Source organism: Flavobacterium sp. ov086, assembly GCF_900187965.1.
Taxonomy (GTDB): domain Bacteria; phylum Bacteroidota; class Bacteroidia; order Flavobacteriales; family Flavobacteriaceae; genus Flavobacterium.
Window position 1 is genome coordinate 173,015 of sequence record NZ_FZNL01000006.1, and the last position, 57,671, is coordinate 230,685.

The 57,671-nt window shown below is 33.1% G+C and carries 52 protein-coding genes (1 of these 52 cut by a window edge); 43 read left to right on the top strand and 9 right to left on the bottom strand.

All coding sequences use genetic code 11. The annotated features are described in order from the left end of the window. Positions 1 to 57 precede the first annotated feature (57 nt). Positions 58 to 561 carry a hypothetical protein gene (locus tag CHB81_RS09160; protein WP_089351595.1) on the top strand — a complete coding sequence of 168 codons (504 nt, stop codon included), beginning with the start codon at positions 58 to 60 and terminating at the stop codon, positions 559 to 561. A 67-nt stretch (positions 562 to 628) separates the two neighbouring features. Here the strand turns inward: CHB81_RS09160 and CHB81_RS09165 are convergent, their stop codons facing one another. Continuing rightward, positions 629 to 862, bottom strand: coding sequence for a hypothetical protein (locus tag CHB81_RS09165; protein WP_089351669.1), 234 nt, complete (start codon positions 860 to 862; stop codon positions 629 to 631). Positions 863 to 1,407: 545 nt separating this feature from the next. Here CHB81_RS09165 and CHB81_RS09170 point away from each other — a divergent pair. The 5 genes from CHB81_RS09170 to CHB81_RS09190 all read left to right on the top strand — a co-directional run bounded on the left by CHB81_RS09170 (position 1,408) and on the right by CHB81_RS09190 (position 4,987). Further along, positions 1,408 to 2,013 carry a hypothetical protein gene (locus tag CHB81_RS09170; protein ID WP_089351596.1) on the top strand — a complete coding sequence of 202 codons (606 nt, stop codon included), beginning with the start codon at positions 1,408 to 1,410 and terminating at the stop codon, positions 2,011 to 2,013. An 85-nt stretch (positions 2,014 to 2,098) separates the two neighbouring features. After that, entirely contained in the window at positions 2,099 to 2,872 is a 774-nt protein-coding gene (locus CHB81_RS09175; RefSeq protein ID WP_089351597.1) for a hypothetical protein, read from the top strand. A gap of 59 nt (positions 2,873 to 2,931) precedes the next feature. Beyond that, entirely contained in the window at positions 2,932 to 4,020 is a 1,089-nt protein-coding gene (locus tag CHB81_RS09180; RefSeq protein WP_089351598.1) for a thioredoxin family protein, read from the top strand. Between the two features lie 95 nt (positions 4,021 to 4,115). Then, positions 4,116 to 4,691, top strand: coding sequence for a hypothetical protein (locus CHB81_RS09185; RefSeq protein ID WP_089351599.1), 576 nt, complete (start codon positions 4,116 to 4,118; stop codon positions 4,689 to 4,691). A 14-nt stretch (positions 4,692 to 4,705) separates the two neighbouring features. Continuing rightward, entirely contained in the window at positions 4,706 to 4,987 is a 282-nt protein-coding gene (locus tag CHB81_RS09190; RefSeq protein ID WP_089351600.1) for a hypothetical protein, read from the top strand. Between the two features lie 269 nt (positions 4,988 to 5,256). Here CHB81_RS09190 and CHB81_RS09195 read toward each other — a convergent pair whose 3' ends face one another. Then, a complete protein-coding gene (locus CHB81_RS09195; RefSeq protein ID WP_089351601.1) occupies positions 5,257 to 5,490 on the bottom strand; it encodes a hypothetical protein in 234 nt (77 codons plus the stop codon). 572 nt (positions 5,491 to 6,062) lie between these two features. Between CHB81_RS09195 and CHB81_RS09200 the strand changes: the two genes are divergently transcribed. Together CHB81_RS09200 and CHB81_RS09205 are read left to right on the top strand one after the other, a co-directional pair. After that, positions 6,063 to 8,366 carry a TonB-dependent receptor gene (locus tag CHB81_RS09200; protein WP_089351602.1) on the top strand — a complete coding sequence of 768 codons (2,304 nt, stop codon included), beginning with the start codon at positions 6,063 to 6,065 and terminating at the stop codon, positions 8,364 to 8,366. 21 nt (positions 8,367 to 8,387) lie between these two features. Beyond that, positions 8,388 to 9,179, top strand: a complete 792-nt coding sequence (locus tag CHB81_RS09205; protein WP_089351603.1) for a histidine phosphatase family protein — start codon at positions 8,388 to 8,390, stop codon at positions 9,177 to 9,179. 330 nt (positions 9,180 to 9,509) lie between these two features. On the opposite strand, the gene CHB81_RS09210 is transcribed toward CHB81_RS09205, so the two are convergent. After that, complete coding sequence (locus CHB81_RS09210) at positions 9,510 to 11,822, bottom strand: glycoside hydrolase family 3 N-terminal domain-containing protein (RefSeq protein WP_089351604.1); 2,313 nt, start codon at positions 11,820 to 11,822, stop codon at positions 9,510 to 9,512. Positions 11,823 to 12,191: 369 nt separating this feature from the next. On the opposite strand from CHB81_RS09210, the gene CHB81_RS09215 reads away from it, so the two are divergent. From CHB81_RS09215 to CHB81_RS09240, 6 genes are all read left to right on the top strand, one after another. Next, complete coding sequence (locus CHB81_RS09215; RefSeq protein ID WP_089351605.1) at positions 12,192 to 12,938, top strand: NUDIX domain-containing protein; 747 nt, start codon at positions 12,192 to 12,194, stop codon at positions 12,936 to 12,938. Between the two features lie 506 nt (positions 12,939 to 13,444). Continuing rightward, the gene (locus CHB81_RS09220; protein WP_089351606.1) at positions 13,445 to 13,765 is read left to right on the top strand and encodes a helix-turn-helix transcriptional regulator; all 321 of its coding nucleotides are present in this window, start codon (positions 13,445 to 13,447) and stop codon (positions 13,763 to 13,765) included. Then, a complete protein-coding gene (locus tag CHB81_RS09225; protein ID WP_089351607.1) occupies positions 13,762 to 14,262 on the top strand; it encodes an SRPBCC domain-containing protein in 501 nt (166 codons plus the stop codon). Before CHB81_RS09220 ends, CHB81_RS09225 begins: the two co-directional genes overlap by 4 nt. Positions 14,263 to 14,407: 145 nt before the next feature. After that, positions 14,408 to 15,202, top strand: coding sequence for an AraC family transcriptional regulator (locus CHB81_RS09230; protein ID WP_089351608.1), 795 nt, complete (start codon positions 14,408 to 14,410; stop codon positions 15,200 to 15,202). 86 nt (positions 15,203 to 15,288) lie between these two features. Further along, positions 15,289 to 15,720, top strand: a complete 432-nt coding sequence (locus CHB81_RS09235) for a DoxX family protein (protein WP_089351609.1) — start codon at positions 15,289 to 15,291, stop codon at positions 15,718 to 15,720. A gap of 12 nt (positions 15,721 to 15,732) precedes the next feature. Beyond that, positions 15,733 to 16,077: a dimethylsulfonioproprionate lyase family protein gene (locus CHB81_RS09240; RefSeq protein WP_089351610.1), complete on the top strand. Its 345-nt coding sequence runs from the start codon at positions 15,733 to 15,735 to the stop codon at positions 16,075 to 16,077. A gap of 58 nt (positions 16,078 to 16,135) precedes the next feature. Here CHB81_RS09240 and CHB81_RS09245 read toward each other — a convergent pair whose 3' ends face one another. Beyond that, entirely contained in the window at positions 16,136 to 17,149 is a 1,014-nt protein-coding gene (locus tag CHB81_RS09245) for a zinc-binding alcohol dehydrogenase family protein (RefSeq protein ID WP_089351611.1), read from the bottom strand. 303 nt (positions 17,150 to 17,452) lie between these two features. Here CHB81_RS09245 and CHB81_RS09250 point away from each other — a divergent pair, with 303 nt between their 5' ends. The 7 genes from CHB81_RS09250 (at position 17,453) to CHB81_RS09280 (ending at position 26,655) form a co-directional block, all read left to right on the top strand. After that, positions 17,453 to 18,124: a response regulator transcription factor gene (locus CHB81_RS09250; RefSeq protein ID WP_089351612.1), complete on the top strand. Its 672-nt coding sequence runs from the start codon at positions 17,453 to 17,455 to the stop codon at positions 18,122 to 18,124. A 2-nt stretch (positions 18,125 to 18,126) separates the two neighbouring features. Then, positions 18,127 to 19,485 (top strand): HAMP domain-containing sensor histidine kinase, encoded by a 1,359-nt coding sequence (locus tag CHB81_RS09255; protein ID WP_089351613.1) that lies wholly within the window; start codon positions 18,127 to 18,129, stop codon positions 19,483 to 19,485. Positions 19,486 to 19,582: 97 nt separating this feature from the next. Further along, positions 19,583 to 20,869, top strand: a complete 1,287-nt coding sequence (locus tag CHB81_RS09260; RefSeq protein ID WP_089351614.1) for a TolC family protein — start codon at positions 19,583 to 19,585, stop codon at positions 20,867 to 20,869. A 51-nt stretch (positions 20,870 to 20,920) separates the two neighbouring features. Further along, a complete protein-coding gene (locus CHB81_RS09265; RefSeq protein ID WP_089351615.1) occupies positions 20,921 to 22,009 on the top strand; it encodes an efflux RND transporter periplasmic adaptor subunit in 1,089 nt (362 codons plus the stop codon). A gap of 34 nt (positions 22,010 to 22,043) precedes the next feature. Then, the gene (locus CHB81_RS09270) at positions 22,044 to 25,154 is read left to right on the top strand and encodes an efflux RND transporter permease subunit (protein WP_089351616.1); all 3,111 of its coding nucleotides are present in this window, start codon (positions 22,044 to 22,046) and stop codon (positions 25,152 to 25,154) included. Between the two features lie 116 nt (positions 25,155 to 25,270). Next, positions 25,271 to 25,846, top strand: coding sequence for a hypothetical protein (locus CHB81_RS09275; protein WP_089351617.1), 576 nt, complete (start codon positions 25,271 to 25,273; stop codon positions 25,844 to 25,846). A 356-nt stretch (positions 25,847 to 26,202) separates the two neighbouring features. Next, positions 26,203 to 26,655, top strand: a complete 453-nt coding sequence (locus CHB81_RS09280) for a GNAT family N-acetyltransferase (protein WP_089351618.1) — start codon at positions 26,203 to 26,205, stop codon at positions 26,653 to 26,655. Positions 26,656 to 26,828: 173 nt separating this feature from the next. Here the strand turns inward: CHB81_RS09280 and CHB81_RS09285 are convergent, their stop codons facing one another. Further along, the gene (locus CHB81_RS09285; protein ID WP_089351619.1) at positions 26,829 to 27,659 is read right to left on the bottom strand and encodes an AraC family transcriptional regulator; all 831 of its coding nucleotides are present in this window, start codon (positions 27,657 to 27,659) and stop codon (positions 26,829 to 26,831) included. 101 nt (positions 27,660 to 27,760) lie between these two features. Between CHB81_RS09285 and CHB81_RS09290 the strand changes: the two genes are divergently transcribed. From CHB81_RS09290 to CHB81_RS09390, 20 genes are all read left to right on the top strand, one after another. After that, positions 27,761 to 28,672, top strand: a complete 912-nt coding sequence (locus tag CHB81_RS09290; RefSeq protein WP_089351620.1) for a ketopantoate reductase family protein — start codon at positions 27,761 to 27,763, stop codon at positions 28,670 to 28,672. Positions 28,673 to 29,285: 613 nt separating this feature from the next. Next, positions 29,286 to 29,879: a TetR/AcrR family transcriptional regulator gene (locus CHB81_RS09295; RefSeq protein ID WP_089351621.1), complete on the top strand. Its 594-nt coding sequence runs from the start codon at positions 29,286 to 29,288 to the stop codon at positions 29,877 to 29,879. A gap of 243 nt (positions 29,880 to 30,122) precedes the next feature. Next, positions 30,123 to 31,346 carry an efflux RND transporter periplasmic adaptor subunit gene (locus CHB81_RS09300; RefSeq protein WP_089351622.1) on the top strand — a complete coding sequence of 408 codons (1,224 nt, stop codon included), beginning with the start codon at positions 30,123 to 30,125 and terminating at the stop codon, positions 31,344 to 31,346. A gap of 11 nt (positions 31,347 to 31,357) precedes the next feature. Further along, the gene (locus tag CHB81_RS09305) at positions 31,358 to 34,519 is read left to right on the top strand and encodes an efflux RND transporter permease subunit (RefSeq protein ID WP_089351623.1); all 3,162 of its coding nucleotides are present in this window, start codon (positions 31,358 to 31,360) and stop codon (positions 34,517 to 34,519) included. A 130-nt stretch (positions 34,520 to 34,649) separates the two neighbouring features. Further along, positions 34,650 to 36,068, top strand: coding sequence for a TolC family protein (locus CHB81_RS09310; protein WP_089351670.1), 1,419 nt, complete (start codon positions 34,650 to 34,652; stop codon positions 36,066 to 36,068). A 479-nt stretch (positions 36,069 to 36,547) separates the two neighbouring features. Next, positions 36,548 to 37,003, top strand: a complete 456-nt coding sequence (locus tag CHB81_RS09315; RefSeq protein ID WP_089351624.1) for a hypothetical protein — start codon at positions 36,548 to 36,550, stop codon at positions 37,001 to 37,003. Positions 37,004 to 37,124: 121 nt separating this feature from the next. Then, complete coding sequence (locus CHB81_RS09320) at positions 37,125 to 37,730, top strand: Crp/Fnr family transcriptional regulator (RefSeq protein ID WP_089351625.1); 606 nt, start codon at positions 37,125 to 37,127, stop codon at positions 37,728 to 37,730. Between the two features lie 275 nt (positions 37,731 to 38,005). Continuing rightward, complete coding sequence (locus CHB81_RS09325; protein WP_089351626.1) at positions 38,006 to 38,740, top strand: GNAT family N-acetyltransferase; 735 nt, start codon at positions 38,006 to 38,008, stop codon at positions 38,738 to 38,740. A gap of 596 nt (positions 38,741 to 39,336) precedes the next feature. Further along, a complete protein-coding gene (locus CHB81_RS09330; RefSeq protein ID WP_089351627.1) occupies positions 39,337 to 39,717 on the top strand; it encodes a DoxX family protein in 381 nt (126 codons plus the stop codon). Positions 39,718 to 39,729: 12 nt separating this feature from the next. Next, the gene (locus CHB81_RS09335) at positions 39,730 to 39,939 is read left to right on the top strand and encodes a hypothetical protein (RefSeq protein ID WP_089351628.1); all 210 of its coding nucleotides are present in this window, start codon (positions 39,730 to 39,732) and stop codon (positions 39,937 to 39,939) included. 88 nt (positions 39,940 to 40,027) lie between these two features. Further along, positions 40,028 to 40,405, top strand: a complete 378-nt coding sequence (locus CHB81_RS09340; RefSeq protein ID WP_089351629.1) for a glyoxalase/bleomycin resistance/extradiol dioxygenase family protein — start codon at positions 40,028 to 40,030, stop codon at positions 40,403 to 40,405. A 26-nt stretch (positions 40,406 to 40,431) separates the two neighbouring features. Beyond that, positions 40,432 to 40,941, top strand: coding sequence for a DinB family protein (locus tag CHB81_RS09345; RefSeq protein ID WP_089351630.1), 510 nt, complete (start codon positions 40,432 to 40,434; stop codon positions 40,939 to 40,941). A gap of 10 nt (positions 40,942 to 40,951) precedes the next feature. Next, entirely contained in the window at positions 40,952 to 41,419 is a 468-nt protein-coding gene (locus CHB81_RS09350; RefSeq protein WP_089351631.1) for a DUF1440 domain-containing protein, read from the top strand. A 471-nt stretch (positions 41,420 to 41,890) separates the two neighbouring features. Continuing rightward, positions 41,891 to 44,164 (top strand): glycosyltransferase, encoded by a 2,274-nt coding sequence (locus tag CHB81_RS09360; RefSeq protein ID WP_089351633.1) that lies wholly within the window; start codon positions 41,891 to 41,893, stop codon positions 44,162 to 44,164. A gap of 401 nt (positions 44,165 to 44,565) precedes the next feature. After that, the gene (locus CHB81_RS09365; protein ID WP_089351634.1) at positions 44,566 to 45,324 is read left to right on the top strand and encodes an ABC transporter permease; all 759 of its coding nucleotides are present in this window, start codon (positions 44,566 to 44,568) and stop codon (positions 45,322 to 45,324) included. A gap of 1 nt (position 45,325) precedes the next feature. Beyond that, a complete protein-coding gene (locus CHB81_RS09370) occupies positions 45,326 to 46,105 on the top strand; it encodes an ABC transporter ATP-binding protein (RefSeq protein ID WP_089351635.1) in 780 nt (259 codons plus the stop codon). Positions 46,106 to 46,127: 22 nt separating this feature from the next. Beyond that, positions 46,128 to 47,009, top strand: coding sequence for an MlaD family protein (locus CHB81_RS09375; protein ID WP_089351636.1), 882 nt, complete (start codon positions 46,128 to 46,130; stop codon positions 47,007 to 47,009). A gap of 90 nt (positions 47,010 to 47,099) precedes the next feature. Then, positions 47,100 to 49,919: an AsmA-like C-terminal region-containing protein gene (locus tag CHB81_RS09380; RefSeq protein WP_089351637.1), complete on the top strand. Its 2,820-nt coding sequence runs from the start codon at positions 47,100 to 47,102 to the stop codon at positions 49,917 to 49,919. Positions 49,920 to 49,925: 6 nt separating this feature from the next. Beyond that, positions 49,926 to 50,414: a low affinity iron permease family protein gene (locus tag CHB81_RS09385; protein ID WP_089351638.1), complete on the top strand. Its 489-nt coding sequence runs from the start codon at positions 49,926 to 49,928 to the stop codon at positions 50,412 to 50,414. Then, the gene (locus CHB81_RS09390; RefSeq protein ID WP_089351639.1) at positions 50,411 to 51,610 is read left to right on the top strand and encodes an FAD-binding oxidoreductase; all 1,200 of its coding nucleotides are present in this window, start codon (positions 50,411 to 50,413) and stop codon (positions 51,608 to 51,610) included. The genes CHB81_RS09385 and CHB81_RS09390 overlap by 4 nt, the downstream gene beginning before the upstream one ends. A 134-nt stretch (positions 51,611 to 51,744) precedes the next feature. On the opposite strand, the gene CHB81_RS09395 is transcribed toward CHB81_RS09390, so the two are convergent. Then, positions 51,745 to 52,695, bottom strand: coding sequence for a GNAT family N-acetyltransferase (locus CHB81_RS09395; RefSeq protein ID WP_089351640.1), 951 nt, complete (start codon positions 52,693 to 52,695; stop codon positions 51,745 to 51,747). A gap of 398 nt (positions 52,696 to 53,093) precedes the next feature. Then, entirely contained in the window at positions 53,094 to 54,119 is a 1,026-nt protein-coding gene (locus tag CHB81_RS09400) for an AraC family transcriptional regulator (RefSeq protein WP_089351641.1), read from the bottom strand. A gap of 194 nt (positions 54,120 to 54,313) precedes the next feature. Between CHB81_RS09400 and CHB81_RS09405 the strand changes: the two genes are divergently transcribed. Both CHB81_RS09405 and CHB81_RS09410 read left to right on the top strand, forming a co-directional pair. Then, positions 54,314 to 54,796 (top strand): DNA-deoxyinosine glycosylase, encoded by a 483-nt coding sequence (locus CHB81_RS09405; RefSeq protein WP_089351642.1) that lies wholly within the window; start codon positions 54,314 to 54,316, stop codon positions 54,794 to 54,796. Between the two features lie 267 nt (positions 54,797 to 55,063). Next, positions 55,064 to 55,498 (top strand): DUF6526 family protein, encoded by a 435-nt coding sequence (locus CHB81_RS09410; RefSeq protein ID WP_089351643.1) that lies wholly within the window; start codon positions 55,064 to 55,066, stop codon positions 55,496 to 55,498. Here CHB81_RS09410 and CHB81_RS09415 read toward each other — a convergent pair. Both CHB81_RS09415 and CHB81_RS09420 read right to left on the bottom strand, forming a co-directional pair. Beyond that, positions 55,495 to 56,679 carry a hypothetical protein gene (locus CHB81_RS09415; RefSeq protein ID WP_176427509.1) on the bottom strand — a complete coding sequence of 395 codons (1,185 nt, stop codon included), beginning with the start codon at positions 56,677 to 56,679 and terminating at the stop codon, positions 55,495 to 55,497. The two genes, CHB81_RS09410 and CHB81_RS09415, sit on opposite strands and share 4 nt — an antisense overlap. Positions 56,680 to 57,520: 841 nt before the next feature. Further along, positions 57,521 to 57,671 carry the 3' portion of an MATE family efflux transporter gene (locus CHB81_RS09420; protein WP_089351672.1) on the bottom strand. The gene runs 1,268 nt beyond the window's last position, so only the last 151 of its 1,419 coding nucleotides appear in the window; its start codon lies off the right edge, out of view; it ends in the stop codon at positions 57,521 to 57,523.

Consider the following 57,671-nt stretch of genomic DNA (forward strand, 5'->3'; position numbering starts at 1 on the left):
TTTTCGCTTAGTCAAAAAGTACTACGTAATACTGGTAATAATTAAAAATCGAAAAAAATGTCATCAGAAAGTCAATTAACATTTAGAGGTAGACAACTTTGGATCAATGATGCATTCTTGTTGGAATTCTATATTTTCCTTTTTGACCAACTTAAAAATGAAAATCAAGAATTTACTGAACTACAAAATGAGCTAGTTAGAAATATTGATGAGTTGTTAGAAGATATGTCTGGCTTTCTTGATTTTAATGAATTTATTATTTCAGATGAAATGAAAGATATTGTAATCAATTATATTGGCAACATAATCACAAAAATAAACGAAGACGATAATTATTTCTCATTAGAAAATTTAGAAGCCATTTTAGTACAGGTAAAAGCTTATCATTTTAAAAATTTAGACTATGAACCTTCTAAAAAAACATTTAAAAACAAATGTGGAAATGAATTTTCTCCAGTAAAAAATAATTACACAAAAGAATTTATTGAAATAAAAACATTATTTGAAAAAGCAATTCCCGATTATTATAGATTACTATTGAAAACATTAAATGGTAAATAATAAACAAAAAACCTCGACCATTTCAAGATCGAGGTTTTTCATTTATTTCAAATTCCAAAGAAAAAATCTATTCCTTATCCAAATAAGGATTCAAAATTTCGGCTAATTCATTCAACCAATAAAAGCTGTTTTCTATATTGTCTATTCCGTTTTTAAGGGTTTCATTTTTCCTCATAACTTCTAAAGCGAGCAAATAATTTATTTGTCTTATTGCTTTAGCCATATCATTTGGATCGATTGTATGGTTGAAAAAATTCATAAGCCTTTTTTCGGCTTCTTTCGAAAGGGTGTTTGTATTCATAACTTCCATTTGAGTGAATATAAAACCCATGTTGGTAAGTTGTATACGCTATTAAAAGCATCCGTATTGTTTCTAATACAGCAACTACACCACAAGGGCAAATTTTATTTCGTCTTTAAATGTGAAGATTTAAGAATTGCAAATATAAAGAAAAATCTTATAAATAATTAACTGTTTTCAAAATCAATAAAAAATAAAATTTTCTTATGAAAACGAATGTCCTAGCCCTGATGGGAGGGAAAATCCTTTTTTATTGTTTTTCACAATAAAAAAGATTGGAAGGACAGCAGGAAATAGCTTCAAATTAAAATTTAAGTCCCAGATTATCATTTTTTAATCGAACTATAATTTTATCATAATTCGTATTTTCGTTAGCGTCTGCTTCACAAACCAGATTGAGTTTTAGTGAAATTCTCATTTTAATTCCTATTTTCGCTCAACTTAAATTGTTTCCCGATAATGCCAAACCTAAAGAACTATTTATTGAAGATAAGAGATACCAAATTATTGAAAACAAGTAAAACTAAGTATTACAATTAAAATTTATGGCTGAAAAAGTTGAGGATTGGGAAAAAAAGCAAAAAGATTATTTAGCAGTAGCCATAATTTGTCTCATAATTGGTACATACTTCTTTATGAAAGTAATAAATGGCAGCTATATAATAAAACCATCAGACCTTAGTGTTTATGATAATTTAATAACTTCTGAAGTACCAAAATTCAAAGAAACTAAAGGTAAACATGGCAGAAGATGGATAGAGTTCAAATGTGTAGACAACAGATCTACTTTCGAGATTGCAAATTTTGATTATAAATGCATTAACGACAATGAAATACTAAATGAAATAAAAGCCGGAGATACAATTTCAATTGCTATTTTAAAAGGTGATGTAGAAGGCTTTGATAATGATACATCTTGTGAAATTCATTCACTTATAAAAAATGATAAAGAGTATCTAGACCTTCAATGTAGAAACAAAGCAGATAATAAAGATGGAAAAATGGGATTTCTGATCCTATTTGCAATATCTATTATGACCGCAATAGTATATTCATTCTCTGGAAAACCAAAATTATTTAACAAAGTTAATCCAGAAATTATAATTGGTATTATAGTATTAATACTTTTTATTATTCTACGAATTAATTAAATAAAGATAAATACTACCTGACAAAATCACTAAAAACATAATACTTTTATAACCATTTAAAAACCGAAAACCTACACCATAAACTATGGATATAATCCTAACACTTTTTGGAATAATAATGTTCTTCATCACATTAGTGCCTTTTTTGGCAATTGCTTTTTTAATTTTTTATGTGATAAAAAGATCTACAAAAAAGAAATCTCCTGAATTTTTACGAAATGAAAAAGTAGAAATGGAGCGAAAAGTAAATGAATTAAAAAATGATATTGAAAACTGGAAAAATTATACTCCACAAGACATCACTAATTATATGACATATTCATTTAGAAAATCAATGTCAAATACATTAACGGGGAAAATTTATTCAAGAGATAATTCGCCTATAATTGCATTCCAGAGAATAGACAGAGGACTTTATGCCAATGCCAGAATAGTTGCAAGTACTACTGATTTTAAAATTTATATTGAATATTATAACAATGAAAAACTATTCTTTTTTGATGATGTCTATTTAGGTAAAATAATAAATAATTCGGTTATAGTAAATCCGTTACACATACAAATTGGAACTTGCAATCGAGATAATTCCTATAACCAAACTAATTATACAATAGAACTACATTCAAAAAAAGTAGCAGAAATAAACAAAAATTCAGACCGAAAAACCATTGTAAAAAGCCAATATTATAAACCCAGTAGATCTGGCAGCAATTTTAAAACTACACTGGATTCTAGAGAAGTCGGACCGTCTTTTGCTTTAGTAAATTCGATAGATACCGGAGATAGCGAAGAATTAAAATGGATAATTTCGATTGCGATTTTTGAATCCATTTACTATGGATTTGATTTTACTTCATAAGTTGCACAACAAGAATATAAAAACTAGAATTTAGAAAAGAAGCTTACTATACAATTATCATGAAAACAAAAACGCTGTTATTACTCCTTATACTATTCCCTATTTTTTCTTTCAAATCATATGCTCAGAAGCAAGGTAAAATAACTGCTGATCTGTCTAATATTAAAAATTCTTTTGATCATGTGATCATAAAGATGGAAGGCTTTGCAGAATTTGGCGATACAATAACTACCATAGATACTATACAAGCAAAAGGTGGCAAGTTTGAATATCGTTTTTCCGTACCTGAAACAAGAATGACAAGTTTTGAACTTTTAAAAAATAATGAAATAGTAACTGATATTGGGATTAAAGACGCTATGACTTCTAAAGAATGTGGCTTTTTTAGTGAAATCTGTGTTGGAAACGAAGATATCAAAATCAGTTATATTAATTCTGAAAAGGCACCTTTTGTGAAAGCCTATTGCGAAGGTTTAAAAGAAAATAAATGGTATTATTGGTTTGACCCAACTGGAATTGATTACGATAGGGTTACTAAGGAATTTGTCAAAAAACACCCCAATCGTTATGCTGTTCTACAAGCTATTTATTTTCAAAAAGAATTATTCTCAACTACTGAGATATCAGATATGCTAAATTTATTTTCTGATGAATTAAAACAATCCGCTACTTATGGAGTGCTTAAAAAATATCTGAATAAAATGATAGCGCTCGAGAAAACCGAATATGCGAAGAGCTTCAAATGGCAAGATATTAACGGAGTTTCATATGATTTCAAGACTGTTTTAGCGGGTAAAAAATATGTATTATTAGTCTTTTGGTCAAGTACATGCGAAACATGTCGATATCAGATTAAAGCTTTAAAAAAGTTTCAGGAACAATATATCGATCAAGTGAGCGTAGTAAATTTAAGTATAGACAGTGATTTTCAAAAATGGAAAGAAGCGGTTGAAGAAGAAAAAATGACCTGGTATAATTTGTCCGGACTTCCAAATAATAAAGAAGCCATAAAAGAAGTATATTCCATAAGTGAAGTGCCTCAATTTATATTGCTTGACAGTGAAAGTAAATCGGCAATCAAGAACATCACTTATGAATTATTTGAAATTGAAAATTTTATTAAATTATCAAAGCGAATTGCGAAATAACTCCGTTCTACAAAGTCTTATTGTGAACGAAAATATAGTTGGTATATTAGTTATACATTAGTTTAGCCAAACTAAACATACCAAAGAAACAATATATGAAACTCTCCTTTTTAATTTTGCTTTTAGTATTTTTTAGTTGTGAAACTAAAACGAAAAGAGACGCTTCTAAAACAACTAAAACTGAAAATGCTGTAAAAACAAAAACTATAATCGAAAAAAGAAAATTCTTTGTTGGGGACGTAAATAATGACAAAATAAATGATACCGCTTTTATATCCCTAAACCGAAATAGTGAAACTAACGAAATTGAATGCAAGGAAAAAAACTGTTTAATAAATGTAACGTTTTCTAAAAATATTCCTGAAATAAGTTTTGACCAAAGTTTGGGTATTGTAGTAATGAAAACAGATGATTTTAACAATGATAAAGCAAATGAAATAATCATTTTTTCGCGAACAAATGAAGGTTGGTGGAATGACATTTTTGTTTGGACATTTAAAAACGGAAATTGGAAAGAAATTGCTAGAGCAAAAGGATTTATCTCTGAAAACAAGGATTTTGAAAATAGAATTATAAAAGAAAAAAAACATTTTTATTTAATTGGCGAAAATCAATGGAAAGAAGATAAAAATGGGGAATTTGAAAAAACAAAAGTGAGAATATTTGAATAAATTAAAGTTGCTAAATGGATAAACGATTAAACTTGTTTTGGCACGAATTACTAACTCAATGTGAAAAACACGATAAATATGAGTTCTTATTCAAAATAGAATATTGGGGAATTCTATGGATGCCGTGGTTTATTTATATAGCCGATGAATCATTGAAATTTAGTACAAATGAAATTTCAGATGATGACTTAAAAATCTTGATTAAAAATGGATATATTGAATTCATTGAAGAAATCGTACCAACTGACACTATGGATCTTGAAATTAGAAAATACAGAATAAAAAACCACAACTAATATCTATAATCAAAACCCGCTCTACGAAGTGTTCATAGCAAACGCTGCGAAGTCTCCTGACTTCGCACACATTCCTATTAGCCATCCCTATTTATTCAAACATTTCTTAATATCATTAAATTTGCTTATTGGAACGGGTACGAAGTCGGGAGACTTCGAACAACATCCATAAATAGAACATCAATCGAATAGAGAAAAGAATTAAACAAAAAACCTCGACTTCTAAAAAATCGAGGTTCTTTGTTTATTTCTAATTCCAAAGAAAAAAACTACTCCATATCCAAATAAGGATTTAAAATCTCGGCTAATTCATTCAACCAATAAAAGCTGTTTTCTAAGTTGTCTATTTCGTTTTTAAGGGTTTCATTTTTCCTCATAACTTCTAAAGCGAGCAAATAGTTTACTTGTCTTATTGCTTTAGCCATATCATTTGGATCGATTGTATGGTTAAAAAAATTCATAAGCCTTGTTTCGGCTTCTTTCAAAAGGGTGTTTGTATTCATAATATCGTAGTTTAAGAATACACAACCCTTGTATGTTAGTGATTCTAACGCCTACGACAGCACTGACGGTCTTTTCCGATACCGCACACATAATAAAGGGCAAAGTCTATTAGTTCTTAAGGTCGTAGTTTAAGAACCGCAAATATAGAGAAAACCCTTTCAATTAATAAAACTTGATTATTAATAGAGACAAACTAAAAACTTTGTGTCTTTGCTCCCGATAGCTATCGGGATTGCGGGATTATTTCTAAAAAAGATCATTTTATCAAACCGACTACCCTAGCTTCGGCCATTTAATTTTTCTCAAGTTTAAGTTCATATTTTTAAAGACTATTCTTATATTTTTTCTCTTACAAAAAAGCTATATTGATATATTTATAAAAAAAAATCTTATATAACTTTCAAACTTTAACAGCCTTTGAATTAAAATCTTATTACATTAGCTTAATATTGCTTCATAAAGAAGCATTGGTTTTATTGAAATTATTTTGTCTTCATAGGTACCATACAAGACTGAGTACTAATTTTTTATAAACCAAAATAGAAGTTGTAATAAATTAAAACATGTGGATATGAGATGTAAAATTATCTATGGAATTGCTGTTGCAAGTATGCTATTGGGCATCAACGGTTATTCGCAAGTAAAAAAGGATAGTATAGCAAAAGTCGAAAAGGACAAAAAAGAAACAAAATTAGTAAAGGAACAAACTCAAAATATGATGCTTAACGCCTCTAATGATAATGGTCCCCGAAATGTAAATATTGGTTTACCGGCTAGTATTGGAGGAACCACAATTTTAGAAAATGGACTTCCTGTTGTCTACAATTGGCAAAGCCAAAGTCCTACAAGTGTTTGGCGGTCAGGATCTAGTTTTAGCAAGTTTCAGGTCCAAACCGTTGGCGAAACTGCCATTTCTATTGGAGATGTCGGGGTTTCGGTAAGTACTTTCTCTAATAGAGGAACAGAAAAAAAAGAAGGTACCATAGCTTTTAATACTAATAGCTTTGGACTTTTGCGTGGAGATTTGAGTTTTAGTGGCCCTATGAAAAACAACTGGTATTATGCTGTAAGTGCATTTTTAAACTTTGACCCAGGCACATTCAATTCAGATTTCACCAATTATTTTGATAAAACACAAATCTATAAAGGTGTTGTTACCAAAAAATACAATGGTGGGAAAGGAGAAATTTCTGTTCAGTACAAATTTGCCAATTCTGAATCTATAACTTCAAAAGTAAGTCCATATATCTATAATCTGGATGGAACTATTAGCCAATTTGGAGATTTTAAAATAGGCCGCGATTCTTATCTAGAGCGATCAGGAAAATCGACTATTATTAACCCTCTTACAGGACAAAGAGAAATGCTGGATCAAATGAAAGATATGGGATCGACTTCGCATGTAATAGATGTTATGGGGAAAAACGCCTTAAATAATGGTATGAAACTGGATTATATTGTCCGTTTTCAAAATGCTAAATCAGGATTGTATAATCCGTACTACACAAATCTGGGAAAAATTGATCCTTCGAAAAATCGTTATGTATATACAGATAATCAAAACGAAATATATCAAGGCGATTATGTGCAAGGAGTTGCAATGTTAGCAACGCCAAAAATTAATCAAAATACCCTTATGGGGAAAGTGGATTTAAGCAAAAAAACACAAAAACACCATTGGTTAGTTGGCTTAAGTAATTATTATTTTGATATTGATAATTATTATCAGTCAACTTACAATATGGTTCAGGAAGTATCTGCAAATCCAGCCAAATTAATTACTCAGCTAAAAGATGTCAATGGAAACTGGACAAATGCCGCCACAGTAGATAATTATGGAAATGCGGGTTACAATGCCGCTTTGCAATATTATACCGGAAAAGAAAATAAACTTGCCCTTTATGCTACAGAAAAATGGACGGTAAATGAAAAATTAGATTTCAATTTTGGAGCGCGCTTAGAGTGGCAGCGTATTGACGGAATGTGGTATCCTAAATCGAGTAGAGATGCCGCAAAACTAGATGGTTTTACAAATAATCAGATTGACATGTCTAAAAGACAAAGTATCCAGAAAGACTGGTTTAATAAAGCTTTTACTGCTAGTTTTCTTCATAAAACATTTAGTAATGTTGGTTTCTTAGGTGATATATCTTATACTGAAGTTGCCGGAAACTTAAGTAGTTATTCCGGTGCCGATGATCCAAATGTTACACCGTCTCAGATTCCGGGAGCATCTGTTGGAACTTATTTTAACCATCCTATAATTAGTCTGGTTTCTAAAATCACCTATATCCAACGCAATAATTTCAAGAATAACTCTTCTTTTCAAGGAGGACACAAACAGACAATTACCTATGATATTCAAACAATGGGATGGACAACTGATATGGAAGTTAAACCTTTTAAAGGTTTTAAATTTCATGCTTTGCTAACGCTTCAAAATCCGGAATATAAAAATTTCCTTGTCGACTTAAGCGAAGTTCCTGCTGAAGGAAATAAAGTTTATGATTTTAGCGGTGGTACGGCTCGCAGCGTTTCAAAAGTATTGATTGAATTAGATCCTAGCTACTCTTATAAAGATTGGAAGTTATGGGTTAGTACGCGTTATTTTAGCAAAGAAGCAGCAAATTATCCAAATACATTATTCTTTGCAAGCCGTTGGGAAACCTTTGGAGGAGTTGCTCGCAAGCTGAACAAAAAAATAGATTTGAATCTTAATGTGGTAAATTTTTTAAATCAAAAAGGAGCACAAGGATCTATTTCAGGAACCAATACCACTACTATAGAACAAGCACAAGCGTTTGACGGAAGACCTTTGGTTGGAACTTATATCCGTCCTTTTACAGTAGAATTTGGAGTAAAAGCAAAACTATAATAACTAATAAAATCTAATACCATGAAAACGTATAAAATCCTCTTATTGCTGGTTTTCCTTTTTGGAACAACTTCAATAGTTACAGCACAAAAATCAACAAAGTCATCAGAAACAAAATCAAAGATCGTTACTTTTTATATTGCCCGACACGGAAAAACAATGCTTAACACGCTAGACAGAGTTCAGGGCTGGTCTGATGCGCCATTAACTCCGGAAGGAATTGAAGTTGCTGAATACCTGGGTAAAGGACTTAGAGGAATTGATTTTAAAGCTGCTTATACAAGTGATTTAGGGCGTGCAACACAAACTACGAATATTGTATTAAAAGCCAAAGGAGATAAAAAAATCCCCATTATAGAAACAGATGGACTAAGAGAAACCAATTTTGGAAGTTATGAAGGAGATCTGAATTCAAAAATGTGGGGTGATATCGCAATCTATCTTCACTTTAAAAATACTGAAGATCTTTTTGCTGATGTAAAAGTAAATGGAGTAAAAGAACCATTAAAAGTAGTTAAAACACTCGATAAACTAAATATGGCCGAGGATTACGACCAAGTAAGAACACGTACTCAAAACACATTGAAAGATATTGCCGAAAAAGAAGCTGCAAACGGCGGCGGAAATATATTTATGGTAGGCCACGGAATGGCAATTGGGACCATGTTGTCTAACATATCAGGAGAAGAAGTTCCGCGCTCACACATGGCAAATGCCTCTGTTTGTAAAGTAATTTATCAAGATGGTAAATTTACCGTAGAATCTTTTGGTGATACAAGTTATATAGAAAAAGGAAAGAAGGAGTTAAAATAATCTGTTTGAAATATTTACATGATTCTTTAATCACTTCGAGATTTACATAATAAAAACCCGAGCAGCTTAAATTAAGCTGCTCGGTTTTTTTGTTTTTAAAGCAGTTCCGTAGGAACAAAATATATTGTAGGGATGGATTTTAATCCATCATTCACAATCATAATCGCCAATCTTTTCGGAGTTTCTAGTGTGATTTCTCCCTTCGGTCGAAATGATAAACCTTAGCGATTTTGCCTCGCTCGTTGCAATGACACATTTTGTCTTTCATAATGCTAAAAAAACTCGCCACCTGTCCCGATGTTTCGGGATCAGGATAGCGAGTTTAATAAATTAATGTTTCTTATACGCTTCTGTTCTGGCATCTTTTATTACACCTTTCCAGTTTAATCCGTACGCAAAATCATAAACATTTCCTTCCTCATCTTTGTGCGAAACCATATCAAACGGAACATCTTCAAATTGTTTTTCGACAGTTTCCATATTTGCCGGCATCTGAACTGGAAGTAATCCTGAAGGCTCTGTTTTTCCCGAAATAATATCTAAAACTGCCTGAGTAGAAACTCCAAAATTTAAAACAATTCCGTCAACATGTTTTTCAAATTCATTAAAAATCATTGGTTTTGAAGCCGTAACCGATACAATAACAGGTTTTCCGTTCATCATGTCTTTTGTGTCCAAAATTGTTCTTAAATCCATTGTATTTGCAACCGTAACCGTTTTGTTTTTGTAAGTTCTGTCTTTAATTGTTGGATCAATAACCTGATCTCCTGCTGCAATACTTTTGACTCTGGCTTCGGTTGCTGTATAAGTACCATATTGCAGTGAAATTGGAACATAACCATTACTTCCATTCTGTCTGTCTTTCAAATCATAACCACCTTCAAGACTTTGTGGACTCGTCACAAAAACAATCGCAAAATCGGCTTTAGTTGGATCTTCGGTAACATTGTAATATTTCTTTACTAATTCCAGATTTACAGGATAATCCAGTTTTGGCTGGCTTGAAGTTCCCCACCAATCCTTTGTTGAAGCGGTATAAATCTTTGGAATAAAAACAGTTTTCTTTTCTTTCAAAGGAAGAATCGAAGCTTTATTTTTTAATAACACCACTGATTTTAATTGTGCATCATATCCTGCTTTCATGAACTCAGGACTTCCAACGATTGCTTTTGTTTCGGCAACATTTAAATATGGATTTTCGAAAAGTCCCACTCTAAAAATGTTCTTTAATAATCGAACTGCAGATCTTTCAAAACGAGCTCTCATAAAAGATTCACCGTATTCTTTTACTCCTATATCATAAGCTTCCAGAACTGGTTTCTTATCATTGTTTCCACCAAATTGATCTACTCCCGCAATAATCGCTTTGTAATGTCTGTCTGCAATCGAAAGATTCTCAACTCCCCAAGGTTTTCCCGCAAATATGTCTGGTGTTTTTCCTTCGTCGGCAGTAATTAGCCAATCAGTGCAAACCACACCATCATAACCATATTTATCTCTTAATAAGTCCGTTATAATATATTTACTGTAACCGTTGGCGACATTTTCATTGTATTTTTTATCCTGATCAAAAGTGATTGTATAATAAGGCATTACAGCCGAAGCTTTACCAGTTTTTCTTTTTAATTTGAAAGCACCATTTACAAAAGGATCAATATGCTGTTGTAAATTATTTCCGGGATATACTGCAAATTTTCCGTAGGCCCAGTGTCCGTCACGACCACCTTCTTCGGCTCCACCGCTTGGCCAATGTTTTACCATTGCGTTCACACTTTTGTATCCCCAGCCGTCTTTAATTTCGTCTTTACCATAAGAGGTTTGAAAACCATCAATATAAGCACGCGCCATATCTGTTGTTAAAGCGGGGCTTTCGCCAAAAGTCATCGAAATTCTATACCATCTTGGCTCTGATCCCAAATCTATTTGTGGAGACAAAGCAGTTGCAATTCCAAGAGCACGATACTCTTTGGCGGCAATTTGACCAAACTGTTCTACAATTTTTGGGTCAAAAGTAGCGGCCATTCCCAAACCATCAGGCCACATTGATATCGTCCCTCCTGCGCCTGCATTAAACTCCGCAGTTATAGTTGCATTATGACGAGGGTCAGTACTCGTGTTACTCGGAATTCCCAAGCCAATTCCCTCTACAAAAGCCTGCATTTTATTATTCCATAAAGCAGCAACTTCAGGACTTTCGACCTGTGTAATTAATACGTGACGAAGATTATCATCTTTCAAAAAAGCTTTTTGCTGATCTGTCAAATCATAAGCTTTTGCAGTACTTTCTTTAAATGGCTTTCCGTTGTATGTTCCTGCCATAAAACCAGAAACTCCTGCCGGCAAAGATTGATGGCGGCTATAAAGCATTAATCCTGCGATTTGCTCAATAGACATTTGCGAGGCTAAATCCTTTGCTCGTTCATCCGCCGGAAGGCGCCAATCTTCGTATTTATCAAGTTTTCCGTTTTTGTTTAAATCCTTAAATTTCTTACCATTAATAGTCAATATTTTAATTCCGGATTCTGGAGAATATCCTAAATCAGCACCCTTACTATTTTTTATAATAGCAAAATTTTCCTGCTGAGCTTGTGACGTAACACTTATAAAAAAAGCTAAACTCGCTGTAATTATTGTTCTTTTCATATTGTATAATTTTTTAAAATCTAAAATTATGTGAAGCTTTAAAGCTCAAAAAACAGAAGCATAATTGTCATTCTTCTTTGCGCATTATTAATTCATTTTTATACTGCTGATTTCACATTGCTTCATAATGAAGCAATATTAATTACATTTTTCCACATCGACAAATAAATACCAATATAATTTTCATAATCCTATATAAATCAGTTATTAAAAAGCTACATAAGCACCAAATTTTAAATATTAAAATGCAAAAAGAACAATAGAGGTATCAGAAATTATTTAGTACGGATACTTTTAAAAATCAAAAAAAAAATAATCCAACTATGAGTACGCATGAAAAATGAGTAAATTTGGATTTAATTACATCGAATGGAATTTAAAAAATTAGTTGAGCAACAGTCCCAAGAAGCCTGGGAAAAGTATATCCCAACACTCTCTATTGATTGTGTCATTTTCAGTTTTAAAGATACATCGCTTCAAGTCCTTACAATTAAAATGAAAGGACAGGATTCGTGGGGGCTTCCTGGTGGATATGTGCAAAAAGATGAAAATGTTGACGACGCAGCAATTCGCATTCTGAAAGACAGAACGGGTACCGAAAATATTTACCTTCAGCAATTTTATACTTTTGGAAACTTAAATCGTTCCGAAGGAGTTTTTCATGAATACAAGGACACTTTATGGAACAAACAGCGCTTTGTTTCTATAGGTTATTATGCCCTTGCCGATTACGAAAAAGTAAATTTGGTTATTGATACTATTTCAGATGCGTGCCAATGGCATCCTATCGATAATTTGCCTTCATTTATGATGGATCACAGAATAATTTTTGATAAAGCACTTCTTACGCTACGTGAACAATTAAATAATCATCCGATAGGTTATAACCTTCTTCCGGAGAAATTTACCATGCCGGAACTTCAAAAACTATATGAAATAATCTTAGGAAAAAAACTTAACAGAGGTAATTTCTACCGAAAGATTCTGAGATACGATATCCTTACAAAACTCGATGAATCAAGAAAAGGCGGCGCACATAAAGCCCCAGATTTATATAGTTTTGATTTAGAAAAATACGAAGTTGCTTTAAAAGAAGGTTTAAAAGGCAGCTGGTAATATCAATTAAAAATTCCAATCCCGAAGCTTCGGGATAAATTTCAAAATGTCTTGGTTTCATGAGCCTTCGACTTCGCTCAGGGTGACGATGAGAAATTCCAAAAATTAAATTTCAAATTCCAAAGACACAAAATCGCTAAGTTTATACACAATATTGTCATCCGACGTGAGGAGAAATCACACTAGAAACTCCGCAAAGAAACTCACTAATTTTGTCGATCTGCGAGTATGATTTCTCCTTCCGTCGAAATTATAAAGCTTGCGTTTTTATTACTGTCCTTAAAAAAGCTCTATAAAAAGAATATTGCGAAGTCGCAAAGTAAAATTTAAAGAAACAAACTTTGTGACTTTGCGAGATTAAATCTACACAAACCAATTTTAAAAAAAACTTTGTGTTTTAGCGACATCGTGGCATATTTTCAAAAATACTTGTCAAAAAATTTGTGAAACCAAATAGTTGCATGTATATTTGCAACCGATTGGCTTCGTAATTAAAACTAAACATTATGAGACGAGACATTTTTCAGGCAATAGCAGATCCAACCAGGCGGTCCATTATTACCTTAATTGCGATGCAGGCAATGACTCCAAATGCCATTGCTGAGAACTTTAATACTACCCGCCAATCTGTTTCTAAACATCTTCGGATACTTGTAGAATGTGACCTGATAAAACAGGAACAACAAGGCAGAGAAATTTATTATTCACTTGAAATTGAAAAAATGAAAGAGATCGACAAATGGATTAACCAATTCAGAAAAATTTGGGAAACCAAATTTAATCAGCTTGATGAACTATTATTAACAATGAAAAAACAGAAAAAATGAAAAATGATTTGCAATTTGATTTTACCGTTGACAAAGCCATAAAAACGGTATTTATTACGAGAGAATTTGCTGCAGAACTTCCGCTGGTTTGGGACGCTTTTACTAAACCGGAACTTCTGGATCAATGGGTTGCGCCAAAACCGTGGTCGTCTAAAACAAAATATATGAATTTTGAAGTTGGCGGACGAAGATTCTATGCTATGGTAAGTCCAGAAGGATTAGAACGTTGGGCGATTCAGGAATATACTTCGATTACGCCAAAAACCAATTTTAAAATGTACAACACTTTTGCTGATAAAGACGAGAATCCCGAACTTCCGGGTTCTGATTGGGATCATACTTTTAGCGAAGAAAATGGCATCACAAAAGTGAATATTAGCATTTTTAATGAATCTCTGGAACGTTTAGAAAAAATGATTGAAATGGGCTTCAAAGAAGGTTACACAATGTCTATCGATAACTTAGATAAATTATTGGAAAGTTTGTCAAAAAAGTGATTGCTACGAGATAAAATATAAGCAGTTGGAATAATCTCACAATCCCGATAGCTATCGGGATTGCGAGATTATTTTAAAACAACAGCATTTCAACTTGAAACCTGAAACAAAAAATCCTTAAATTTGAAATAAACTTTGACAATAAATGATTGAAATAAAAACATTTGATCAGGCAGCAGATTTAGAAAATCCAAGACGTGTTTTAAAATACGTTTTAGTTTTTTGTACCTCAGGTTCCACAACTATTTCTGTGGATGAAAATGAATTTATATTGACCGAAAACGCTGTTATTACGATTACTTCCGGACAAATTCATTATTTCCGAAACATACAAAACGCAACAGGATTTATTCTGGAATTTACCTACGATTTCTTTTGTAAAGACGATACTGATATGGAATTGATTTTCCATAATGGTTTGTTTTGTCATTTTGCAATGAACGAAATGATCACAGTTGACAATCCTGAAATTATTGTTCGCCAGTTAGAAGAAATTAAAAAAGAACTGATCGAAACTCCCTACCAATATCAAATCTCAATTCACAGCCGAATCGAATTAATTCTGATCGAAATCAATCGTACCAAAATTAATCGTGGCGACGAGATCTACAAACCTGATGCTGTGTTCCTTCATTTTCTGGAAGCAGTTTTAAAAAATTTCGAAAAGAATCTTTCAGTAAACGAAATTGCAGTTTTAATTGGTACGACCGAATCAAAACTAAACGAACTTTCAAAATTACACACCAATAAAACAGCCCAAAACGTAATTTTTGGATTAATTGTTTCTGAAGCTAAACGTCTTTTTACATATGAAAAACTATCAGTAAAAGAAGTTGGTTATACCTTAGGTTTTAATGATCCTTTTTATTTTTCGAACTTCTTTAAGAAACACACCAATATTTCTCCAAAATCGTATAAAGAGAAAGTCGTTCTTTCTTAATTACATGCTTTTTCCAAGATTCTCTATTCTTTAGCAAGCATACTTGCAACATCTTTGTATCATAATAATTACTAACAAATTAGTATATGAAAAGATATCAGGATTATGCAGTTTTGCTTTTGCGAATTGCCTTGGCAACAGGATTTTTATCCGCTGTTTCGAGTCGGTTAGGACTTTGGGGAAGTTACTCTTCAGGATGGGAAAACTTTCTGGATTATGCCGGAAAAGTAAATTCTTTTGCTCCAAAAAACTTTATCCCTGCAATCGCCGTCTTAGCTACTATTACTGAATCGGTTTTGGGTTTACTCCTACTTATTGGCTATCGAACAAAATTTGCTTTGGTTGCTGCCTCAATTTTAACTTTATCATTTGCCCTTGCCATGACGTATTCTTTTGGAATCAAAGATCCTTTAGATTATTCGGTATTTGTGTTTTCTATGGCGGCTTTTCTTTTGGCAACTATAGAAAAATATAAATGGAGTTTAGATGAAATAATTTCGGAAAATAAAACAAATTAAAAATTAGAAAAAATGGAAAGACAAATCACAAAAAGCAGCGAATTAGATTGGAAACCTCTTAAAGAGGAAGGTATTAAGACAGAAGGTATTTACGTTAAAATTCTACGTTTTGATGAAGCAACAAAAAGACCTCCTACGTTTTTATTAAAATTCGAACCCGGAGCTTCGTATCCAAATCACATTCATCCCGCTGGAGAAGAGATCTATGTTCTCGATGGCGAAGTTCGCTCTGGAAAAGATGAATTAAAAAAAGGAGATTATTTATATATGCCACCAGGAAGTTCTCATTCTGTGTTTTCAAAAACGGGTTGCACTTTATTATTTAATATCCCCGAAGAAGTGGTTATTTTGAAGTAAAAAAAACAAAGTCTTTAAAAAAGTATAATTTTAAAGACTTTGTTTTTTTCTATTCCTTTTAAAACTTAATTGCAATCTTACCAATTGTTTTTCCGGATTCTAACAGTCGATGCGCTTCTTTGAAATTTGCTGCTGTTAAACCATCCAATGTTGTTTTTAACGTCGAATGAATTGTACCGTTATCTAATAAAGTCGCTAATTGGTTTAAAATATGATGTTGCTCAATCATATCATCCGTTTGAAACATTGAACGTGTAAACATTAATTCCCAATGGAAACTAGCGCTTTTGCCTTTTAATTGACGAAGATTTACACTCTCGACAGGATCACTAATAGAACCAATATGTCCCTGAGGTTTTATTAATTCTACAAATGCATCCCAATACTGGTTTACATCGACAAAATCCAGAATAAAATCAACGTGTTGAAAACCTGCGTTACGAACTTCTTCTACTAAGTTTTTATGATTTATTACAAAATCGGCACCTTGTTCTTTGCACCATTCAATAGATTCAGGGCGAGAAGCTGTTGCTATTACATTTAATCCTGCAATCTTTTTAGCCAATTGAATTGCGATCGATCCTACTCCACCAGCTCCTCCGATTATCAAAATACTTTTGCCTTTATCTTTTTCAGGATTGATACGGATTCTATCAAATAATATTTCCCAAGCTGTTAATCCTGTTAATGGCATTGCTGCAGCCTGCTCTACAGAAAGTGATTTTGGTTTGTTACCAACAATACGTTCGTCAATAATTTGATATTCGGCATTACTGCCTTGTTTGGTAAGATCTCCGGCATAAAAAACTTCGTCACCAACTTTAAACAAACTTACGCTGTCGCCAATAGCTTCTACAACTCCTACGGCATCCCAACCAATAATTTTTGGCGTTTCAAGAACCGTGTCCTTTGCACTATTCTGGCGTATTTTAAAATCTACCGGATTCACTGAAACGGCTTCAATTTTAACTAATAAATCGCGTAGTCCCGGAATTGGTTTTGGAATATCAAATTCAATAAAACTATCTTCCTTTTCTATTGATAATGAGGTTTTAAATCCTATTGCTTTCATCTTTTTTATCTTTTTATTTAAACTTATATTACAAAGATACACACAAAGCAGGCTCCCGGAATTGTACAAATACACTATGATTTTGTACATCTTTATCGCTAATTGTTTTTTAAAACTTCAATATGAAGAATGATATAAAAACACCTAATTTTCTTTCAAAACTCGATTTTAACAACAATTGATCTAATTAAATGTTATTTTTGATAATCTTTCAAGCCATTTATGAACCTCTTTGGCTTTAGTCCATGAAATACTTACCGGATAAACGTAAGAAACAATTATTATAACATTAGATTTTTAAGTATGAATGTTTTACTCATTGAAGATGATAAACGTATTAGCGAATTTATTGTAAAAGGTTTAGAAGAAAACAACTTTACTGTACATCTTGCCGAAACTGGCGAAATTGCCCGTGACCTTGTACAACATGATACCTGGGATATTATTCTAATGGATATTATGCTTCCGGGAATTGACGGAATTCAGCTGACTAAATTAATGCGCTTTAAAAAAATTCATACACCTATATTAATGCTCAGCGCACTCAGTGATACAGATGATAAAGTAAATGCATTAGATTCCGGTGCTGATGATTATTTGGTAAAACCTTTTCATTTCAAGGAATTAATTTCAAGAGTGAACGCCTTAACTCGCAGAACTAAATTTAATTATGACAAAGTTGAAACAGTATATACTTGCGGAACTTTAACTATAAATCCTGAAGAACATAAGGTTGCCGAAAATGACGAATTAATTGATTTATCTCCAAGAGAATATAAGCTATTGCTTTTTTTACTGGAAAACAGAAGTAAAGTAATGTCAAGAACTCAAATATTAAATGCAGTTTGGGGAATTAATTACGATAATAATACTAATGTGGTCGATGTTTATATCTCTTATCTGAGAAACAAAATTGAGCGAAACCACAAATTTATCCATACCATAAAAGGAACGGGATATATGCTTAAAGAATAATCATGAAAATACGTAATAGGTTTACATTAATATCGTCTTTCACCTTTAGCATTGTTTTTGTCATTGCTTCTGTTATCACGTATTTTTCTTTTTATAGTTATTCTGAAAAAATAATTTATAATGAACTCCAAAAAACGTGTTTACTTACGGGCATTTTCTATCTTGAAAAAGATGAATTACCACAAAATCAGCATTTAATAATTGGACAACAATTCAGAGAAAATTCACTCGAAATCATAACACGCGTTTACAATAAAAAAAATCAAATTGTTTATGGCGATAAGAAAATTGACACAAATATAAACTCGGAAAAACTCGATTACATTAGAAAAAACAGAAAACTGAGTTTTAAATCTAATCATCACTTTTACTTTGGAAGTTTTTACCATGACAACCAGGGCGATTTTGTAGTTTTTGTAAAAAAGAACGATGTCGAATTTAAAACTATTACAAACAGATTGCTCATTATTATGATTCTGGTTTTAATATCCGGATTAATTACAATCTATATTGTAAGCCGTTTACTTTCTAATTTGGCTTATAGTCCGATAAAAAATATCATCAATCAGGTCAATGAAATCGAAGCTTCTTCTTTGGATCGACATATTGTCTCGCCAAACACAAAAGATGACATTCAGGAATTGATAGAAACTTATAATAATTTGTTCAAGAGACTTTCGGATACTTTTGTTATTCAAAAGAATTTTATCAATTATGTTTCTCATGAATTCAAAACACCTTTGACTGCTATATCCGGAAACCTCGAGGTATTTGCACAAAAAGACCGAACAAGTGCCGAATACAAGCAGATGTCTGAGAAAGTATTAGAAAATGTCTATCAAATAGAAGATACAATGAATACACTCATGATGCTTTCAGGATTGAGAGATAATACAGAACTCAATGAAATTTTCAGAGTCGATGAACTCGTTTGGGACATTAACGATCAATTACCCGGCGTATATCAGCTAAAAGATGCTCAGATACAAATCGAAATTGAAATTGTTGATGACAAACTGCTTTCAATAAAAGGAAACAGCAACGAAATTAAGATTGCCCTTTATAATATTATAGAAAATGCCGTGAAATATTCGAACGGAAATCCTATCAAAATAAGCCTTTTACAACACGAGAATCAACTCAAAGTTGTTATCAAAGATCACGGAACCGGTATTAGTGAAGACGACTTAAAGTTTATCAAACAAACCTTTTACAGAGGCAAAAATGTAAATGACATAAAAGGCAGTGGCGTAGGACTTTCATTGGCAAATATTATCTTCAAACAGAATAATATTCATTTTACAATTACTTCTAAAAAAGACGAGGGAACAATAGTAACATTATTGTTTCCGCCACTCTAATCGTTTTCTAATGTACTTCCAACTCCTTTCTAACTGACATCAAATTAGGGTTTAATATGCCGCAAGTAGCTTTGCATCATATTAAAAACAACTTAATTTGAAACATATACTTTTAACTCTTCTCGTTATTGTATCCTGCAAAAGTGTGGCGCAGGTTGCAGCAATAAACGATACAATTGTTCTTTCCAGAACACAGGCCGAGGCTTTGTTTCTGGAGAAGAATATTTCTCTTATTTCCGAAAAACTGAATATCGATATTGCAGATGCACAAGTTATTCAGGCAAAACTCTGGCCAAATCCTACACTGACTATTGGTGAAATTAACCTTTGGCACAATGCCACAGCCGCAGAAGTACCTCCGCTTTGGGGTAATTTCGGAAAAACATCTCAGGTTACCGCAGAACTTGAACAACTTATCCAAACAGCCGGAAAGCGAAAAAAGATGATCGCCATGGAAAAAGTTAGTGTAGATATCGCCAAAGAATATTTTAAGACTTTTTTGCGCAATCTAAAAATCGAATTCAGAGGTAATCTTACTGAATTACAATATACCCAAGCTCAGGAAGCGGTTTATAAAAAACAACTTTCGTCGATGCAAACATTACTTAAAGCATATGGCAACCAAGTGGCGCAAGGAAATATTGGCAGAGGCGAATACATTAGGCTAAAAGCTTCTGAATTACAATTCATAAAAGAAATCAGTGATCTTAAAAAAGAAAACAATTCGCTTCAAAAAGAACTTAAGGTCCTTATGAATCTGCCTGCTACAAGTTTCATTAAACTTACCGATGAAGGTTTTCTTCCTGATCCTAAAAATATCGACAATATCAATCTGGGAAATCTTATGGCTTCAGCCGTAGAAAACCGCCCTGATATGAAGGTTATTAAACTTGGAAATGATTATAACGATAAGAAATACAAATACGAAAAAGCAATGCGAACGCCAGATGTTACACTTGGTGTTAGTTATGATCGTGGTGCAAGTACTATGAATGATTTTGTGGGACTTGGTTTTGCATTGGATCTTCCGTTTTTTAATAGAAATCAAGGAAACATAAAAGCTGCAAAAATAGCAATCAATCAAGGCAAATTACTGACCGAAGAGAAAACGATAAGCATACAAGCCGAGGTTTTACAAGCTTATGAAGACTTACTTGTAACCAAAAAATTGTATGAAAACGTCGAAGCCAATTATGAAGCAGATCTGGACAAACTTCTGGAAAGTTATCGTAAAAATTTTATGCAGAGAAATACAAGCATGTTAGAATATCTTGATTTTGTTGATGCTTATTTAGACAACAAATCTATCCTGCTTGATTCGAAAAAAGACCTTAATAAAAACCTTGAAGAATTGCGTTATATCACCGGTCAGGAAATTAATTAATAATCGAAACTTCGAGATCACACACAATACCTCAAAATAATACTAAACATAATGAAGAAATTTATTTTACTCCCATTACTGGGGTTAATGCTCGTTTACGGATGTGGCAAAAAAGAAGAAATCAAAGATATAAAAGACGAAAAATTTTGTATCGATAAAGATTTAAAAGAAAAAATTACGATCGAACCAGTACAAAAACGTGCCGTTAGTGAATCTATAAACCTTACCGGAAATATCACCTATAACAATGATCACGTAGTACAATTTAATAGTCTTGTTGAAGGAATTATAACCAAAACTACATTTTCATTGGGTGACTATGTAAAAAAAGGACAAGTTCTGGCTGAGATAAAAAGTACTGAACTTAACAGCATGCAATCTGAAAGTAAGTCATTACAATCTCAAATATCAGTTGCACAACGCAATTTGCAAGCAGCAAAGTCAATGTTTGAAGATGGAATTTCTTCTCAAAAAGACCTTATGCAAGCACAAAGCGAATTAGACGTTTTGAAATCCTCACTTGAAAATGTAAGAGCAAATCTTGCTATGTTTAGTGCAAGCAGCGAAAGATCTGTTTTTCAGATAAAAGCACCAACAGAAGGGTATGTTGTGGCTAAAAACATTAGTCCGGGAATGCAGATAACAGATTCCAGCGAACCTCTTTTTACTATTTCTGATTTGAAAGAAATTTGGGTTTTGGTAAATGTATATACCAGTAATTTAAAAAATGTAACCGAAAACATGTTTGTAGATGTAACAACTCCTGCATATCCGGGCGAAATCTTTAAAGGAAAGATAACCAAGCTTGCCAAAGTTTTTGATGCTGACGAACATGTATTGAAAGCAAGAATTGTGATGGAAAACAAAAATCTAAAACTAAAACCAGGAATGACAGCAGATATCATTATTGATAAAAGTCTGGGGGGCGAAATGTTAGCTTCTGTTCCTGCAAAAGCTGCGATTTTTGATAATAATCGGGATTATATTTTAATCTATAAAGACGATTGTACTATTGAAACCCGAGAAATTAATCCAATTAAAAAGAATAACAACTGGATTTATTTTGATAAAGGAGTTAATGAAGGTGAAATGGTTATTACTAAAAATCACTTGTTGATTCACGAACGATTAAAAAACTAATTATCCCTAAAAACGGATAAACACCATACAAGACATGAAAAAATTTGTACAAGGTCTGGTAGCTTTCTCGTTAAAAAACTCTTTGATAGTTTTTTTCCTGACAGCAGTATTACTAGTCGCCGGAATAGTCAGCTACATTCACACGCCCATTGAAGCGTTTCCTGATGTAACCAATACAAGAGCAAGAATCATTACACAATGGCCGGGAAGAAGTGCCGAAGAAGTAGAGAAATTCATCACACTTCCCATTTCAAAACAAATGAACACAATTCCTAAAAAAGCAGAAGTACGATCTATTTCGCTTTTCGGATTATCAGTTGTAACCGTATTGTTTGATGATGATGTTGAGGATTTTTACGCTCAGCAATATGCTTCAAATCGCCTTAACGGATTAGATTTACCAGAAGGTGCTGATGTTGATATTGAACCTCCATCCGGAGCGACAGGCGAAATATTCAGGTATATTATTAAAAGTGATTTGCCAATTAAAGAAATTAAGGCAATTCAGGATTGGGTAATCGAGCGAGAATTAATCGCTGTTCCCGGAGTTGCCGATGTAGTAAGTTTTGGTGGTGAAGAAAAAAACTTCGAAATCAAAATTAATCCAACGCAATTGGAGAATTACAATCTATCTGCACTTGATGTTTATGAAGCTGTTTCTAAAAGCAATGTAAATGTTGGTGGAGATGTTATACAACGTGGTGATCAGGCATATGTAGTAAGAGGAGTTGGTTTGATCAACAAAGTGGAAGACATTGGAAATATCCTGATTGAAACCAAAGGAGCTTCACCAATATTAGTAAAACACGTAGCCGAGGTGTCAATATCAGCCAAACCACGATTAGGACAAGTAGGTCTTGATGGTGATGATGATGTTGTAGAAGGTATTGTAGTGATGCTGCGCGGAGAAAATCCGGGTGAAGTTATTAAAAGACTTAAAGATCGTCTGGCAGAACTTAACGAAAGAGTTTTACCCGATAATGTAAAAATAGTTCCGTTTATAGACCGTACCAAATTGGTCGATACAACGGTAAAAACAGTTACCAAAAACCTTGTAGAAGGGATTTTATTAGTATCGTTAATCGTATTTATTTTCCTTTATAACTGGAGAACTTCGTTGATTGTGGCATCTGTGATTCCGCTTTCGTTCTTGTTTGCCATTATAATGTTGCGAATTCAGGGATTACCTGCAAACTTAATTTCTATGGGAGCTCTGGATTTTGGATTGCTCCTCGAAGGAACCTTGGTTATTGTCGAGCAGGTCTTTGTGTCGCTCGAAAAGAAAGCACATAAAGTTGGAATGGAACGCTTTAACAATATGAGCAAAATGGGACTTATCAAGAAAAGTGTGGGTAGTGTAGCTACTTATATTTTCTTTGCGCTAATCATTTTGATTGTTGCCTTGATGCCAATTTTCTCCTTCACTAAAGTGGAAGGAAAAATGTTCTCTCCCCTAGCCTTCACGTTAAGTTATGCACTATTAGGATCTTTGATTCTATCACTTACTTATGTTCCGGCAATGTGTAAAGTCATGTTGACAAAAAATATTGTCGAGAAAGAAAATATGATCTCCCGTTTTTTCAGAGTAAATCTGTTTAAACTGTTTCAATGGAGTACAAAACATCGTAAAACAACGATATATGCGTTCTTAGCTTTACTTGCCATTTGTTGTGCCAAGTTTGCATTTTATGGTTCAGAATTTATTCCGAAGCTGAATGAAGGAGCTATTTATGTAAGAGCCACTTTGCCGAACAGTATCAATCTTGATGAAGCCGTAAGACTTACCAAGGAAATGAAAGGTAAAATAAGGAAGTTTGAAGAAGTAAAATTTGTCTTGACACAAACCGGACGACCAAATGACGGAACAGATCCAACAGGATTTTTTAATATCGAATTGCATATCGAATTACAACATCAGGACGAATGGAAACGTGACATCAGCAAGGAAGAATTGATTGCCGAGATTAAGAAAGAACTCGATGTATATCCCGGAATTGGATTTGGATTTAGTCAGCCAATTCAGGATAATGTAGAAGAATATGTTGCCGGAGTAAAAAGTCCGTTGGTTATTAAGATTTTCGGAAATGACCTTTTTCAATTAGAAGCTATGGCTGCAAAAGTTGCCAAATCAATCAAAGATGTAAAAGGAATTGAGGATATTAATGTTTATAAAAACATTGGTTTACCCGAATTAAGAATTCAGCTTGATGACGAAAAAATGGCGCGTTATGCCATTACAACCGCCGATGCTCAAGCCGTAATCCGAATGACAATTGGTGGGCAGGCTGCAACTAAGTTTTATGACGACGAAAAGATCTTTGATATCACATTACGTTTCGAAAAAGAATATCGTGACTCAAAAGAAAAAATTGAAGATATTCTTATTCCGACTATGAATGGTAAAAAAGTTCCATTGAAAGAAATTGCAACTGTAGAATATAAAACTGGTCCAACCTTTATTTATCGTGAAGGAAACAGCAGATATATTGCTGTAGGTTTTAGTATCGAAGGACGAGATTTAGGAAGCACTATCGATGAAGCTCAGAAAAAAGTAGCTGCAGAAGTAAAACTGCCTAAAGAAAATGTAATGAAATGGGCAGGAGAATTTGAAAGTAAAGAAAGAGCTTCTAAACAATTAGCAATGATTGTTCCGGTTGTTTTAATTTTGATTTTATGTCTTTTATATTTCAATTTTGGTAATTTCAAAGATACTATGGTTGCAGTCAGTGCAATGCCATACGCCTTTATTGGTGGTTTCTTATCCCTTTGGGTTACAGGAACCGTGTTTGGAATATCGGCAGGAATTGGATTTATTATTCTGTTTGGCGTCAGCGCAATTGATAGTATTGTCCTCATTGGAATGATTCGGGAAAATATGCAAGCCGGAATGCATTTAAAAGATGCAATCTCAAACGGAATTTACAGCAGAATTCGTCCTATTGTTATGATTGCCCTTATGGGATCTTTAGGATTATTACCCGCCGCATTATCAACCGGAATGGGATCTGAAGTTCAAAAGCCATTGGCTATCATGATTGTTGGTGGATTAATAACTTGTATGTTTTTATCGTTAACGGTTTTACCTCAGGTATTTTATCTGGTATACCGTAAAAAAGATTCCAGTTACAAGAATCCTGACTCTTAATTAGATTTCTAATACACCTTTAGACAGTTTGTTTAAAGGTGTATTTTTTTATTGTGAGCTTATTAAAATCTAAAACAAACTAATCATTTTTATTCGAACAAATAATAATACTTCTCATGAAATACATCTATTATTTTGCGATAATTTCTACATTATTCATTTCTTGTCAGTCAAAAACTCCTATTGAAATCAAGCAAATTGAATCACAGGAAGTAGTAAAGATTTTGCCTGTTTTAAAAACTCCTCTAAAAGACAGTGTTATTATAGCTTTCCCAACTGAATTCGAAATAAAAATAAATCCATCTGTCAGATATATGACCTGGCATTATGTTAGTGATGGAAAAACCTTGTGGAATGATGCTTTTGATTACCAAATATATAATGCAGCTTCATTATCCCAATTCGATATCTATAAAATATTGTCACCAAAACAAATAAGAATTCTCAAAAAAGAAAGAAAACTTTTTATATCTAAGAAAGCAGCAATAGAATTATTAAAAAAATACAAACTGAACGCTTGTACAGAAAATTTAAACTTTAAAGAAACCATAAAATTGACCTCTTACGATAAATTCAAAAAGGAGAATATGGAAATAATTAATGAATTCCGAAAAAGCAATGATTCCATTAATTTTAGAGTAATGAAGGAAGGTGGAAGTTTTTATTATGTACAAAAGAAAATCAATTGGTAGTTTGCTCAACATCCATTTCTGACTGCAAAGAAACCAATAAGTGATTGTAAAAACTAAACTTCTCGCCAAGTCCCGATGGTCCCGAGATTTCGGGAGGCATCCTTTTTTAAGGCAATTTTTCTTTGACTTAAAAAAGATATAATGGACAGTGGGACAAGTGGCATTTAAAATAAATTTGTTGTGCTTCCAAAAAATAAAATTGATTTTATTAAAGTCCTAAGAATATAAATAAAACTTAAATTTTAAATTTCATTTTGAATATATGTAGTTAACTACGTAAATTTGTACACGAATTAGCCTTATGCATTGGTATAAGCAAATTTTTAAAGCATTTAAAGTATATTATAAATAACAAAATGAAAAATAATACTCCCAAAACCACTTTAGAAAGTACAATTAAAATTGAAAAAGTTGAAGATCAAAGCCTAATTGAAACCGCATTTTCAATAAGAAGACAAGTTTTTGTAGAAGAACAAAATGTATCGCAAGAACGTGAATCTATGGATGACGAAGAAGCAATACATTATTTAGCGACCGTTAATGGTTTGCCGGCTGGAGCTGCCAGATACAGAAAAATGGAAAAAGGCGCTAAAATTGAGAGAATTGCGGTTTTGAATAATTTTCGTGGACAACGAATTGGCGAAGCAATTCTACAAAAAATATTGGAAGATTTAAAAGACGAAAAGAAAATTTACTTGTACGCACAAGTAATTGCAACTCAATTTTACATTAAAAACGGATTCAGACAAACTGATAATTATTTCCTGGATGCTGGAATTGAGCATGTAGAAATGGATTTTATAAAATAAAATTATTGCAAATCAAATCCGTTTTATCCGCGTTTTTACGAAGTAAATCTGCTTTATCCGTGTCAAAATTAGACGCTGATTTTACTGATTCGCTAAAGCGAAAACGCTGATAAAAACGGATTTTTATAATTTCTGTCTTGATTGAACTGTTAACTAATTTTATAGATTTCCCTTTAATTTAATGATTTTTTAAATTCTGAAGGTGAACTTCCAGTACTTCGAACAATGAATTTATTAAAATGACTACTATCTATAAAACCTAAATCGTTACTGATTTCTGAAAAAGTCAGATTGCTTTTGCTTAATTTTTCCGTTACAACTTTGAGTTTCGTTTGCTCGATGTAATCTCTTAATGTAATATTGAGATGGTTTTTAAAATACTCTCCTATATAATGGATCGAAACATTAAAATGATTCGCAATTTCCTTTTTCTTCAACAAATGAGGATTGGCGATATTCGATCTGATGTAACTTAAAATAGTATCAATCTTTAAAACCTCAGTGGTTTTTAGATTTACGTTGGTTTCATTTATTGTGGCATTTCTTCGGATTATGTGGATCAGCGACATCATCAAACTTTTGATTATGATTTCGTTTTGCCCTTTTGGCTTGGCAACTTCATCCAGGATTTTTAGAATAACCATTTCACAGAAAGATTTATCGTCTTCAAGGAAAATCAAATTTCCATTAGTTTGATTGTGGTAATAAAACAGCTTTTCGATTTCTTCAATTTCTTTTTTATTCGAAAAAAAATTAGGCAGAAAACGTAGGCAATGAAATTTTGTAGGTTCTAATGTTTTAAAAGAATGATAATCCTTTGGCGTAAGCAAATAAATATCATGTTGTTTATAATGATGAGGAATTGAATTCAAGATGTGGTTTCCGGTTCCGTATTCTATATATAATAGTTCGAAAAAATTATGACGATGTACTTCTTTCTTCCACGTTAATTCTTCGACGGAATAAATTTCGAAATCTTTGTATATAAAAAACGTGTTCTTCATAATCCTTAATTTTTACAAATATAACCGATATTTTTACAGCAATTAATAATCATGAACCTATTTACTTTGCATCTATAGTTTAAAACCCAAAATAATAGAATATGAACTCAAATACAATAAAAATAGGAATCCTGGGAATCGGTGGAATCGGCGGATTTGTTGGCGCACCATTAGCAAAAAAATATAAAAACAGTGCGACCAAAATCATCTTTATTTGCAGAGGTGAAACTAAAACCTCCATACAAAATGACGGTTTATTATTTGAATCTAAAGGTGAAAAAGAAACCATATTTCCGGATTTAGTATCTGATAATCCAGCAGAAATAGGGATTCTGGATGTATTGATACTTACTTCTAAATCGTATTCTATAAGCAATATATTAAACACTTATAAAGATTGTATAAATGCTGAAACGATTATAATCACTTTACAAAATGTGGTAAATGCAAAAGAAATTATCCGCAAAACTTTACCTGAAGTTGGTCAGATTATGGAAGGTTGTATTTATGTAGCATCAAATGTGAAAAAGCCCGGACATATTCAGCATGTTGGCGGACCAGGGAAAATTTTCGTTGGAGGAAAAGAGAATAAACAATTAATTGATTTGTTAGCAGACGGTGGTTTGGATATTACTTACGTAGAAAACATTAATCAAATATTGTGGAAGAAATATTTATTCGTTGCTCCTGTTGCAGCAATTACTTCTGGTTATAAAGTTACTTTTGGACAACTTCTGGAAGATCAAAATTTAATGCATATTCTCGAAAATATGATGATCGAAATTCAATCGCTTGCCAGCAAAAACAATATTCTTTTGACAAAAGAAGATATTGAAACATCGAAAGATCTATTGACTAAATTTCCATTTGAATCGAAATCGTCTTTACAATTGGATTTTGAAAACAACAATCAAACCGAGAAAAAATTTCTGGTCGATTATGTTATTGAAAATGCTAATAAATTCGGAATTGAAACTCCGTTTTATAATGGTGTAAACGCAAAAATTATTTAATTTAAACCATATAAAATCCGGTTTAACGCATGAATTTGTGCAATCTATACACGCATTTTAAACTGGACTAAAGTCCAGCCCTGTAATATTTGTTATTCCTTTGGAATTTTGAAATCTATTTGGTAATCATTAAATGAATTTAAAAAGAGCTGTTGGCTTTAATAATATTGTAGGGCCGGATTTTAATCCGGTTTAAACGTATGAATTTGTTCAATTCATATATGTGATCCATTTTAAACCCGGTTATGGTTTATAATCATATTATTTATCATTTCTTCGGAATATATGATTTTGCATTTTTTGTTTTAAAATCTAATGAGAAATAGATTTTCTCGCCTAGCCCCGATGGAAATGGCATCCTTTTATGGCAGTCCCGAGGCTTCGGGAGCCATAAAAGATAGAATGGACATCGGGAAAAAAGGTCTTTAAACACGAAAACGATCTGCTCCTTAAAAAATTACGCTCGAAAAAGTCCTTATAAATAAAGGCTTTTGAAGGCTTTTGACATTTGTCTATACAACAATAAGAAAATATTATGACAAAATTATTTCATAATCAGAAAAACCGCCATACATTTGCCTAACGGTGTTAAACAATTTAATACTTAAATAAAATGGCAAGTAAAGATCGTATTTTAAGACAAAAAGAAGAGACAAGAAGTAACATTCTTGAAGCTGCTTACGCTATCGTAAAAGAAGAAGGATGGCAAGGTCTGAGCATGCGAAAAATTGCTGACAAGATTGAATACACTGCTCCTATTATCTATGAATACTTCTCGAATAAAGAGGCGATTTTGAACGAATTAACCGGAAAAGGTTTTATTAAGTTAGCAAAAGAACTTCAGGAAGCTTGTGATAAATTTGAAAAACCGGAAGAACAATTAGAAGCCATGTGGATGGCCTATTGGGATTTTGCGTTTACAGATACCGAAATGTATCAGGTAATGTTTGGAGTGCAAATGAATTGTTGTCAGCAACAATGTTCGGCTCAGGAAAGGCCATATAAATTATTCACTTCGGTAATTTCTGAGATAATGAAAAACAGCAATCCTACTGAAGAAGTTATCAAACAAAAATATTTTACTTTTTTCTCTGTTATTCACGGTTTGATTGCGATTAACATCATCAACAAAAGCGAGATAATGGAAACTATCAACAATCAAATCTTAAAAGATGCGATTGGAGGAATCATAAAATCAATACAATAAAAAAAATTTCATTTTAACTTAACAGTGATAAATGATTTAATGTAGTAATTTAGCAACTATTTTTTTACTACTTTACTTAACAGTGTTAGAAAATTTAATAGAGTAATACGAGAGTTTTTTTTCGATTTTACTTAACAGTGATAAATAATTTAATACCAATTACGAAATAGAATTGGAAGCATCATTGTATGGTTCTTTGCACAATTCTACTTAACAACGTTAGATAATTTAATATAATTAAATATGAATACCCAGAATATCCGAATACCACAAAATTTAAACAATAAGAATGTCCAACAAATTAAAACCAATACGAAAATGAAAAATGTAATTATAACCAGTTTTATTCTGGCACTTGTGCTAAGCAGTTGTGCAGATAAATCGCAAGCTCCGGCAGCTCCGGCTCCGCCTTCATTACCAGTTTTAGCTATCACAAGCGAAAACACTACTACTGATGCTGAATATCCTGCCTCTATACAAGGAACAGTTGATGTTGAAATTCGCCCGCAAGTTAGCGGAAATCTTGAAAGAGTTTTTGTAGACGAAGGTGCTTATGTAACTAAAGGTCAGACTTTATTCAAAATAAACGAACGTCCTTTCCGTGAGCAATTAAACAATGCTTTGGCAAGTCTTCACGCTTACGAAGCTGCTTTAATTAACGCTCAGTTAGAAGTTGATAAATTAACTCCTCTTGTTCAAAACAAAGTAGTTTCTGATTATCAATTGAAAACCGCTAAAGCTTCTCAAAAAATTGCCGCTGCAAATATCGAACAAGCAAAAGCAATGGTAGGATCTGCCAGAATTAATTTAGGATATACAAATGTGACAGCCCCTGTTAGTGGTTACATTGGAAGATTGCCTAAAAAACAAGGAAGTTTAGTTTCTGCAACTGATGTTGAACCTTTGACTAACTTATCTGATGTTCATGAAGTTTTTGCTTATTTCTCTTTAGGTGAAACAGATTTCATCAACTTTAAAGCACAATATGCAGGAAATAGTCTTGGTGATAAAATCAAAAAATTACCTCCTGTAACTTTAATCCTTGCTGATAATAACGCTTATCCTCAAACTGGAAAAATCGATATGGTAGACGGTCAATTTGACAAAACTACCGGAGCGATCACTTTAAGAGCAACTTTCCCAAATGCGGGCGGAACTCTACGTTCAGGAAACACAGGGAAAATTCGTTTAGGTCTTCAACATGACGATGCGATTTTAGTTCCTCAATCAGCTACCGTTGAAATGCAGGATAAAGTTTTTGTTTTCACCGTTGGTAAAGAGAATAAAGTAAACAAAATGCCAATTACCGTTATTGGAAAAAGTGGCACAAACTACTTAATCAAAGATGGTGTAAAATCTGGTGACCAAATTGTATTAAGCGGTATCGATAAACTTCAGGAAGGACAAGTTATTCAGCCTGAAAAATCAACTCCTTCAAAAGTTGCCCAAATAATTACTAAAAAATAATTTTTACGAAAATGTTCAAAATATTTATACAAAGACCTGTACTGGCAACCGTAATCTCCATTTTATTGGTGATCCTGGGAGTACTTGGACTTACGAAATTGCCCTTACAACAGTTTCCTGATATTGCGCCGCCATCGGTTTTGGTAACGGCAGTTTATCCGGGAGCAAACGCAGAAACGGTTTTACGTTCTGTGGCACCATCACTGGAAGAGTCTATAAATGGTGTTGAGAACATGACTTACATGAGCTCTACAGCTAGTAACGACGGATCGCTTGCTATTACAGTTTTCTTTAAATTAGGAACTAATGCAGATCAGGCGGCCGTTAATGTTCAAAACAGAGTTGCTCAGGCAACAAGCCAATTGCCTGCAGAGGTTGTACAACAAGGTGTAACTACTGCAAAACAACAAAACAGTTTTATCATGGCAATTGGTATGTATACCGATGATGAGTCAAAATACGATCAGACTTTTGTTGCCAATTATGCTCAAATCAATATTATTCCGGAGATCAAACGTATTCCTGGAGTTGGATCGGCAAGTATTTTTGGAGGTGTAAAAGATTATTCTATGCGTGTTTGGTTGAATCCAACACAAATGTCAACTTACAAAGTGACTCCAAACGAAATCATGGGCGCAATTCAGGACAAAAGTTTGGAAGCTGCTCCGGGTAAATTTGGAGAAAGAAGTACAGAAGTTTTTGAATACGTAATTAAATACAAAGGAAAATTAACCAAACCAGAAGAATATGAAAATATTGCTATACGTTCTAATGCAGATGGTTCAGTACTTCGCCTAAAAGATGTTGCGAGAGTCGAACTTGGCGCTTACTCCTACAACAGTTTAACACGTTTAAATGGTAAAAAAGGAGTTGTAATTGGTGTAATTCAGTTAGCAGGTTCTAACTCCAATGATATTCAGATTGCGATCAACAAATTGATGGTGAAAGCCTCAAAAGATTTCCCTAAAGGAATTAAACACAACATTTTCTATAGTACAAAAGTATCTCTGGATCAATCTATAGAACAAGTTGAGCATACTTTAATCGAAGCATTTATATTAGTATTTATCGTAGTATTTATATTCCTGCAAGATTTCAGATCAACATTAATCCCGGCTATTGCTGTACCTGTAGCAATTTTAGGAACGTTCTTCTTCATGCAGTTATTCGGATTCTCGATCAACCTTCTAACACTTTTCGCATTAATTCTGGCGATTGGTATTGTGGTAGATGATGCAATTGTGGTCGTCGAAGCCGTGCATGCGAAAATGGAGCACAAACATTTGTCTCCAAAAGTAGCAACCCATGAAGCAATGCACGAAATAACGGGTGCTATTATCTCGATTACGCTGGTAATGGCTGCTGTATTCCTGCCGGTTGGTTTTATGGAAGGCTCTACGGGAGTTTTCTATCGTCAGTTTGCCTTTACAATGGCAATTGCAATTGTAATTTCGGCAGTAAATGCCTTAACATTAAGCCCTGCCCTAGCCGCCTTATTCTTAAAAGATAATCACGGTGCCGAAGGAGATACTTCTCATGAGAAAAAAGGATTTAAGGAAAAATTCTTCAACGGATTCAATAAAAGTTTCGATTCCTTAACCAATCGTTACGTTGGAGGTTTAAAATTCTTAATCCGTAACAAATGGGTTAGTTTAGGTGGATTGGCTTTAATTACTTTCGCAACAATTGTGATGGTTAAAACAACTCCAGCAGGATTTATCCCAACTGAAGATCAAGGATTTATTGCAATTGCAGTAAACACTCCATCAGGAACATCTCTTGACGGAACTCAGAAAGTAATGACTCAGGCAGAAAATACTTTAAGAGGTTTAGATGCATCACGATTTGTAACAGCAATTTCAGGTTTCAACTTATTGACCAACTCTACAAGTCCATCTTCTGCAGTTGTGTTCGTATTGCTTAAACCAAACGAAGAGCGTGGAGAAATCAAAGACATCAACAAAATAATGGCTGATGTTCAAGGAAAATTAGGTGCAATTACCGGAGGAAGTTTCTTCGTATTTAGTTTCCCAACCGTTCCTGGATTTAGTAACGTTGAAGCTTTAGATTTAGTTTTACAAGATAAAACAGGAGGAAAACTGGATAAATTTAGTGGAATTTCACAAAACTTCATCGGAGAATTAATGAAACGTCCGGAGATTGCAGTAGCATTTACCTCTTTCAAAGCCGATTATCCTCAATTGCAATTGGATATCAACGATGAAAAAGCAAACCAATTGGGTGTGAACGTAAAAGACATTTTACAAACCATGCAAACCTATTTTGGTAGTGCGCAAGCTTCAGACTTTAATAGATTTGGTAAATATTACAGAGTTGTTGTTCAGGCAGATATTGCTGACAGAGCTGATCCGTCATCAATTGACAGAGTTTTTGTAAAAAACAAAACAGGCGAAATGGTGCCAATAAATACTCTGGTAAAACTAAGCCGTATTTATGGTTCAGAAACCGCTTCGAGATACAACTTGTTTAATTCGATTTCGATTAATGCAATCCCAAAACCTGGATTTAGTTCCGGAGATGCCATTAAAGCAATCGAAGAAGTTGCTGCACAACAATTGCCTGCAGGTTATAGTTTTGAATTTTCAGGACAAACTCGTGAAGAGATTTCTTCTGGAGGTCAATCAGCAACGATTTTCTTACTGTGTTTGATATTCGTCTATTTCTTACTTGCTGCACAGTATGAAAGTTACATCTTGCCATTGGCCGTAATCTTATCAATTCCTGCAGGTATTTTTGGAGTATTTGTTGCCATCGGCTTGACCGGAATCGAAAACAACATTTACGTTCAAGTTGCACTGGTAATGCTTATTGGACTGCTCGCCAAGAACGCGATTTTGATTGTCGAGTTCGCCGTCCAAAAACGAAAATCAGGTCAGGCGTTAGCCAAAGCATCAATAGATGCAGCCAAACTACGTCTAAGACCAATTATTATGACGTCACTAGCCTTTGTTGTGGGATTAATCCCGATGATGAGCGCCACAGGACCGTCAGCACAAGGTAACCACTCCATTAGTATTGGTGCCGCCGGAGGTATGGTTTCGGGAGTAATTCTAGGATTGTTAATTATCCCGGTTTTATTTATCGTATTCCAATATTTACAAGAAAAGGTTTCTGGAAAACCAGTAGCCGTAATTCATAACGAAGAAAAATAAAAATGGAAAATTATATAACGACAATCCTCATAGCCATCATTGCTGGCATTGGATACATATCCTATAAAATCTCAAAAGATCTTGATAATAGAAAAGATACTTGTACAGAAATTTAATGACAAAACATAAAATGAAAAATTATATAACCAAAATCGTGATGGTCGCTATTTTGATCACCACAATAATATCCTGTAAGGTTTCGAAGGATATTGAAACTCCAAAAGATGCATTTCCTGAAAATTTCAGGAGTGCATCGGTTTCAAAAGATACGACAAGTATTGCTGATGTGGAGTGGAAAAACTTCTATACCGAAAAAGATATTATTCAATTGATCGATAGTGCCGTTGCAAGAAACAATGATTTGCAGATTGCTGAAAAAAACATCGAAATTGCACAATACAGATTCACACAATCAAAATGGGGAAATGTACCTCAGGTTAATTTATCTGTAACTGCAAGCACCAGCAATCCGTCAGACAATAGTTTTACAGGAAAAAATTTAGGTCAGGCATTAGGTCAAAATCATATTGACGATTACTCTGCCGGAGCAACACTTTCTTGGGAAGCAGATATTTGGGGGAAAATCAAAAATCAGAAAAAAGGAGCTTTTGCAGGTTATCTTCAATCAGAAGAAGTTAAAAAAGCATTACAAACTACTATTGTAGCCAATGTTTCAAAGGGTTATTACAACCTTTTAATGTTGGATGCACAATTAGAAATTGCAAAACAAAACCTGAAACTGAATGATAGTACAACCAATATTATCAAATTAAAATACGATGCAGGTCAGGTAACTTCGTTAGCAATTCAACAATCTGAAGCACAGAAATTAAACGCGGCGCAATTGATTCCGTTGTTAGAACAAAATATTGCTATTCAGGAAAATGCTTTGAGCGTTTTGACAGGATCTTTTCCAAATTCAAAAACAAGAAGCGTTCGTTTAAGCACACTTGAAGTTAAAAATAACAGTGCGATAGGGATTCCGTCTTCATTAGTAAGCCGCAGACCAGATGTAAAAAGTGCCGAATTAGCCCTTAAAGTAGCCAACGCAAACGTAGGAATCACAAAAGCTGATTTGTATCCATCGCTTAGAATTACCGCTCAAGGTGGAGTAAATTCATTCGAAACCAGCAATTGGTTCAACATTCCGGCTTCATTGTTTGGAACCGTTGCCGGAGGTTTGACTCAGCCTTTATTGAACAATAAAAAAGTAAGAACACAATACAATATTGCAGTTGCAGAAAGAGAAAAAGCAGTTTTAAGTTTCAGACAATCTGTTTTGGTTGCCGTTAGCGAAGTTTCGGATGCTTTAGTAAAAGTAGAGAAATTACAACAACAAGAATCATTCTTGAAAGAACGTGTAAAAACGTTACAACAAGCCATTAAAAATGCCAATTTGTTATTCAAAAATGGTATGGCTGAATACCTTGAAGTACTATCTGCGCAATCCAATTTATTGCAAAGCGAGTTAGAACTGGCAGACATAAAAAGAGCCCAACTTTCTGCCAATACCGAGTTATATCGCGCATTGGGCGGTGGTTGGAAATAATACCCGTTAATTATTTATTTTTTGAGATGAAAACGCTGTGAGACTTTTAGTTTCATGGCGTTTTTTTATTTGGAGCTATTTCCTGCTATTCACTGTATCTTTTATGTCCGCCGCGGCGGACATAAAAGGATGCCGCTACTATCAGGGCTAGGGATTCTGGCTCATAAGAAACATTGAGTTTAATAGCTCACGGATGAGACGGATTTGCTTTGCAAAGACGCAGATTTAAACAGACTTCTTTTGTTCTCATTTTTGTCAACCTGAGCGTCCCAAGACTTCGGGAGAAGGACCGCAAAGCATATCAACAATCTTTGCAAAGCTTTATAAAAATAAAAAATCCGCACCAATCCGTGTTTTCGCAAAGCAAATCCGTGTCATCTGCGTTCCATTTACCCCAAATCCTTTATATTTCGGTTTATTTTTATATTTTTGATTAACCTATCTCTATAAAATAATCCAAAAAATAAATAATTAAACCAATGAAAAAAATCGCTTGTGTAGCACTTTTAGCTTTATTCTTTACAAACTGTAAAAAAAGCAATCAGGATGAAGAATTAAAATCAGCAAAAAAAACAGAAACTACAGCTTCAACTCTAAAAGAAGAGAAAGTAAAAAAAGTAGAGGAAGATTGTAAAGACATTCAGGTAGAAATGGGATCAGGAAAAGAATGCATCATAAAAAACACAGATATTAATACCGTCTATCAAAGTATTATTGCAAATAAAGAAGTCGAAGAATCCGAATTTTATTTAAGTACACTTCCAACCAAAAATAAATCTGTTGAAATAAATAAAAATGGATTAATCTCTATTGATTATGAAATCACTACTGATAAAGTTGCTATTGAAATGAATTATGAAGGTGGTGTGACAGAAGTAACACTCGAAAAAGTAGAAAATACAATCAAGAAAAGTATTTATCATTATGCTGATTAAACTATAAGATGAAATAAAAATTCTCAATTAAACCGCTATATAACTTTTAAGTTTTTAGCGGTTTTTTATTAAAGTTCTTTCCTAATTAGATACTTTTGATAGTATCTAATTATTTCTTAAGATGATAGCTAAAGAAGACAAATATCTCAATAATCTAAAACTAAAATTCGAAAGCTATGCTCCTGTTTCTGAGCAATCCTGGCAATTAATCGAAAATATCGCTGAATTTCAATCGATCAAAAAAGGAGAAATTCTTTTGAGAAACGGACAAATTGCAAAAGAGATTCATTTTATTGTCAAAGGTGCTTTACGAGCTTTTATCACAGATGCTGCCGGAAATATTTATAACAAAAATATCTTTCTCGATGGAGATTTTGCAGGCTCAAAAGCTTCTTTATTGCAACAAACTCCTTCTAATTTTACAATTGAAGCACTTGAAGATTCTATTTTAATTAATCTTAACTACAAAAAATACAGAACACTCATTGATCAAAACAATGATCTTAAAAACTATTATATCGCCTATTTAGAGAAAAACTGGGTAATCGAGAAAGAACAGCGCGAAATTTCATTAGTGATGAAAAATGCGACCGAAAGATATCTGCATCTTTTATCGAAACATCCTGATATTTCAGAGAGAATTCCGCTTTTGCATATTGCTTCACATTTAGGGATTACTCCAACGCAATTAAGCCGAATTAGAAAAGATCTCCAAAAAGATTTATAAATCAACATATGTAAAGGTTTCGGGCGAAAGCGAAAACTACCTTTGCATTATATTCTACCCCTTGGGTGTGATTATTTTTAACACATAGTAACATAGATTCTACATGCTCAAAAAAAGGCATTTCACTTTTTAAAAGGCGCATAGCTCGGCTATGTGTAAGAAACATGTTTCTTTTTATACCTTTTTACAGAACCAAAATCTATGTTTCTATGTGTCAAATGAAATTTTAGTAATTACGACGCCTAACAGGCTACATTCTTATAATTAAAATCAAAATGAAAAATATAGACTTAATCGAAGACAACATAAACAATCTTACCGGTTTATGGAAAACAGTTGGAACTCCTTTCCTCTCCTATCATAAAAACAATACTTTCGAATATTGTAAAATCGAAAATTCAGGTTGGCCCAATAAATTATGGCTTCGTAAAGATATTTCTAAAAAAGATTTGCCAGATGTTATAAAAACCATGCAAAATAATTCAGGTTTAGTTTTACCATATTGGGATATCTTCGGAACAAAATCTTATGAAATTTTGGACGCTTATGGTTTTGAGATAAGAACGGAACAAGTTGCAATGGCGCTGAAATTAGATCAAAAATTTACGCTTGAACACAATCTTACTTTCAAAAGAGTTTCTGCAGAACAAGATGCCAAAATTTGGGCAGATCTATATCCAAATGCTTTTGGTTACATAATTAGTAAAGAAATCCTGATTCACAATCACAATGACGTTCATTTCTATTTGGTTTCTTTAGATGATCAGCCACTAGGAACTTTTATGCTTTTTCAAACTCAGAATACTATTGGAATTCATGGTGTTGGTGTAATCCCGGAAATGCGTAGAAAAGGCTTCGCCGAAGAAATCATGAAATTTGCACTTAATCTTTCTATAGATTTAAAAGCTAATTATGTTTTATTACAAGCCTCCGCAATGGGAAAAGACATTTATACGAGACTAGGTTTTAAAGATTTATTTACCATTAAAAACTATGTTTTAAAAGCTTAGTTATGGCACGCGGATGACGCAGATTTACTTCGCAAAAACACAGATTTACACAAATTTTTTATACTCGCATTTTTTGTCAGACTGAGCGAAGTTGAAGTCCCGCAAAGTGATTCTCCAGAATTTGCTCAGCGCGTGGGACTTCGACTTCGCTCAGCCTGACAGCTAGTATATTTACTTTATTCTAAAAAATCAAAGTCTAAGCTCAAAAATCTTTCCTCTATAATCTTTCCTCTATAATCTTTCCTCTATAATCTTTCCTCTACAATCTTTCCTCTATAATCTTTCCTCAATAATCTTTCCTCAATAATCTTTCCTCAATAATCTTTCCTCAATAATCTTTCCTCTATAATCTTTCCTCTACAATCTTTCCTCTACAATCTTTCCTCTACAATCTTTCCTCTATAATCTTTCCTCTACAATCTTTCCTCTATAATCTTTATTCTATAATCTTTATTCTATAATCTCCAATCTAAAATCTAAAACACCCAACTTGTCCAAAATGCCCCTAAAATAGTCGTAAATAAGTCTTCCATCAGAAAAATAAGATTATTAAGTTTGTAATACATTAACTAATAACTATTTAAAATAACAAAATCATGAAAAAAGCAAAAATCATTTTTTGGATTACTACAATTATTATTTTCCTGTTTGAGGCTGTTATGCCAGCATTATTTTCTCAAAGTCAGGAGGCAAAAGAAGGAATCAGGCATTTGGGATATCCTGAATATTTTGGAAATGCCCTAGTTGTTTTTAAAATTTTAGGAGTTTTAGTTTTGGTGATTCCATCAATTCCAAAAAACGTAAAAGAATGGGCTTATGCCGGATTTGGTTTTGATTTTATATTCGCATCAATTAGTCATTTTGCAATTGACGGAGCTGGCTTTCAATCGTTTTTTCCATTAATCTTTTTAGTGATCTTAGCGATTTCATATATCTATTATCACAAAATTGAGCGCTATAAAAATATCGCTCTATAAACTTTCGAAGTGATGATAGAAGTTTTTAAAACAAATGTTCAGGAGGTCGAACAATCCAAAATGATTGTGGGAAAACTTCTTGAACATTTCCCTAATAGTGCGATCAATTTTGATTTGGAAGATTGTGACAAAATTTTACGAATCAATGCTTCTTCTATTTCAAACCAAAAAATAATAGAACTTCTTGACTCTTACGGTTACCATTGCGAAGTGCTTTTATAATCTCTTAACTAAAACACAAACAATTGATTACCAAATTTTTAAATATTTATTGTACTTTTGAAATACTATCAATCTCAAATTTTACAAAATGAATCTACCGGCTAATCATCAAACTATAATGCCCTATTTAATTTTAGATGGAGCTTCAGAATTTATTGATTTTACTCAAAAAGTCTTTAATTCAGAAAAAACGAGCACAGAAGTCCTACGCAAAGACGGGACTATTATGCATGCCGAAATTATCCTTAACGGAAGTACAATTATGGTTGCTGACCAAACCTCCGATTGGACAAAACAAAACTCCAACTTGTTTGTCTATGTTCCTAACGCCGATGAAACATATCAGAAAGCATTAGATCAAGGTGCTACAAATTTAATGGGTTTAAGCAATCAGGATTATGGCAGAACTTGTGGTGTAACAGATCCTTTTGGAAATGTTTGGTGGATAACATCCGTCATCGAATAACAACTATAATTTCTAAATCAAAAAGAATGGAAGCAGCAATTCAAAAAGATATAATTCAAACCTTTAAAAATCTGAATGCAATACTCTTGTTATTTTCGCAAGAAGAATTTAATATTGTTCCTGGCAAAGATCGTTGGAGCGCTGGACAAACTGCTCAGCATCTTGTTCTTGCCTGCACCGGATATCCTGAATTATTTTTGGGGAAAACCGAAAAAACAGACAGAAGATACGATGAAAAAATCAAAGACATTGAAGCTTTATTTTTGAATTTCGATATAAAAATGGATTCACCCGATTTCTTAAAACCAGCACTTATCGATTACGACAAAGATGCTATAACAGCCTCTTTCTTAAAGATCGAATCTGACTTATTACTAGCAGCCCAAACTTCAGATTTAACTTTGACCTGTCTTGATTTTGAGCTTCCTGGTTTTAGTGAATTTACTATCTTCGAGTGGATTAGTTTTGCTTTGACTCATATTCAAAGACATACCAAACAACTCAATACTATTTTTAAACAAGTTGCTAAATCATAAAAACTACTATATGGCGTCAAAATCAGGAGCAATATTCTTATCAAGTTTAATCGCGGGAACGCTAGATATTCTTGCTGCAATTTTTTTCTATGCATTACTATTTCAAAAAACAACACCTGTAAAAATTCTTCAATCTATTGCAAGTGGAATTTTTAAAAAAGAAGCCTATAGTGGCGGTTCACAAATGGCTTTATATGGATTGTTGTTGCACTACTTTATCGCTTTTGTTTTTGCTTCGTTTTATTTTACAATTTATCCATACTTCTCCTATTTAAAAAAAAATACATTACTATCCGGAGTCTTTTACGGTATTTTTGTTTGGATTACAATGAATCTGGTCGTTTTACCAGTTGTATTTCCGGTTTTACCTGAAAAACATTTTGACTTCCCTTTGCTTCTTTCGATCTTAATTCTGATTTTTTGTATTGGAATTCCGATTGCTTTTATAACTCAAAAATATTATTCCCTCCGAAAATAACCTATCAGATTTCTGGTTACATATATAAAATTCCATTCGTATTGCGCATGGAATTTTTTTATTTTAGAGATTCCGCAAAATTGACACCTGAAATATTTTAAAATCAAAATCAAAACGTTAAACTTTCATCTCAATCAACTAGAAATCATTTTTTTGGACTAATTTTATAATTCCCCCTTTTCGTTTCAAAATTTCCATATAAATCCTTTTGAGTTAACTTTTTGATCGATTGGATTAATCGTCCCTTAATTGATAAAGTAATTTTAGATAAAATTTTTAAAGCGTATTCAAACCTATTTATAAGCCAACTGAACATTATGAACAGCATGGTTAATTTATGTTTTTCCTGAAAATAAAACATAAAATTTTGACAATCTCTTATATAATTATTGTGGTGTTGCCGGAGAAAAATTGCGGTGGCTTTATTGAACTTTAACGACTTATTAAACGAACTAAAAAAACAGCATCCCCATGAAAACGATATCAAATAAATCGAAAATAATTTTTCTATCTACATTTCCTCCAACTCAATGTGGAATAGCAACTTATACTCAGGACACAATCAAAGGAATTACAGATGTTTACGGTAAATCTATTACTTGCGAAATTTGTGAACTGGTTAATAAACCAAAAGAAAAACCAACGCAAGCCTATACTTTAAACACCAAAAAAAGAGAAGAATATGCAAGAGTTGCTGAAGAAATCAATAAAGATAATGCTGTAAAATTAGTTCACATTCAACACGAGTTTGGTTTATTTGAAGGAAATTATGGAGATCATTTATTAGACTTTTTAAATGCAATAAAAAAACCAGTGACCTTTACTTTTCATAGTGTTATTCCCAATCCAAATAATGAATTGAGAACTTTTGTAAAATTACTTTTGTCCTATAGCAATTCTGTTTTTGTAATGACCAATCAATCAAAAAAAATTTTGATAAACGATTACGAAATTCAGCAATCTATTATTACCTGCGTGCCCCACGGGACACATATTGTTATTTATGAGACACCTGCCCAAGCCAAAGAAAAATATGGTTTTCAGGACCGTCTTGTGTTATCAACCTTTGGACTATTGGGCGAAGGTAAAAATATCGAAACCGGTTTGCAGGCACTTTCGAAAATCATCAAAAAAGAATCAAATGTTCTGTATTTAATTATCGGAAAAACACATCCAAATCTAATCATTGATGGTGTTGATGCTTATCGCAATAAACTCGAAAGTATAGTTGAAGATTTAAACTTAAAAGATAACGTTCAGTTTATAAATGAATATCTGGATACAAATGAACTTTTGGATTATCTAAAAGCAACTGATATTTATTTATTTACATCCAAAGACCCAAATCAGGCAGTAAGTGGTACTTTTTCGTATGCAATGAGTTGTGCTTGTCCGATGGTCGCTTCAAAAATTCCGCATACACGAGAAGTTTTAACCCCTGATTGTGGCTTTCTGGTTGATATTGGAAACGCTGATCAATTTGCCGAAGCAACTCTCAAATTAATCTCTGACGAAAATTTAAGACGGGAAATGGGAATTAGCGCTTTTAGAAAAACAAGAGCTTCATCTTGGGAAAACGTAGCTATCACTCATATCAATACCTATAAAAAACTAATTGAAAATCCTGCCGAAATTAAATTCAGCTATCCTCCAATTCAATTAAAACACATCAAAAAACTAACAACAGATTTAGGAATTATACAATTCAGTAAAATCTCAGTGCCAGATATTACTTCCGGTTATACCTTAGATGATAATGCGAGAGCTTTGATTGCTTTTTGTATGCATTATAAATTGACGAAAGACAAAGACGATCTTCCTTATATTTTAATTTATCTGGATTTTATTGAGCGCTGTCAAAAACCAAAAGGCGATTTTATCAATTATGTCGATCAGGAAAATCGCGAGCATATCGAGCAAAATGCCGAAGTAAATTTAGAAGATTCCAATGCGAGAGCAATTTGGGCTTTAGGAACCGTAGTTTCAAATGCAGATATATTACCTGAAACTATTTCAAAAAAAGCTACAAAATGCCTTTTAAATTCTTTAAAATGGGCCGAAAACATTCAATCGCCACGTTCTATAGGTTTTGCAACAAAAGGCTTGTATTTATATCATACCGCAGTGCCTAACTTATATGTTGCCGCGATTATTAATAAACTGAATGCTAAATTGCTTTCTAATTATGAAATTCATGCGTCAAGCGATTGGAAATGGTTTGAAAACTATATGACTTACGGAAATGGTATCTTACCGGAATCCATGTTATATGCTTATTTAACAACGAATAAACCTATCTATAAAAAAGTAGCGCTGGATTCTCTGGATTTTTTAATGTCGAAAATGTTTATCGATAAAAATTTCAAAGTAATCTCAAACAACGGATGGCTCCACAAAGATTCAACAGAAGCAAATGAATATGGCGAACAACCTATTGATGTTGCATACACAATTCAAACGCTGAATTCATTTTATAATGCATTTGGAACACTGGAATACAAAAGTAAAATGAAAATTGCTTTTAACTGGTTTTTAGGTAAAAATCACCTGAATCAAATTATGTATAATCCGATAAGCGGTGGTGGTTATGACGGACTCGAAAAACAAAATGTAAATTTAAATCAAGGTGCCGAATCAACAATATGTTATTTAACTGCAAGATTATTAATGGAAAACTTCAAATTATCAGAATATAAAGTCATTCCGTTAACAAAAAACAGAAACGGTATCGCTATAAATTCATAATGAATTAAACGATAATAGACTGACCAAAAAACTATTAAACCCAGAAAATCCCTTTTAACGAAGGGATTTTTTGTTTTTACCTTTTTAATCAATTTCAGAAAACAGAAATCACGAAAAAACAGCGCAAACCTGTTTACACCCGCTTCATCCGTACGCCATCGCCATCTTAGCAAACCTCTTTAATTAAACATCAATCACAGTCTTCCTTTTAACATTTTCCGCTAAACGTTACAATATCCTGATCATTGTGTACTTACTATGTTAATTATATAAACTTCAAAAAAAGTTGTGTAAGATTTTTTCTGCAGTTCTAAAGTAAATTTATACTTAACAATCAGAAGATATAATACCTATTAAACAACTGGTTTTCAACGAATAGATTTAACTTAAAACATAGTATTTTGACTTTCACTCTAAAAAATACATTCACAGAAATTGGAAATGCAACTTTGTTTGCAAAGCAGTTTTTTAAGGAAGTTTTTATTCCTCCTTATGAGGCAAAAGAATTCTTGAAGCAATGTTATGTGATAGGTTATAAATCGTTGCCACTTGTTGCCATAACCGGTTTTATTATGGGTTTGGTACTTACGCTGCAATCAAGACCCACTTTAGTAAAATTTGGTGCCGAATCGTGGTTGCCAGGAATGGTTGCACTTTCTTTAATTAGAGAGATTGCCCCTGTAATTACAGCATTGATTTGCGCAGGAAAAATTTCGTCAGGAATTGGTGCCGAATTAGGTTCTATGAAAGTAACGGAACAAATTGATGCAATGGAAGTTTCGGCAATAAATCCGTACAACTATTTAGTCGTAACGCGCATTTTAGCCTGTACATTAATGGTTCCTATTTTAGTGATTTTTGCAGATGCCGTTGGTATAATTGGCGGTTATGTAGGAATTAACATTCATGGTGATGTAAACTTTTACCGTTATCTAACACAAATTCTCCAATCGCTGGAGTTTCTGGATCTGATTCCGGCAACGATTAAAACATTCTTCTTTGGATTTTTTATAGGAATGATTGGATGTTTTAAAGGATTTAATGCTTCAAGTGGAACTGAAAGTGTAGGGAAAGCAGCAAACTCTGCTGTTGTAACTGCTTCTTTAACCATTTTTATTCTGGATATGGTCGCTGTTCAAATAACCGATTTATTTTTCTAAGATGATTAAAGAAAAAGAAAATATAGAACCAAAAACAAAGAAAAAAAGTAAAACTCCGATCATTGAGATCAAGGATTTGCATAAAACTTTTGGTGTTGATAATGAAGTTTTAAAAGGTGTAAATCTTACAGTGAATAAAGGTGAGGATTTAGTGATTTTAGGACGTTCCGGATCAGGAAAATCGGTAACGATAAAATGCATTGTTGGTTTAATTGAACCGGACAAAGGTGAAATAAAAGTTTTTAATGAAAATGTATTGAATTTAACCAAACCGGAACTCAATCAAATTAGAGTCCGAATTGGTTTTTTATTCCAAAGTGGTGCTTTGTATGATTCGATGTCCGTTAGAGAAAATTTGGCATTTACCTTAAGAAAACACAAAAGGGATTTAACCGCCGAAGAAGTTGAAAATGAAGTTATCGAAGCTTTACACAATGTTGGATTAAGTGATGCAATTGATAAAATGCCTTCGGAATTATCAGGCGGAATGCAGAAAAGAATTGGCTTAGCCAGAACTTTAATCCTTAAACCGGAAATCATTTTGTACGATGAACCAACAACGGGATTAGACACGATAACATCCAGAGAAATAAGTGAATTGATTCTGGATATCAAACATAAACGCAAAACAACTTCGATCATTATCACGCATGATATGGCTTGCGCCAAATTGACTGCAGACCGAATCATGGTCTTGAAAGATGGGGCAATACACGCCGAAGGAACTTATGAAGAACTGGAAAAAGACGAAGACGAATGGGTACGCTCATTTTTTGAATAAAGCAAAATAAATATTAGAAATCATGGAGAAGCAATCTGGATATACTTGGAAATTAGGAATGTTTGTATCGGTAGGATTACTGCTTTTTATAATGGCGGTTTACTTCATCGGGAAACAAAAAAATCTATTCGGGTCAACGTTTCACATCTCGTCGCGATTTAAAACCGTCAGCGGATTAGAAGTGGGAAATAACGTTCGGTTTTCAGGAATTAACGTCGGAACTATCGAAGAAATCCGCTTAATAAACGATTCGTCCGTAGTAGTTTCGATGGTATTAAAAGATGAAGTCCGAGAATTTATTAAAACAGATGCGCGCGCCAGTATTGGTTCTGACGGATTAATGGGCGATAAAGTTCTGACTATTACTCCTGGCACAAAATCTAAAAAAATTATTGAAAACAACGGCGCAATCGCTTCTATTGACGGAATCGAAATGAATGACATTATGAAAAGTGTCAAAAAAAGTGTTGATAATGTTGGTGTTATTTCTGATGAGCTTGCCATTTTTAGCCATTCTATGAATAACGGAAACGGCGCTTTAGCAAGATTAGTTCGTGACGATAAAATGGCAAATAGCGTTTCGAATACCTTATCAAATCTAGAATCCGGAACCAAAGGTTTTAGCGATAATATGGAAGCCGCTAAAAACAACTTTTTGCTTAGAGGATATTTCAAGAAAAAAGAGAAAGAAAAAGAAAGACAAAAAGAAGAAGCGAAAGAGAAAAAAGAGGAGAAAAAAGAAGAAAAGCAAAAAGCTAAAGAAGAGAAAAAGGACGAAAAACAAAAAGCCAAAGACGAGAAAGAACAAAAAGCTAAGGAAGAAAAAGCAAAAGAAGAAACTCAGAAACAGGAAAAACAAAAAGAAGAAGATGTCCAAAAAGAAGCTGAAAAAGCTAAATCATAATGCATGAAATGTGAATTGTAATCTGTAAAATTTGTTAGACGAAATCCTTTTCAACAAGCAAATTACTTCGAAAATTAAAAAGATTTCTATATGCCAGTATCGTATAAAAATATGGTCCTAAAAACTCTAAAAATAACTGGAATCACAGTGGCGAGTATCTTGCTATTACTGTATTTGATTCCGTTGTTATTTCCGGGAACAGTTGCGTCTGAAGTAAAGAAAATCGCCAATGAACGTTTAGATACCAAAATGGATTTTTCGAAATCAAGATTGTCTTTTTTTACACATTTTCCTTCACTAACGGTTTCACTTGACAATTTATCACTTACCGGTTCGGCTCCATTTCGCAATGATACTTTGCTAAAAGCAGAACAAGTTGCTTTTGGAATTAACTTAAAAAGATTGATTTTTGACAACGAAGTAAAAATTAATAAACTCTATGTTTCTAAAGCTTTAATCAATATAATGGTCAGTCAAAAAGGAGAAGCCAATTACAATATTTATGTTGCTCCCGAAGATCGCGACAAAAAACCAAACGATCCAAATGAACCTGATGAAGGAACTGCGATTCGATTAGAACGAATAGACTTAGAAAATTGCCATGTAAAATACAATGATCGCTCGGCTAAAATTCTGATCGATGCAAAAGGTTTTAATTACGTTGGGAAAGGAAATCTAAGCGAAGATATTTTTGATTTAAATACAGATGCCCGAATCGATAAAGTAGATTTTTATTATAATCGAACAGCTTATCTTAGAAAAAAAGAAGTTCACGCTGATTTAATTACCAGAATTAATACACATGCACTTTCATTTATCCTTCAAAAAAACGAATTAAGAATCAATAAACTTCCTCTAAAATTTACAGGTTTATTTACCATTTTAAGAGACGGATATAAAATCGACATTAAAGCGGCATCTGAAAATACAACTGTAAAAGATTTATTATCTGTAATGCCTCCTGAATATTTAACCTGGATGGACGAAACTGAAATCTCTGGAAATAGTGATTTGCTTTTTAGTTTTAAAGGAGATTATAATGTTGCAAAAAATCTAAACCCCGATTTAGCTTTTAATCTAAAAATTGATAACGGTGCTATAAATTATCAAAATGCTCCTGCTCCATTAACCGGTTTTCAGATGGATCTAAATGCTATTTTACCTTCCCTTGACGTTGAAAAACTTTTAATTAATCTTAAAACTTTTAAATTTAAAGTGGGTGAAAAAGATTATTTCAACGCTTATTTACATAGTAAAGGTTTTAACGAAATGACGGTTGATGCCAGCGTAAAAGGCGCATTAGATCTTGCAACAGTTGATGCAGCACTGGGTTTGAATACTATTGAATTAAAAGGAATCCTGAAAACGAATATTCAGGCAAAAGGTATTTTTAGTACTTCAAAAAAACTATTTCCTAAAACGATTGGCGGAATTGCACTACATAACGGCTGGTTAAAAACGGACTCCTATCCTAACCCAATTACGGATATTACTTTTGTTGCCAATGTGTTAAACAAAGCCGGAACATTTAAGGATTTGATTGTTGCCGTTGCTCCCGCTTCTTTTGTTTTTGAAGGAAATCCAATGTATGTAAACGCTGCTTTATCAGATTTTAGTGATTTGGCTTATAATGCAAAAATAAAAGGTGAACTGAATGTTGGGCGTATTTATCAGGTTTTCTCCAGAAAAGGACTTGATGTAACCGGTTATGCAAAAGCAGATCTTTCACTGAAAGGAAAACAAAGTTACGCCACTAACGGACAATACAATAAACTGGATAATAAAGGCACAATTATATTAAAAAACATTAAAGCAACCTCCGAACTTTTTCCGAAATCTTTCTTTATAAAACAAGGAAATTTCCGTTTTCAAAATGAGAAAATGTGGTTCGAAAAATTTGATGCTTCTTATGGAAAATCTGATTTTGCCATTAACGGATATTTACTAAATACCATTAATTATTTCTTAGAATCACACGGAACTTTAAGCGGGAATTTCAATATGAAATCTAAACTGATTAATGTTGATGAATTTATGGCGCTTAAAAAAGGCGAAAATACAGATCGAAATCTGGAAGTGGAATACGCCAAAGAAGATCATCCAAAAATGAGCGGCGTTGTCATTGTGCCTAAAAACTTAAATGTTGCACTTACTGCAAATGCAAATAAAGTAGAATATAACGGATTAGTTTTAAATAAACTTAACGGTAAAGTTGGTATTACAAAAGAAGGTTTTTATTTAGAAAATGTCGCTTTTAATATCATCGATTGTCTCTTAGGAATCAATGCTTCTTATAAAGATGAATCGCCAACATCGGCACATTTTGATGCACATTTTACAGCCAAAGATTTTAGCGTTCAAAGAGCTTACAAAGAAATTCCGATGTTTCATGACATGATTACTGTCGCTGAAAAAGCACAGGGAATTATTTCTGTAGATTATAAAGTCAAAGGTGATTTAAACGGAAATATGGGACCAATTTACGAATCTCTGGAAGGCAAAGGAACGATAAACCTGCGTGATGTAAAAGTAAAAGGATTGAAATTATTTGACGGGATTAGCTCTAAAACCGGACAAAAAGGTCTGGACGATCCTAACCTGAAAGGAATTGAAATTAAATCATCTGTAGATAATAATTTAATTCATATAGAACCTTTTACGTTTAGTGTTGCAAGTTTTAAACCAACAATAAAAGGAACAACCAGTTTTGACGGACTTCTGGATTTACGAATGCGATTAGGATTGCCGCCATTTGGGATTATTGGTTTCCCGATTGTTATCACGGGAACACATGAAGATCCAAAAATTAAAATTTTCAGTAAAACGGGTCAAAAAATTGATGACGCTGTTTATGACGAAAAGCACAATAAAGTTATTAAAGAGGAAAAAGTAAGCAAACGAAAAAGTTAAACTCAAATGAAAACTAAAAAACAAACCAAAAGCAGTGCTTTCGAAAAATTTGCTACAAGTGTTTCTAAAGCCGCCGGAAGCACCCCCGCTTTTATTGGCGCTTTTTTGATTGTAGTAGTCTGGGCAATTTCCGGTCCTTTCTTTGATTACTCAGAAACCTGGCAATTGGTTATTAATACAGGAACTACCATTATTACTTTTTTGATGGTTTTTTTGATTCAGAAAGCGCAAAATAAAGATTCTCTTGCGATTCAACTAAAGCTAAATGAATTAGTTGCCTCAAACGAGTATTCAAGTAATAGTCTGGTCGATATTGAAAGCATGACCGAAGAAGAAATGATTATTGTTCAAAAATATTATCACAGACTAAGTGAACTTGCTAAAAAAGACGAAAGCATCAGAAATTCACATTCTATTGCCGAAGCTCACGAACAGCATGAACGCAAGGATAAAAACAGAACTAAATCACGTACCCAAAATATTACCAAAAAATGAAACTGCGCTCGACCGAAACTTTCTGGCCATTAAAAAATGCCATGTTACATAGTTATCCCTCTATAAATTCAGATATTGATACTGATATTTTAATTATTGGCGGAGGAATAACAGGAGCTTTAATTGCATATAAATTAATAACCGAAGGCAAAAAAGTAGTCCTCGTTGATCGTCGGGATATTTGCAACGGAAGCACCGCCGCAAGTACCGCTTTACTTCAATATGAAATTGATGTTGCATTACATAAACTCATAGAATTAAGAGGATTAGACTGTGCTCTTGACAGTTATAGAAATGGCAAAAAAGCCATTTTTGACTTAAGAGCTATTATCGATACCATAAAAAGTGATTGTCAATTTGAGTTCAAAAAAAGTATTTATTTTACTTCTCTAAAAAAAGATATTCCGTTTCTGAAAAAAGAATTTGACACTCGAAGACAACATGGGTTTGATGTTACCTGGCTAAGCCGATTTAATTTGAAAGAAATGGGATTAAATGCAATCGCAGCAATCGAATCTAAAACTGCCGCAATTATGGATCCTTATAAACTTGCCATTGATTTATTGTATTACTGTCATCAAAACGGAATGCAGATTTTTGACCGAACCAATATTACCAGTATTCAAAATCAAAAGGAAAAATGCATTGCACACACCGAAAATAAATTCAGCATTACAGCAAATCACATTATACATTGCAGCGGTTATGAAAGTACCGAAACATTGACGGAAAAAGTAGTCGATCTAAAAAGCACTTACGTAATCGCTTCCGAAAATCTGCCTTATTTACCAGCGGCTTTTAAAAATGCGATATTCTGGAATACATCGAATCCATACTTATATTTTAGAGCTACGGCAGATAACCGGATAATTATTGGCGGTGGTGATGAAGATTTTAAAGATGCCAATAAACGCGATAAATTATTGCCAAAAAAAGAACGCTATTTGCTAAAACAATTTCATAGAAAATTTCCGCTGATTAATTTCAAAATGGACTATTCCTGGGCCGGAACTTTTGGAGAGACTCAAGATGGTTTGCCTTATTTTGGAAAACCAGATCCGAGAAAAAACGAACATTACGTTCTGGGCTTCGGAGGCAACGGAATCACCTTTAGCGTCCTGGGAATGAATTCTATCCTTGATTCTATAAATAGCAAAAAAAATCAGGATCTGGAGTATTATAGGTTTGGAAGGTAAAAAAGCTCATGCTTTTTTAAGGTGCAAAGTAACAAAGGTTCAAAGGTACAGAGGCTTCTGTAGAGACGCACAGCAGTGCGTATTCGCATGGATTAAGCGCACCTTTGAACCTTTGCCTCTATGAACCTTTGAACCTAAAGATTCAACTCCATCTGAATATTACAACGTTTATAAGGTGTTGCCAAACCATAAACTTTTTGAAAGCCCAGTTTATAATATAAATTAATTGCTGGTTTTAAGATTGTATTACTTTCCAGATATATTTTTTTTGCTCCTTCTTCTCTTGCACCATTTACGATTGCCTGACCTAATAAGAAACCAATATTTTTGCCTTGCGCTTTTGGTGAAACAGCCATTTTTGCCATTTCAAAATCATAATTTGAATCTTTCATTTTTATTAAGGCACAAACACCCACAGGCTCGTTGCGATACAAAGCCACGTAAATCTTACCGCCTTTATTTAAAATATATTCCTCAGGATTGTCCAAAGCTTTATAATCTGCCTCTTCCATCTCGAAATAAGTAGAGATCCATTCAACGTTTAGTTGTCTAAAAGCATCACGATATTGAGGTGCATACGAAACAATTTTTACATCCTGACTTTCGCGTAACTTCTTTTGTTCATTTACCCTTTTAAACAAACTTTTTTGATTGAGTAGAAATTCCCATTCTTCGAGTGCAGCCCAAAGGTTATGACTTGATTCTATGATTAAACCATCAACTGCAGCCTCAACATCTTTAAGTTGCAATTTTAATTCTTTCGAAAATTCTCTTCCTTGTGCTGTCAAACCAACAATATTTCGGCGTTTATCGTTGCTTTTCAGACTTTCTTCTACCAAACCAGCGGCAATCATTTCCTGAACAATCTTGCTCACCGATGGTTGTGAGTGCCCAATTTCGTTGGCAATCTCAGTAATTGTTATTTCTCTTTCTGCTATAAGCGTATAAAAAACCGGAAACCATTTTGGCATAAAATTCATTCCGTACGACTCATATATTTTCGTAGCATCGTCAGTTATCATTGCTGTCATTAAACGTAATCGGCTCCCTAAAGCTACCTTACCTACTTTGTCAAAAAATTCCATATATAATTAATTACATAACTAGTTATACAAATGTATACAAAAATTATTTGTGACCAAATATTTTTTTAGGTACAAAGTTGCAAAGGGACACAGGTTTGTCTTGATTTTTTTCTAAAAATCCTAAACTTATTATGAAAACATGAGCCATAGCCCTGATAGAAGCGGTATCCTTTTTATTTTTTTTCAAAATAAAAAGATACAAGTGTAAAGCAGGAAACAGCTCCAAAAAAAATAAAACAAAAAAAAGACGCACTTCTGTACGTCATATCTGCGTCAAGACGCACTGCTGTGCATCTCTACATTAAAACCTTTGTCCCTTTGATCCACTGAACCTTTAAGCCCCCCCTAAGTATATAAAACCTTTGTCCCTTTGAACCTCTACACCTTTGAACCTCGTCCTAAGCTGTAATAGCCAACGGATTCAAATTGAATTTATATTCTTTTGGACTGCAATTGAATTTTTCTTTGAAAATTTTAGAAAAATAACTTCTGCTGGTAAAACCTATGCAATAGACAATTTCGGAGATATTTAAGTCAGAAGTTCTGATTAGAATTTCGGCTTTAAGCACTCGCATATGTGTGATGTAATCATTTACCGTTCTATTATGAATCATTTTAAAACCTTCTTGCAATTTATTTGGCGACAAACCCGCTTTTTTACTCAGCGATTTAATTGTAAAAGCTTCTTCGGGATTTGCTTTTATAGCTTCCGAAAGTTCTTTTATTTCCTCCATTTCTTTCAGGGTCAAACAATTTGTTTCTTTTCCCAAAGCGTTTAAATCATCTGTATGCTGTTGAATTTCCATTGCCAGAATAATTCTTAAAATTCCTTCTTTCAATAAATTTCTAACGATTCCCGTTTGTGTAATAGCATTTAGTTGTTCGATTTTTTCGGCAATTTTCACATTATACGAACCTATATAAAAGAAATTCTTAACGGCATTACTTTCAAAAAATGTTTCTTTGACTTTCTGATTCAAAGAATGCATTATGTTTTGTTCTTCAACCCGGGTTCCCACTATAATTAAGGTAAATTTTGTTTTTTTATCCTTTTCAAAAAACAGAATATTATCCTCATTTTCTTCTGAAGTCACAATTGCCGTTTGAAAAGTTTTAAACTTTTGCTCTTCATCCGTAAACCCAAAACTGTGCGACAAACTTCCTTTAGAACAATACGCAAAATAAACCGGCGAAGATTTGACATTTAGAATATCCATACGAACATCTGTCAAAAAAGTCATATCAAATTGCACATACGAAATAGTATCGTTGAAAGAAGCACCAATAATTGATCCTTTGCCAAAATTATTATCTACCTCAAGCGCATACTCCCCTAAGTCATAAGTCACTATTCCGCCAAAGTTCCTATTTAATTCTTCAAATATATTTTGAGTTTTCTCTGTATGTATGGTAACTATTTTCATTTTGTCGGGATTTAAAATTCTATAAATTCTCATGATAGATTTTACTTAAGAAGTAGTATTCTTGTACTTGAAAATTATACTTCAAAGTTCGTCTTTACCCAGCCGAAAAATGTTATATAATTTTCTGCTTTTGTTTTATAATTACTTATAAATGATTACTTTAACTCAAACAAAATATTTCTTAATTCAAAAAAATGAAAAGTTTCTCCTTCCGGCCCATAAGTAATAACGATGCTAAGATTCTGATTCTGGGTACAATGCCTGGTACAAAATCCTTAGAACTTAATCAGTATTATGGACACACTCAGAATAATTTCTGGAAATTTATATTTACAATTCTCAAGGAAGATTTATCGACAGATTATGAAACAAGGAAAGCACTTTTACATAAAAACAAAATCGCTTTATGGGATGTACTTCAATATTGTGACCGTGTAGGAAGTCTTGACAGCGCAATAAAAAACGAAATTGCTAATGATTTTGAAGCCTTTTTAAAGCAACATCCCAATATAAAAACCATTTTATTTAACGGACAAAAAGCGGCAGCTTTCTTCAAGAAATATGTTCACTTAGAAAAATCCTACCAACTTATTACACTTCCCTCAACAAGTCCTGCAAACGCCAGTAAAACATTTCAATCTAAACTGGACGAATGGAAGATTATTTCGTCACTTTAAATCTCAAAGTTGAAATCATATAACTTTTCCCATTTAAAATATAACACCAACCATCTCTTTCTGCAATAATTTTACCATAACGAAATAAAAGCCAGTAAGAAGGAATTATGAGCAATTGAGGCTTTTCTAAATATAGATATTATTAAGAAAACTGTAAAAAGTTTAATTATAAAGGAAACATTGGTTATGTTAGTTTATTTTTGGGAAAAAGCTATTCTATTTTAGGGTAGCTTTGTTTTTTTAATACAAACCAAAAACCAAATAATTATGAAAATTCAAACCTATTACAATCATATACGGTTTTACACTCCACATCATTTTGTTTATTATCCTATCCTGATTTTGTTTTTAATTGCCAGCATTTATTTTGCAATTACAACAAACGACACTCTTATATGGTCGTTTATCAGTGTTGGTTTTGTGTTTTTATTCTGCTTGGCATTTATGTTACGTCAGCATTATGCAGTCATTTTGCAAAACCGAATCGTTAGACTAGAAATCCGTTATCGCTATTTTACCTTAACCGGAAAACGATTCGAAGAAATCGAATATAAATTAACCGACGATCAAATATTTGCCCTAAGATTTGCACCCGACGATGAGTTTTTACCACTCCTTGAAGATGCTATAAAAAACAATCTCTCAGGCGACTCCATAAAAAAAGCAATCGTCCACTGGAAAGCAGATTATAATAGAGTTTAGCTTTGAGGTTCTGAGATTTTCTTTTTGGAATTAAACAAGATATAAATCAAAAAAAGAATTACCCAAACCGTCACAATAACACCGAAGAAAATCGCAATAATTGATGGATGAAGGTATTTTGGTTCATAATATAATCGCTCAAGAGTACTAAATTTTTCTGCTAAAGCCTTTCGATCAAAATTATTTCTGATTGCATTCAGCGGTTCGTCATTATGATTTTTATAATACTCAACATCTTTGACAAGATTTTTGGGAACGAGCTGACTTTCGATTTTATATTTTTTAAACAAAGTATCCAGTTTCTGGAAATTCAATTGTAAAGAATCTTGCTTATATTTATAAATTAACTTATATCTTGTAACAGCTGCCTGAAATTGTTGCTTCTCAATTGGTATTCCGGTTACAGGTTTATACAGCGATTTATTTTCTAGAAAAATACAAATATCCTGATCATATTTTGGATTTACTTCTACACCTTTAAAAATGATTTCCGTGCTGTCTTTGATGATCTTTTTTGCTATAATTCTTTTAGAAATTTCGTTTTTATCAAAACCAATTTTATCGAAAATCGTGTTTGTTGCAGCCGAAACTTTATCAAAATCTGCCGTAAGAACCTTCAGCGTATCAATACTATAATAAGTGCTTTCTGTAATATAATTTTGATCCGAGATTAAAGTACTGTCCACAACCTCAATAACGGGATACGGTTTTGGATACAAAATATTAACCGGATTAAATAGTTTCTCAGAACTATAAGAAGTATAATTATACAAAAACGGATTCAAAACATTCAGTAAATTTTTGTCTTTATTAAAACTGGTTTCAGACAACTCTGTTTTCAGTTTTGCATTTAGTCCAAAACTATAACTAACAAAAAATGAAAAACTCAACAAAGAAATCAACAGCAACAAAAAGCCAATTTGAAATAGTTTAGAAAATGGATATCCCTGTCTGGATTGGTTTTTAATTAAAAAAATCAGAAAGAAAAGCAAAAACAAACCACTTACAAAAAAGTGCGAAATAGAGACATCATCATAAAACTTAAACCTGTAGAACTCAAAGTAAATATTGATATTCCCAATACCTTCAAACTTAAAATAACCATATGTAAAATACGCCAAATGTATTACCAATAATACTCCAAAAGACTTTACGAAGAATTGCTTTAATTTTTTATCCATATTTTTTTTCAGATTATACTTTCAAATATAGAGAATCAAATTTACATAACAATCACTCAGTATCTCAGGAATCCAAATAATTAGAAACAGTATAATAATCTGGGCATGCCACCATTTAAAAAAAGACCCAATGAGCATTGCGTTCATTGGGTCTTTTCTTAAATGCTGTCGGGCTATCCGCGCTACTTCGGTAGCTTCCTCCTATCCCTCATGCGGCTAAATTAAGATATTTTAGATTGAATATCAGCGATTGAATATTTATGATTTTGCGTTTATATAAGGGTATCCATTTTTTCAAGGCTTCAACTTCTAAAATCAAAACTAGTTAGTTAAAAACAACCTAATGAGATATTCTCAAAAAATAATTTGTTCCATCGGAACATCTCATCGGTAGAAAAAAAAGCATCGTGAGAAATATCGCCCCGTAGGGACGTTTGAATAATTATATATCCAATCCATACATATTTTTGCCAATCATTTATAAAATCAAACGTTCCTACGAAACGTAAAATAATATCGCATTTATTGAGCTACCAATGTGATGTTCCGATGGAACAAAAAACAGATTAAACAAGTGTTTTTATAATCACAATAAAATCTCTTTATTTTCTAATAATAAAAGACAACGAATATTCGTAGAGGCGCACAGCAGTGCGTCTCGGTTCAGATTTACACATAGATTAAACACATAGATTAAACACATACATTAGATGCACTGCTGTGCATCTCTACGTTAAAAAAAACTAGAACCTTAGGAACTTAGAACCTTTCAAACAAAAACCTTTGTCCCTTTGAACCTAAAGACCTTTGCCCCTAAAAAAGGAACCTCAGAACCTTTTTTCTATTTAACCTCAAACCCTTCTTTCGTTATTTCTTTCTCCACTTTATCAATCAGCTTATTGGTTTTTCCGGTTAATCGCTCTTTTTTCCAGTCGCCTTTAGCATAAATTGCGACAGTAACCAAAGCCGTTACAACAGTCGAAATTGGAAAA

Excerpts from the sequence above, each read along its gene's own strand:
- CHB81_RS09315 (WP_089351624.1), top strand. The coding sequence starts at position 36,548 with ATGAAAAAAATCGCTTGTGTAGCACTTTTAGCTTTATTCTTTACAAAC.
- CHB81_RS09160 (WP_089351595.1), top strand. The coding sequence starts at position 58 with ATGTCATCAGAAAGTCAATTAACATTTAGAGGTAGACAACTTTGGATC.
- CHB81_RS09275 (WP_089351617.1), top strand. The coding sequence starts at position 25,271 with ATGAAATACATCTATTATTTTGCGATAATTTCTACATTATTCATTTCT.
- CHB81_RS09255 (WP_089351613.1), top strand. The coding sequence starts at position 18,127 with ATGAAAATACGTAATAGGTTTACATTAATATCGTCTTTCACCTTTAGC.
- CHB81_RS09280 (WP_089351618.1), top strand. The coding sequence starts at position 26,203 with ATGAAAAATAATACTCCCAAAACCACTTTAGAAAGTACAATTAAAATT.
- CHB81_RS09240 (WP_089351610.1), top strand. The coding sequence starts at position 15,733 with ATGGAAAGACAAATCACAAAAAGCAGCGAATTAGATTGGAAACCTCTT.
- CHB81_RS09175 (WP_089351597.1), top strand. The coding sequence starts at position 2,099 with ATGGATATAATCCTAACACTTTTTGGAATAATAATGTTCTTCATCACA.
- CHB81_RS09210 (WP_089351604.1), bottom strand. The coding sequence starts at position 11,822 with ATGAAAAGAACAATAATTACAGCGAGTTTAGCTTTTTTTATAAGTGTT.
- CHB81_RS09330 (WP_089351627.1), top strand. The coding sequence starts at position 39,337 with ATGAAAAAAGCAAAAATCATTTTTTGGATTACTACAATTATTATTTTC.
- CHB81_RS09295 (WP_089351621.1), top strand. The coding sequence starts at position 29,286 with ATGGCAAGTAAAGATCGTATTTTAAGACAAAAAGAAGAGACAAGAAGT.
- CHB81_RS09290 (WP_089351620.1), top strand. The coding sequence starts at position 27,761 with ATGAACTCAAATACAATAAAAATAGGAATCCTGGGAATCGGTGGAATC.
- CHB81_RS09200 (WP_089351602.1), top strand. The coding sequence starts at position 6,063 with ATGAGATGTAAAATTATCTATGGAATTGCTGTTGCAAGTATGCTATTG.
- CHB81_RS09345 (WP_089351630.1), top strand. The coding sequence starts at position 40,432 with ATGGAAGCAGCAATTCAAAAAGATATAATTCAAACCTTTAAAAATCTG.
- CHB81_RS09395 (WP_089351640.1), bottom strand. The coding sequence starts at position 52,695 with ATGGAATTTTTTGACAAAGTAGGTAAGGTAGCTTTAGGGAGCCGATTA.
- CHB81_RS09170 (WP_089351596.1), top strand. The coding sequence starts at position 1,408 with ATGGCTGAAAAAGTTGAGGATTGGGAAAAAAAGCAAAAAGATTATTTA.
- CHB81_RS09370 (WP_089351635.1), top strand. The coding sequence starts at position 45,326 with ATGATTAAAGAAAAAGAAAATATAGAACCAAAAACAAAGAAAAAAAGT.
- CHB81_RS09300 (WP_089351622.1), top strand. The coding sequence starts at position 30,123 with ATGAATACCCAGAATATCCGAATACCACAAAATTTAAACAATAAGAAT.
- CHB81_RS09340 (WP_089351629.1), top strand. The coding sequence starts at position 40,028 with ATGAATCTACCGGCTAATCATCAAACTATAATGCCCTATTTAATTTTA.
- CHB81_RS09165 (WP_089351669.1), bottom strand. The coding sequence starts at position 862 with ATGAATACAAACACCCTTTCGAAAGAAGCCGAAAAAAGGCTTATGAAT.
- CHB81_RS09390 (WP_089351639.1), top strand. The coding sequence starts at position 50,411 with ATGAAACTGCGCTCGACCGAAACTTTCTGGCCATTAAAAAATGCCATG.
- CHB81_RS09190 (WP_089351600.1), top strand. The coding sequence starts at position 4,706 with ATGGATAAACGATTAAACTTGTTTTGGCACGAATTACTAACTCAATGT.
- CHB81_RS09245 (WP_089351611.1), bottom strand. The coding sequence starts at position 17,149 with ATGAAAGCAATAGGATTTAAAACCTCATTATCAATAGAAAAGGAAGAT.
- CHB81_RS09195 (WP_089351601.1), bottom strand. The coding sequence starts at position 5,490 with ATGAATACAAACACCCTTTTGAAAGAAGCCGAAACAAGGCTTATGAAT.
- CHB81_RS09270 (WP_089351616.1), top strand. The coding sequence starts at position 22,044 with ATGAAAAAATTTGTACAAGGTCTGGTAGCTTTCTCGTTAAAAAACTCT.
- CHB81_RS09225 (WP_089351607.1), top strand. The coding sequence starts at position 13,762 with ATGAAAAATGATTTGCAATTTGATTTTACCGTTGACAAAGCCATAAAA.
- CHB81_RS09385 (WP_089351638.1), top strand. The coding sequence starts at position 49,926 with ATGAAAACTAAAAAACAAACCAAAAGCAGTGCTTTCGAAAAATTTGCT.
- CHB81_RS09250 (WP_089351612.1), top strand. The coding sequence starts at position 17,453 with ATGAATGTTTTACTCATTGAAGATGATAAACGTATTAGCGAATTTATT.
- CHB81_RS09360 (WP_089351633.1), top strand. The coding sequence starts at position 41,891 with ATGAAAACGATATCAAATAAATCGAAAATAATTTTTCTATCTACATTT.
- CHB81_RS09415 (WP_176427509.1), bottom strand. The coding sequence starts at position 56,679 with ATGGATAAAAAATTAAAGCAATTCTTCGTAAAGTCTTTTGGAGTATTA.
- CHB81_RS09310 (WP_089351670.1), top strand. The coding sequence starts at position 34,650 with ATGAAAAATTATATAACCAAAATCGTGATGGTCGCTATTTTGATCACC.
- CHB81_RS09205 (WP_089351603.1), top strand. The coding sequence starts at position 8,388 with ATGAAAACGTATAAAATCCTCTTATTGCTGGTTTTCCTTTTTGGAACA.
- CHB81_RS09320 (WP_089351625.1), top strand. The coding sequence starts at position 37,125 with ATGATAGCTAAAGAAGACAAATATCTCAATAATCTAAAACTAAAATTC.
- CHB81_RS09350 (WP_089351631.1), top strand. The coding sequence starts at position 40,952 with ATGGCGTCAAAATCAGGAGCAATATTCTTATCAAGTTTAATCGCGGGA.
- CHB81_RS09305 (WP_089351623.1), top strand. The coding sequence starts at position 31,358 with ATGTTCAAAATATTTATACAAAGACCTGTACTGGCAACCGTAATCTCC.
- CHB81_RS09405 (WP_089351642.1), top strand. The coding sequence starts at position 54,314 with ATGAAAAGTTTCTCCTTCCGGCCCATAAGTAATAACGATGCTAAGATT.
- CHB81_RS09215 (WP_089351605.1), top strand. The coding sequence starts at position 12,192 with ATGGAATTTAAAAAATTAGTTGAGCAACAGTCCCAAGAAGCCTGGGAA.
- CHB81_RS09185 (WP_089351599.1), top strand. The coding sequence starts at position 4,116 with ATGAAACTCTCCTTTTTAATTTTGCTTTTAGTATTTTTTAGTTGTGAA.
- CHB81_RS09180 (WP_089351598.1), top strand. The coding sequence starts at position 2,932 with ATGAAAACAAAAACGCTGTTATTACTCCTTATACTATTCCCTATTTTT.
- CHB81_RS09230 (WP_089351608.1), top strand. The coding sequence starts at position 14,408 with ATGATTGAAATAAAAACATTTGATCAGGCAGCAGATTTAGAAAATCCA.
- CHB81_RS09375 (WP_089351636.1), top strand. The coding sequence starts at position 46,128 with ATGGAGAAGCAATCTGGATATACTTGGAAATTAGGAATGTTTGTATCG.
- CHB81_RS09400 (WP_089351641.1), bottom strand. The coding sequence starts at position 54,119 with ATGAAAATAGTTACCATACATACAGAGAAAACTCAAAATATATTTGAA.
- CHB81_RS09325 (WP_089351626.1), top strand. The coding sequence starts at position 38,006 with ATGAAAAATATAGACTTAATCGAAGACAACATAAACAATCTTACCGGT.
- CHB81_RS09335 (WP_089351628.1), top strand. The coding sequence starts at position 39,730 with ATGATAGAAGTTTTTAAAACAAATGTTCAGGAGGTCGAACAATCCAAA.
- CHB81_RS09235 (WP_089351609.1), top strand. The coding sequence starts at position 15,289 with ATGAAAAGATATCAGGATTATGCAGTTTTGCTTTTGCGAATTGCCTTG.
- CHB81_RS09265 (WP_089351615.1), top strand. The coding sequence starts at position 20,921 with ATGAAGAAATTTATTTTACTCCCATTACTGGGGTTAATGCTCGTTTAC.
- CHB81_RS09285 (WP_089351619.1), bottom strand. The coding sequence starts at position 27,659 with ATGAAGAACACGTTTTTTATATACAAAGATTTCGAAATTTATTCCGTC.
- CHB81_RS09380 (WP_089351637.1), top strand. The coding sequence starts at position 47,100 with ATGCCAGTATCGTATAAAAATATGGTCCTAAAAACTCTAAAAATAACT.
- CHB81_RS09220 (WP_089351606.1), top strand. The coding sequence starts at position 13,445 with ATGAGACGAGACATTTTTCAGGCAATAGCAGATCCAACCAGGCGGTCC.
- CHB81_RS09410 (WP_089351643.1), top strand. The coding sequence starts at position 55,064 with ATGAAAATTCAAACCTATTACAATCATATACGGTTTTACACTCCACAT.